The sequence below is a fragment of the Micromonospora sp. NBC_00617 genome (assembly GCF_045161355.1).
Classification (GTDB): domain Bacteria; phylum Actinomycetota; class Actinomycetes; order Mycobacteriales; family Micromonosporaceae; genus Micromonospora.
Genome location: NZ_CP107751.1, coordinates 5,667,913 through 5,724,403, shown reverse-complemented (window position 1 = coordinate 5,724,403; position 56,491 = coordinate 5,667,913). Strand labels below are relative to the sequence as shown.

Sequence of the window (56,491 nt, the reverse complement as noted above, 5' to 3'; positions counted from 1 at the left end):
GGGCGCCCAGCCCAGGTCGGGGCCGGCGGCGTTGTAGCCGTTGTCCGGCTGCGCCGGGCGGTCGCCGTACGGCGCCGGTCCGCCGGCGCCCGGTGACACCTCGTCCGGCTCCTGGCCGGGGCGGTGCGGGCCCTCGGACGTCATGGGTGCGCCTCCTCCATCACATGTCGGCCGCCGGTGCCGATCGGTCTCCTCGGCATGGCTGCCGGCGTCACCGGCGTACCGCCGTGCCGGCTCCCCGCACCGTATCTGGTGGCCGCACGGGGCGTCCAAAGAGCACCGGTCGTCACTGCCCGTCGCCGGGTGGTGTCGAGCAGCTTCTATCGGCTCGGCGTCGGCCGGGCCGGCGGGCGGCGACCGAAGCCCACCGTACCGGGCGCTGCGGCAGGGCGGAATCCCGGTGTCAGGTGCTGGCGGAACGCCGATGGCCCACCCGGTGAGCCGGGTGGGCCATCGATCTGGAGGAGGTGAGGAATGTCGTGGAGCGTCAGCTCATGTGACGCTGGGCGATGACGAGGAGTTCCTCGCGAACGGCCGGCGAGTTGGCCGAGCGCAGCGCGTGCTCGATGGCACGGGCGCGGCGGTTGGCGTCGCGGTGGTTGCGGATTCGCTCGATCATGCTCATTGGTGGGTCCCCCCTGGCTATTCGGTTGTCGGCCCCTGATGCGTCTATTCAACCGCAGAACTCGGCCAACTTCCATCGATTATTAGGTGAGCTGGGACACCTGCCTAACAATCAAAGGTCAACGGGGATTGTGGCCGGCGGTTTCGTCGCCCAACGGTCACGGCCGGTGTGCCGGGCGTTAACCCGTGGCACACCGGCCGTGGCTGGCGTTTCGGACCGGTCAGGTCCAGGCGAGCAACGCCGCCTCGGGGTCGGCGAGAAAGTCGCCGATGTCGCGCAGGAACTTGGAGCCCAGCTCACCGTCGATGATCCGGTGGTCGAAGCTCAGCCCCAGCGTGGTGACCTGCCGCGCCTTGACCTTGCCCTTGTGCACCCACGGCATCTCCCGCACCGCGCCGAAGGCCAGGATCGCCGACTCGCCCGGCGGCAGGATCGGCGTGCCGGTGTCCACCCCGAACACCCCGACGTTGGTGATGGTCAGGGTGCCGCCGGACATGTCCGCGGGCGAGGTGCGGCCGGACTTCGCCGTCTGCACCAGGCCGTTCAACGCGTCGGCCAACTCCCGCAGCGAGAGCCGGCCGGCGTCCTTCACGTTCGGCACGATCAGGCCACGCTCGGTGGCCGCCGCGATGCCGAGGTTGACGTACTCCTTGATCACGATCTCGTCGCCGGCCCAGGTCGAGTTGACCATCGGGTGACGCTTGACCGCCAGCAGCACCGCCTTCGCCACCAGCAGCAGCGGCGAGACCCGGACGTCACGCCACTCCCGCCGGCCCCGCAGGCGCTCCAGCGCCTTCATCGCCCTGGTCACGTCGACGGTCAGGAACTCCGTCACGTGGGGAGCGGTGAACGCCGAGCGGGACATGTTCTCGGCGGTGAGCTTGCGGACGCCCTTGACCGGGATGCGCTGCTCACGGTCGGCGCCGAAGCTCGCGGCGCTCGTCGCGGTCGAGGTGACCGCGACCGGCTCGGCCGCCGCCACGGAACCGCTCGCCGCCCGCTGTACGTCCTCCCGGGTGATCGAGCCCAGCGGGCCCGACCCGGTCAGCGTGCTCAGGTCGACGCCGAGGTCCTTGGCGAGCTTGCGTACCGGCGGCTTGGCCAACACGAGCCCGCCCGTCACCGGGCCGCCGTTCCCGGTACGGGCCGGCTCCGGCGTGACCGGCTGCGGTGCGACCGGTGCCGGGGTGACCGGCGCCTCGGCCTGCGCCGGGACGGCACCCTTGCGGGGCCGCCGCTTCGCGGCGGTGGTACGCGGGCCGTAGCCGACGAGCACCGCCGTCCGCCCGCCCGGGGCGGCACCGCCGATCAGGCCCGGCTCGATCATGCCCTCGGCCGGGGCCACCTCCACGGCCGCCAGCGAGGCAGCCGACGGGGTGGGCAGGTCGCCGGTCGGCGTGGCCGTGGTGGAGGGGGCGTCCAACGGGCCCGCCCCCGGGTCGGTGTCGATCGCGATGATCGGCGTACCGACCTCGACCGTGGTGCCTTCCGGGTGGTGGATCGCCTGCACCTGCCCGGCCCACTTCGCCGGGATCTCCACCGCCGCCTTGGCCGTCTCGACCTCGACGATCGGCTGGTTCAGCTCGATGGTGTCGCCGACCTTGACCAGCCAGGCCAGGATCTCGCCCTCGGTCAGCCCCTCGCCCAGGTCGGGCAGGTTGAACGTCTTGATCCGGGACATGTCGCTCACCAGCCGAAGGTGCGGTCGACGGCGTCGAGCACCCGGTCGAGGTCGGGCAGGTACTCCTCCTCCACCCGGGCGGCCGGGTAGGGGGTGTCGAAGCCCGTGACCCGCAGTACCGGCGACTCCAGGGAGTAGAAGCACTCCTCGGTGATCCGGGCGGCCAGCTCGGCGCCCAGGCCGATGTTGGACGGCGCCTCGTGTACCACTACCGCGCGGCCGGTGCGCTTCACCGACTCGTACGCGACGGCGAGGTCCAGCGGGGACAGCGAGCGCAGGTCGATGACCTCCAGCTCCCGGCCGTCCTCGGCGGCGGCCGTCGCGGCCTCCAGGCAGGTCCGGACCATCGGCCCGTACGCCAGCACTGTCACGTCGGTGCCGGGCCGCACCACCCGGGCCGAGTGCAGGGGGTACGCGTCGGAGAGCGGCGCGTCCAGGTCGACCTGGCCCTTCTCCCAGTACCGCCGCTTGGGCTCCAGGAAGACGATCGGGTCGTCCGAGGCGATGGCCTGCTGGATCATCACGTACGCGTCCTGCGGGTTGGCGCAGGTCACCACCTTCAGGCCGGCGGTGTGGGCGAAGTACGCCTCCGGCGACTCGGAGTGGTGCTCGACGGCACCGATGCCACCGCCGTACGGGATTCGGATGACCATGGGGATGCTGAGCCGGCCGCCCGAGCGGTAGTGCATCTTTGCCACCTGCGACACGATCTGGTCGTACGCGGGGTAGACGAAGCCGTCGAACTGGATCTCGCAGACCGGCCGGTAGCCACGGATGGCCAGCCCGACGGCGGTGCCGATGATGCCGGACTCGGCCAGCGGGGTGTCGATCACCCGCTGGTCGCCGAAGTCCTTCTGGAGCCCGTCGGTGATCCGGAAGACGCCGCCGAGCTTGCCGACGTCCTCGCCCATGATGATGACCTTGGGGTCGGTCTCCAGGGCGCGGCGCAGGCCGGTGTTGAGGGCCTTGCCGAGGGTGAGCGTCTCCGTGGCCATCAGTGGGCGCTCCCCTCGAACGACTCCATGTAGCGGTTGAACTGCGCACGCTGCTCATCGAGCAGCGGAGACCCGTTGGGGTAGACGTGGTCGAACATCGTCACCGGCTCGGGGTTGGGCATGTCGAGCACCCGCTCGCGCAGGTGCACCGACTCGCGCCGGGCCTGCTCGTCGACCTCGGCGAAGAAGTCGGCGTCGGCGATCTGCTGCTTTTCCAGGAATGCCTTGACCCGGAGGATCGGGTCCTTGGCCTGCCAGGACTCCACCTCGCTGGCGATCCGGTAACGGGTCGGATCGTCGGAGGTGGTGTGCGCGCCCATCCGGTAGGTGTACGCCTCGATCAGGCTCGGGCCCTGCCCGTGCCGGGCGTTGTCCAGCGCCGTGCGGGTGACCGCGTACGACGCCAGCACGTCGTTGCCGTCCACCCGTACGCCGGGGAAGCCGAAGCCGGCGGCCCGCTGGTAGAGCGGGACGCGGGTCTGCCGCTCCAGCGGCTCGGAGATCGCGTACTGGTTGTTCTGGCAGAAGAAGACCAGCGGCGCGTTGAACACGCTGGCCCAGACGAACGCCTCGTTCACGTCGCCCTGGCTGGTGGCCCCGTCGCCGAAGTAGGCGATCGCGGCCTCGCCGTCGTCGGTGCCGACCTTGCCGTCCATGGTGATGCCCATGGCGTACCCGGTCGCGTGCAGGGTCTGCGCGCCGATGACGATCGTGTACATGTTGAACTTGAACTCGTTCGGGTCCCAGCCGCCCTGGTCGACGCCGCGGAACAGACCGAGCGGCATGATCGGGTCGATGCCCCGGCAGTAGAGGACGCCGTGTTCCCGGTAGGTCGGGAAGGCCATGTCCTGCGCCCGCAGCGCGCGCCCGGAGCCGACCTGCGCGGCCTCCTGGCCGAGGAGGCTGGCCCAGAGGCCCAGCTCGCCCTGCCGCTGGAGCGCGGTCGCCTCGGCGTCCAGCTTGCGGACCAGCACCAGGTCGCGGTAGAGCCCGCGGTACTCCTCATCGGTGAAGTCGACGCGGTATTCGGTGCCGTCCGGCCCGGTGGCGCTGTCGATCCGCTCGCCTTCGGGGGTGAGCAGCTGCACCAGCTCGGGGTTGCCGGTCGCGCCCTTCTTGGAGCGGGGAGCTGCCCGCCTGCTGCGGGTGGTGCCCCCGGGGTCGCCCTTTGCCATCGGTCTCTCCCTGTCGTGTCTGCGTCGGCACCGGGGGATCACCCGGCCACGCAACTCGTGCGCCTGCCCGGCTGCTGCCGGACCGGTTCCTGGCGGCCGCGCCTAGCCCCGGTGGGGGTTGCCGCGCGGCGTGAGCCGGGTTCTGGCCGAACCCGGATCGGGAGCGCCGGCGCCGTGCCGCGCCTGCCGCGAGGGTGCGCGGAGGTCACGGCTGCGTTGCCGTCGTGCTCCATATTCGCAGAGCAGGTGAGCGCGCCCACAGTACGCCCGCCTCGCATTCCGACCGCCTACGGTTTGATGTTCTTTGTCACCATCATGCGGACCTGCGTCCACCGGGCGATCTGGTGCTGATTCGTCACCGTTCGGTCAGTGCCGCGTGTCGACACGCGGTGGATGTTGGCTGACGGAGGGTGACTGGGCGAGGCTGATTACCGCAGAAACGTGCCGATCGGGTGATTAGCCGGATTCCGCCGGTGAGCGCTCGGCGAGTCCTTCAACGGCGACGACAAGGGGTGTGCGGTGGACGAGCCAGGTGACGGTCCCGGCGCACCCATGCTCGGCCGCCACCGGTCGCCGGGCGGCTACCGCCGGGTGATCGGGTCACACCGGGCGCCCGGCGCGGGCGGTCCCTCCCGGGGTTACCTGCTCACCGTCGCACTGTTGGCCGGCACCGCGTCGATGCCCGTCCTCGCCGCGGTCAGCGCGGGCTCGGCCACCCCGGGTAGCAGCGCGTTACCGGACATCAGCATTCCGTTCATCCCGACCCCGTCGGTCGGGCCGGTGGTCATCCCGATGCCGGTGACCAGTCAGCCGCCGCCGCTCGCGCTGCCGGCACCGGGCACACCCAGCGCCGGCCCGACCGCGACCGCCGACTGGGTGCCCGCCGCTCCCTGGCGTCTCCCGGACGAGTCGTGGTCCGGCCCGACGGCTGACGACCGGGTGCCCGCCCGTCACGTGGTGCCGGCGCCGCGACCCACCCGGAGCGCCCCGCCGGCCGCACCTCCGCCCCCGCACCCGGCCAGCCCGTCGCCGGCACCGACCACGTCACCGGACCCGGACCCGACCGAAACGCCCACCCCGAGTTCCACGCCGACCGACTCGGCGACACCCAGCGCGACCGGTTCGTCGACCGCCACCGCCGTCCCCACCAGCACCCTCTCCGCACCCGCCAGCACATCCCCGCCGTCGGCCACGCCCGACCCGTCGGTCACCCCTGATCCCTCGGCCACGCCCCGCCCATCGACCATGCCCCGCCCGTCGGCCACTCCGCCGTCGCCGCACGCGCCGACCATCCGGACGGCGTCGCCGTCGTCGGTCACCGCGCGACCGCCGGTCACGCCGCCCGCGTCGGCCGACCCGGCGACGCCGACCGGGCGTCCGTCGCCGGCCGGACCCACGCATCCCACCCTCTCCTCGGCGGTACGGTGACGAGCAGGCGTCGCCGAGACGGCGGTGGTCGGCGGTAGGCGCGTACCGGAGGGGGTGGCGTGGGCGGCGGTGTGGAACCCCGCCCGGTCGCCGCCCGGCCCGGTCGAGGGCTGCGGGTCGCCCGACTGGTCACCGAGCTGACCGCCCCGGCCGTGCTGGTGTCGTTGCTGATGATCGCCGTGAGCTGGCACAGCACTCGGGGCAGTGCCCGCGGCCTGCTCTGGGGTCTGCTCGCGACGCTCTTCGTCACCGGCATCCCGTTCGCCTACATCGTCGGCGGGGTCCGCCGTGGTCGGCTCACCGACCACCACATCGGCCGTCGGGAGCAGCGCCGGGTGCCGCTGCTGGTCGGCCTCGGCTCGGTCGCCGCCGGGCTCGCCCTGCTCGTCGTCCTCCGCGCGCCCCGGCCGTTGCTGGCGCTGGCGGTGGCCGGGCTGGTCGGCCTGGTGGTCGCCGTGTCGGTGAGCCACTGGTGGAAGATGTCGATCCACTCGGCGGTCTCCGCCGGCACCCTGGTCATCCTGGCGCTGACCTTCGGGCCCGGGTTCCTCGTCGCCGCGCCGCTGTTGGCCGTGGTCGGCTGGTCCCGCGTACGCCTGCGGGATCACACCGTCTCGCAGGTGCTCGCCGGCGGTGTGCTCGGCGCGCTGATCGCCGCGGTCGTCTTCGGACTGCTGCGCTGAGCGACCGTCGCCGGGCGGGCGCGGTGCCGCCCGCCCGACGGCCGTCAGGCGCCGTCGTCGGCGAGGCGGTGCCGGTTCGCCTCGATCCAGGCGTCCAGCGCGGCCGGGTCGTCCGGGTCCACGCCGTCGGCCATCAGTTGCGCGACCGCGGCGGTGGCCGGGCTGCGCCGCTCACCGGTCGAGTAGAGCCGGGCGAACTCCGGCACCATCTCCTCGATCGCCTCGTCGGTGCGCGTCGCGGCCGCCTCGGGCAGCCCGCGCTGCCGCGACGCGTACCGGGCCCAGGCGCGCAGCACCCGGGGCAGCATCGCCGCGTCGTCCATGTCCAGCACGGCGCGGCGGTGCACCCAGTCGAGCAGGAAGAGCCCGGACACGGCCGGGCTCCAGCGCATCGGGTCGGCGTCCGGGAAGCTCGCCGAATGGTCCAGCAGCAGGCTCAGGCAGAAGTGCAGCGAGGCGAGTTCCGCGCCGTCGACGCTGTCGAGCCCGAACCGGGCGGCCTCCGGCGCCGCCAGGAACCGCCGGACCAGGTCGGTGCGCTCGGCGGCGGACAGCGGCTCGACCTCCGCCGGGCCGGTCGGGTCGGCGGCCGTGGGAAGCAGCGCCAGCCGGGCGCCGACCAGCGCGCGGTCGGTGGCGAGCGAACCCTCGCCGGGCAGCTCGGTCAGATCGTCGGTGACCGAGAGGTGCCGGGCCACCTCGCCCCGCAGCCGGGACGGGTCCTCGGTGCGGAACCAGGTCAGCTCGTCGTCGGCGCACATCTGCCGGACCTGGTCCAGGATCCGCTCCGCCGGGCCGCCGACGAAGATGTCCTTGGTGATCCCGATGTTGTGGTCGATCAGGGCCACCAGGGCGTGCTCCGGGCCACCGGCCGCGTCGTCGTACGCGAACGTGGCGAGGTAGGAGGTCTGGTCGCCGTACACGTCGCCGTACGCCCAGCTGCCGGTGAGGTGCACCCGGCCGAGCTGCCCGGACCAGGCGGGCGCCTGGCTGCCCGCACGCACCCGCTCGGTGCCCTCGGCGGTCGGGACGAGCGTGGCGAAGACCTGCCGGATGGTGGTCGCCGCCGCGATCCGGCGGCGGGCGGTGGCGGCGAGGAACCCGGTGACGAACTCCCGCACGGCGGTGTCGCGGTCGGTCTCCGCGATCGCGTAGACACTGCCCAGCAGCGCGCTGCCGAGCATCTCGGCGTCGAGGGCGGACTCCAGCTTGGTCACGTCGCGTGCGGCGTGCAGCACCGCGTCGTAGGGGGTCTGAGGCGTGGCCATGCTCCGACCCTACGCCGCCGGAGGAGCTGTGCAGAGCCGTAGCGAGGCGTCAGCGGTGGGCGGCGTCCCGCAGCGCCTCGCGTGCCTGCGCGTACGAGGCGAGCACGGTGCGCACCGGGGCGAGCACGTACTCGTTGCCCACGCTGGCCACCTGGACCGTCAGGCGCTGCTGTGCCCGGCTGCGGGCCCGCAGGGCCGCCCAGCGGATCACCGGGCGGGTCAGCGCCGCCACCAGCAGCCCGGCCAGCAGCCCGCCGAGCAGCAGCAGGGTGGGCAGCGGCACCTGGCCGACCATCGGGTTGTCCAGCGCCGGCAGGCCGAGCACCCGCAGCGCGTAGCCGAGCACCAGCCAGCCCAGCCCGACCAGGGCGGCGAGGGTGACCAGCCACTGCACCGCTCCGACGACCCGCCACCAGACGGGTCGCCGTTCCAGGCCGAGGTCGGTGCCGGCGATCGCGCGGTCCAGCGCGTCGGGCAGGTCACCCAGGCGGGACCGGGCGGCCCCGGTGACCACGGCGGGCCAGGCGGCGGGCAGGTGGGCGGCGGCGCGGTCGGCCACCGCGCGGATCGCCAGGCCGAGCGCCGACCGCTGGGCGGCGGTCGGGTCCGGTACCGAGGTCGCCGCGACCAGGCTCTCCGCCGGGTCGGCCGGATCGCCGGACGGGCCGGGCAGGTGCAGCCGGCGCAACGGGTCGGGCCGGAGTCGACGCCAGCCCCGCACCACCGGCCAGCCGGTGGCCGCGCCGGCCCGGTGCTGGTACGCCCGCTCCACCGCCTCGGCCACCGCCGGCACCCCGGCTGCCCCGGCCAGTGCCCGGTTCAGCCCGGCGACGGCCGCGTCGTCCGGCCCGGCGGCCGGCCGGGTCGAGCCGACCAGCTCGTCCAGCCCGGCGACGACCGAGTCGACGTCGCCGGCCAGCCGGCGCAGGGCGGCCTGCCGCTCGGCGACCGTCCGCTCCAGGGCGGTGCGCAGCCCGACCATCCCGGCCGGGTCGATGGCGGTGGTGGCCAGCAGCGGCACGCCGGTCAGCCCGTCGGAGTCGAGCAGCCGGCGCAGGTCGTCCAGGACCCGGGGCAGCTCGGCCTGGGGCAGCCGGTCGGCCTGGTTGAGCACGACGAGGGTGACGTCCCGGTGCCGGTGGAACTCGCGCAGGTAGCTGTCGTGGATCACCCGGTCGGCGTACTTCTGCGGGTCGACCACCCAGACCACCTGGTCGACCAGGCCGAGCAGCCGGTCCACCTCCAGCCGGTGGGACCGCTGCACCGAGTCGAAGTCGGGCAGGTCGAGCAGGATCAGCCCGTGCAGTGCCGTCTCGTCGTTTCCGTCGAGCGCGCTCTCGCGAACGAAGCGGTGCCGGGGCAGCACCCCGGTCCAGTCGAGCAGCCGGTTGGCGCCCTCCAGTGGCCCCCACACGCACGCGTGCGTCACGCCGGTGGTCGGCCGGCGGACCCCGACCGGGGAGAGTTTCAGCTGGGCCAGCGCGTTGAACAGGCTGGACTTGCCGCTGCCGGTGGCCCCGGCGAGGGCGACCACGGTGTGGTCGCGGGACAGCGCGAGCCGGGTGCCGGCCCGCTCGACGAGGGTGTGCGCGGGCACCAGGTCGGCGTCCGGCAGCAGGCCGTCGACGGCGGTCAGGAACCGGCGTACGGCGTCCAGGCGGGCGATCAGCGCGTCGGGGTCGACCCGCTGGTCACCGCGGAACGCCTCGCGTACCCGACCGGCGATGTTGGTCACCGCGAACCCTCCTCGTCGCCGACCGGCAGGGTGCCGTCGCCGGTGGCCAGGCCGCTGCGGTGCCGGGCCAGCTCGACCCGTCCGGCGGCCCGCCGCAGCGCGTCACCGGCCGCCTCGGCGGGTCGGGCTTCGGCGGTGCGGGCCAGGAAGCGCTCGGCCTCCGCGTCCAGCAGCGTCCGGACCCGCGCCACCAGGTCGACCCGGGCCTTGGCGGCGAGGGTACGCACCGCCTGGTCGCCGAAGATCGCCTGGAGGACCGCCTGCGCGGCGACCGTCGTGCCGGCCCCGGTGGCCACCTCCAGCCCGGTGGGGATGAACGCGGTCGAGGCGAACACGGCGATCATCACGGCCAGCCCGGTGGCGTTCACCGCGTACGCGGCGGTGCGGGCCACGAACCGCTTGTCGCCGCCCTCGACCCGGACCAGCTCCAGCACGCCGCGTTGCCAGTCCCGGACCATCCGTTCGGCGCGTTCGGGCAGGTCGTCGCTCGGGTGGGCGAGCCTCGGCTCCAGCAGGTCCGCTCCCGCCGGGTGTGCCTTCCACCCGGTGTACGCGGATTCGGCGGCCTCGGACGCGACGCCCCGCAGCAGGGTGACGAGCTGCGACTCGATGGCGTTGCGCAGCTCGGCGGCTGGCGCGGGCCGGCCGGTGACGGCGGCCACCACCCGGTCGCGGAGTCGCCCGATGCGGGCTTCCAGCGTGCGGAAGAACTCGCCGGTGCCGACGAACTCCTGCCAGCGGGCCAGCACCTCACCGCGGAGCAGTCGACCGTCCTGCAGGCCCTGCTCGACGGTCCGCTCGGCACCCCGGTACGCGGCCCGGACCCGTTCGTCCAGCCCGTCGGCGGCGGTGACCTGCTCGTCGGCCGCGTCGGCCAGCTCCTCGACGGCGGGGTGCAGGGCCGCCAGCGCGCCGTCCAGGGTCTGCCGGACCACCGCCGCGCGGGCGTCGGCGTCGGCGGCCAGCCGGGCGAACCAGTCGGCCAGCGGCGCCGTGACCCCCTCGGGCAGCAGCCCCTGACCGTCGACCCAGGTCTCCGGGAGGACGAACAGCGGCGCCCGGCCGAGATCCTGCGCGGCGAGCATCTCGGCCAGGTGCGCGGCGATCTCGTCGCTGGCCTCGGCGGGCACCCGGTCGAGCACCATGGCGATCACCGCGCCCCGGGCCCGCGCGCTGCGCAGCAGCTCCCACGGCACCGCGTCGGCGTACCGGGCGGCGGTGGTGACGAAGAGCCAGAGGTCGGCGGCGGCGAGCAGTTGGCTCGCGAGCGCCCGGTTGGCGTCGACGACGGAGTCGATGTCCGGTGCGTCGAGGAAGGCCAGACCCGGCGGCAGAGCGGGGGCGGTGACCAGGTGCAGGGAGCGTGGATCGTCGCTCGGCTCGGTGGTGCGGGTCAGCCCGGGCAGCAGGTCGCCCTGCCGGAACCAGGACGCGTCGGCGGGGTTGCAGACCAGCACCGGGGAGCGGGTGGTGGGCCGCAGCACACCGGCGGCGCTGACCCGGGCCTTGACCAGGCTGTTGACCAGGGTCGACTTGCCCGCGCCGGTGGAGCCGCCGACCACCACGAGCAGCGGGGCGTCCAGTCGGGCGAGTCGGGGCAGCAGGTAGTCGTCGAGCTGGTCGGTGAGGGCGCTCGCGGTGTGCCGGGCGGCCTTGGCGGAGGGCAGGGCGAGCGGATAACGGGTCGCGCCGATCGCGGCCCTCAGGCCCGACAGCGCGCCGGGGAGGCTGTCGTCCCCGGTGGTGGCGGGCGGCTCCTCCGCGGCGTCCGGCGGGCCGGTGCGGGCTGCGACGGCGGGCGCGCCGGAACGGGTGGCGGAATCGCCGTGCGTCGTCACCGCTAAAGCGTGCCCGACCGATGCAAGGGAAGACAACCGGACGGTAATAACGGCTGGGTTGCGTCGGGTCGGCTCAACTCGACTTGACGATTCGCCAGCGCGTGGCACTATTGAGTCAAGTTCACTCAACTTGTGGTGGGGTCCGCTGCGGGCGGTGCCCGCCGAGCAGTCGCGGGCGGTGCCCGCCACCTGCACAACCTTACGAAGCGAGGAAGCGAAGATGGCACGTGCGGTCGGTATCGACCTCGGCACGACGAACTCCTGCGTCAGCGTTCTCGAGGGCGGTGAGCCCACCGTCATCGCCAACGCTGAGGGCTCGCGGACGACCCCGTCGATCGTCGCGTTCGCCCGCAACGGCGAGGTGCTCGTCGGTGAGGTCGCCAAGCGCCAGGCGGTGACCAACCCGGACCGGACGATCCGCTCGGTCAAGCGCGAGGTCGGCACGAACTGGTCCGTCGACATCGACGGCAAGAAGTACACCCCGCAGGAGATCTCGGCCCGGACGCTGATGAAGCTCAAGCGGGACGCCGAGGCGTACCTGGGCGAGCAGATCACCGACGCGGTGATCACCGTTCCGGCCTACTTCAACGACAGCCAGCGTCAGGCCACCAAGGAGGCCGGTGAGATCGCCGGCTTCAACGTGCTGCGGATCGTCAACGAGCCGACCGCGGCAGCCCTGGCGTACGGGTTGGACAAGGGCTCCAAGGAGCAGACCGTCCTGGTCTTCGACCTCGGTGGCGGCACCTTCGACGTCTCCCTGCTGGAGCTGGCCGAGGGTGTCGTGGAGGTCAAGTCGACCAGCGGTGACAACCAGCTCGGTGGCGACGACTGGGACCAGCGGATCATCGACCATCTGGTCAAGACGTTCCGTGGTGAGCACGGCATCGACCTCGGCCAGGACAAGATGGCCCTCCAGCGCCTCCGTGAGGCCGCCGAGAAGGCCAAGATCGAGCTGTCCGCCGCCACCACGACCAACATCAACCTGCCGTACATCACCGCCGGCGCGGCCGGCCCGCTGCACCTCGACGTGTCGCTGAGCCGCGCCGAGTTCCAGCGGATGACGCAGGACCTGCTGGACCGCTGCAAGGGCCCGTTCGAGCAGGCCGTGAAGGACGCCGGGATCAAGATCTCGGACGTCGAGCACGTCATCCTCGTCGGTGGCTCGACCCGGATGCCCGCCGTGACCGACCTGGTCAACCAGCTCACCGGCCGCGACCCCAACAAGGGCGTCAACCCGGACGAGGTCGTCGCCGTCGGCGCCGCCCTCCAGGCCGGTGTGCTCAAGGGTGAGGTCAAGGACGTCCTGCTGCTGGACGTGACCCCGCTGAGCCTGGGCATCGAGACCAAGGGCGGCATCTTCACCAAGCTCATCGAGCGCAACACCACCATCCCGACCAAGCGCTCCGAGGTCTTCACCACGGCGGACGACAACCAGCCGTCGGTGCTGATCCAGGTGTTCCAGGGTGAGCGGGAGATCGCGGCCTACAACAAGAAGCTCGGCACCTTCGAGCTGACCGGCCTCCCGCCGGCGCCGCGCGGTGTGCCGCAGATCGAGGTCGCGTTCGACATCGACGCCAACGGCATCGTCAACGTGCACGCCAAGGACCTGGGCACCGGCAAGGAACAGAAGATGACGATCACCGGCGGCTCGTCGCTGCCGAAGGACGACATCGAGCGGATGCGCCGGGACGCCGAGGAGCACGCGGAGGAGGACAAGCGCCGCCGCGACGACGCCGAGACCCGCAACGTGGCCGAGGCGCTCCAGTGGCAGACCGAGAAGTTCCTCGCCGAGAGCGGCGACAAGCTGCCCAGCGAGAACCGGGAGCAGCTCAACGAGGCGCTCGGTGAGCTGCGGGGCGCTCTCGGTGGCCAGGACATCGAGAAGGTCAAGTCCGCCCACGAGAAGCTGGCGCAGGTCTCCCAGCAGGCTGGTTCGCTGCTCTACGCCCAGCAGGCCGAGCAGGGCCAGCAGCCGGGCGGCGAGGCCGGCCCGGGTGCGACCGGTGCGACCGGTCCGCAGGCCGGCGCCGCCGGCGCCGCCGGTGGCGCGGACGACGTGGTCGACGCGGAGATCGTGGACGAGGACGGCAAGAAGTGACCAACGACCTCCGACACGTATCCACGGCGAAGGGATGAGGTAGCCGCATGACGCAGAAGCCACGAGCCGCCGACCCGGGCGACACCGGGTCGACGCCGGGTGGCTCCGCGCCCACGGAGCCGGACACCGGTGCCGAGGAGCGGGTCGTCATCCGCAACAACCGCAAGCTCACCGACACGTCGGAGCCGGAGGGCACCGCCGCGGACGCGGGCAGCGACGTACCGGCCGAGGGCCTGGTCGAGGACGCCGAGATCGTGGTCGACGAGATCGAGGTCGAGGTCAACGCCACCGACGGGCCGGAGCCGTCCGGCCCGCCGGTGGTGGACGCCCCGGCGCAGCCGGCCGACGGCGGTGGTGTCGGCACGTCGCTCGGCGCCGAGCTGGAGGCGCTCCGGGCCGAGCTGGACGAGCGGACCAGGGACCTCCAGCGGGTGTCGGCGGAGTACGCCAACTACCGCAAGCGGGTCGACCGGGACCGCGGCCTGGTGCAGGAGCAGGCGACCGGCTCGGTGCTGGCCGCGCTGCTGCCGATCCTCGACGACCTGGACCGGGCCCGGGAACACGGCGACCTGGTCGGGCCGTTCGGAACGATGGCGGAACAGCTCACCACCGCGCTGGGCAAGTTCGGCCTGAACGCCTTCGGCGAGCAGGGCGACCCGTTCGACCCGACCCGGCACGAGGCGGTCGCGCACCAGACCTCGGCCGAGGTCAGCGAGCCGACCTGCGTGCAGGTCATGCGACGCGGCTACCAGCTCGGTGAGCGGCTGCTGCGCCCCGCGCTGGTCGCGGTCGCGGATCCGGAATAGTGCGAGACAGTGACCGGGCCGTCCCGTCCCCCGCACAGCGGTGGACGGGACGGCCGGGCCACGACGCTCGGAAGGGGGTGGTGGACCGGTGAGTTCGAAGGACTGGCTCGAGAAGGACTTCTACGCCGTGCTCGGCGTGGACAAGGCCGCCTCCGCGGATGACATCAAGAAGGCGTACCGCAAGCTGGCCCGGGAATCGCATCCGGACCACAATCCGGGCGACCCGAAGGCCGAGGAGCGGTTCAAGGCCGTGTCCGAGGCGTACAACGTGCTGTCGGACGCCGGCCGTCGCCGGGAGTACGACGAGATGCGGTCGCTGTTCAGTTCGGGCGCGTTCCGGCGCAATGCCCGGGCGGGCGGCCAGCCGGGCGGGATGCCGTTCGACGTCTCCGACCTGTTCGGTGGTGCCGCCGGTGGTGGTGGTGACCGCCGCTTCGGCGGGGCCGGCTTCCAGGACCTGTTCAGCTCGATCTTCTCGGGCGGGCAGGCCGGTGGGCAGGCCGGTCCGCGTGGGCCCGCGCGCGGCCGGGACGTGGAGACCGAGGTGGCTCTGGACTTCGGCGACGCGGTGCGCGGGGTGACCCTGCCGCTGACGTTGCGCGCCCCCGGCGTCTGCGACACCTGCCACGGCAACGGCGCCAAGCCCGGCACCCAGCCGCGTACCTGTCCGGTCTGTCACGGCGCCGGGGTCACGACCCGCAACCAGGGGTCGTTCAGCTTCTCCGAGCCGTGCGGCAACTGCCAGGGCGTCGGCACGGTGGTGGAGGAGAAGTGCCCGGAGTGCCAGGGCAGCGGCGGGGTCACCAAGACTCGCACGATGAACGTGCGCTTTCCGGCCGGTGTGGCCGACGGCCAGCGCATCAGGCTGGCCGGGCGCGGTGAGCCCGGTGAGCGTGGTGGCCCGGCCGGCGACCTGTTCGTGCACGTCAAGGTCCGGCCGGACGAGCTGTTCGGGCGTACCGGAGACGACCTGACGTTGACCGTGCCGGTGACCTTCGCGGAGGCCGTGCTCGGCACGGACCTGCGGGTGCCCACGCTCGACGGCGCGGTGACGCTGCGGGTTCCGCCTGGCACGCCCAGCGGGCGGGTGCTGCGGGCCCGGGGCAAGGGTGTGGTCCGTCGCGACGGGCAGGCGGGTGACCTGCTGGTCACCCTGGACGTGGTGGTGCCGGCCCGGCTGTCGGACGAGGCGCGGGCGGCGCTGGAGGCGTTCGCCGAGCAGAGCCCGCCGGCGGCGCGGGAACATCTCGACGCCCGGGTGCGTCGGGTCGGTTAGTCCGGTGGGATGGACGCGGAGGTGAGCGGGATGTCGGGCGAGTTCCTCGGTTCGGGTGACCCTGCCTACGAGGCCAAGGTGCTCATGATCTCGGTGGCGGCACGGATGGCGGGGATGCATCCGCAGACCCTGCGCCAGTACGACCGGCTGGGGCTGGTGCAGCCCGGCCGGGCTGCCGGCGGTGGCCGTCGGTACAGCGTCCGGGACGTGGTGCTGCTGCGCGAGGTGCAGCGGCTCAGCCAGGACGACGGGATCAACCTGGCCGGCGTCAAGCGGATCATCGGGCTGGAGCGGTTGCTGGAGCAGGCGCAGCAGCGGGTCGCACGGCTGGAGGCGGAGCTGGACGCCGCGTACCGCCGGGTGGCTGAGCTGGAGTCGCTGGCCCGCTTCCCGGGCCAGGATCTGGTGCCGACCAACCGCACGTCCACCGCGCTGGTGGTCTGGCGTCCCCGCCGTACACCCGACCGCTGAACCTGCTTCTCGGCCTGGCCCGCGCCGGATTTTCCGGCGCGGGCCGGGCCGTTTCCGTTAGCCTGTCGATACGGGTCCTATCGCCTTAATTCGGGCCTAATCGGCGGCGGTTGGGGGAGCCATGACGGAGCCGGCGAAGAGCGTCGCTCAGCAGACGGAGGAGCGGTTGGAAAGTCTGGCCGACACCGTCCGGGAGAAGTTCGACAAGGTGACCGAGGGAAGTTTCCGGGACCGGATCAGCCAGGGGCGGTTCGCCGAGCAGGGCGACCAAGCCCAACCACAGCCGGACCGCAAGCGCGACTGAACCGGTAACCGACGCGCGGGCCGGGACCCACGGGGGGTCCCGGCCCGTTCGGCACGCCCATTCCGCGCCGATCTTGCACTTTCGGGCAGCGAAACGCCCTACTTTGCGTAATAAGTCGGCGCAGAAAGTGCAAGATCGGCGCAACGGGGGGCTGGCTCAGCCGAGGCGGCGGTTTTCGCGGACCAGGCCGCCCTCGCACCAGTCCCGGTAGACGAAGAGATCCGGCCGGGCCAGCAGGACGCGGCCGTTGTGCGCCCAGATCTTCATCAGCTCATCGCCATCGCGCTCGGCCTGCTCGACCAGCTTGCGGAAGCGGCGCTTGGGGTGGGCACGGAAGTTCGTCCGAATGCCGTCCGCGGCGTAGATGTAGAGGCAGTGCAGCGCGAAGCGCCGCGCGGGGCAGGTCGGATCCATCGCCAGCTCGAAGAGCGTCAGCACCAGGCGGTCGCCGGAGACCAAAAGGTCCCAGTCGGGTGGCATGGAGGACAACGGCACCGAATCGGGCTGGTACGCCCAGGCTCGCAACTCCGCCGGCGTTGGATCGACGGGGTTGGCAAAGCCGTGGAACGTCGACTCCTGCACGCTCACCGGCCAACCTTCCGCTCTCGCCCGCGTCTGGCAACGCTGCCTGCGGACCGTGGCTGCTGGGGCGAAACGGTAACCCGCCGCCGGGTGCTGCGGTAGTACCCGCAGGGAGCAATTCGGCATCCGTCGGCCGGCCCGGCCCGAAGGCCGTTCGGGTGTCCTGGCCGGCGCCGCTGCCACGCCCACAAGGGCGCGACAGCGGCGGTGGGCGTCAGTCGTGGACCGGCACCGGCTTTCGCCGCTGGGCTGCCGCGCGGTTGCGCAACCACCGCTTGAACCACGGGAAGTCGGGCAGTCGAGCCAGGATCGGCCCGGTCACCACGGTGATCAGGACGTACGTCGCGGCGAGCGCGGCCAATCGCGGCTCGACGCTGCCGGCCGCCACCGCGAGCCCGGCGATGACGATCGAGAACTCTCCGCGGGGTACGAGGGCCAGGCCGGCTCGCCAGCGACCGGGTTCGGCGATGCCGACGCGGCGGGCCGCGAGGTAGCCGGTCAGCGTCTTCGTCGCCATGGTGACCACGGCCAGCGCGAGCGCCGGCAGCAGCACCGGCGGGATCTCCCGTGGGTCGGTGACCAGACCGAAGAAGACGAAGAACACCGCGGCGAACAGATCCCGCAGTGGCGTTAGCAGTTCGGTGGCGTGGTGGGCCACCGGACCGGAGAGCGCGATGCCGACCAGGAACGCGCCGACCGCCGCCGACACCTGCAGCTTCGCCGCGATGCCCGCGATCAGCAGGGTCAGGCCGAGTACGCCGAGCAGCAGCGCCTCCGGGTCCTTCGCGGACAGGGCGGACGAGATGAGGTGGCCGTACCGGATGGCGACCACCAGCACGAGCAGCACCGTGGCCACCGCGACGGTGAGCGCGATCCCGCCGCCGAGCAGGCCCGTGCCGGCCAGCACAGCGGTGACCAGCGGCAGGTAGAGGGCCATCGCCAGGTCCTCGATCACCAGCACCGAGAGGATCACCGGGGTTTCCCGGTTACCGAGTCGCCCCAGGTCCGCGAGGACCTTGGCGATCACTCCGGACGAGGAGACCCAGGTGATACCGCCGAGCACCAGGGCGGCCACCCAGTCCCAGCCGAGCAGCAGGGCGAAGATGGCGCCGGGTAGCGCGTTGAGGACCCCGTCGATCAGACCGGCCGGTGCCGCCGAGCGGAGGTTGCCGACGAGCTCGTTGGCCGAGTACTCCAGACCGAGCATCACCAGCAGCAGGATGACGCCGATCTCGGCGCCGACCGCGAAGAACTCCTCGCTGGCGGCGAGCGGAAGCAGCCCACCGCGCCCGAAGGCGAGCCCGGCCAGCAGGTAGAGGGGGATGGGCGAGAGGCCGACCCGGCGGCTGAGTCGGCCGAGGAGCCCGAGTAGCAGCAGCAGTGCGCCGACTTCGACGAGCAGTGTGGTGGATTCGTGCATCCGCCTCAGCCGTCCGGGTCACTGTCGGCGAGGATGGCGGACACGCCGTCGAGACCCTGACGGGTCCCCACGACGACCACCACGTCACCGGCCGCGAAGCGGAAGGAGGGCTCGGGCGACACGTTCACAGTGCCATCGCGCAGCACCGCCACGATCGAGGCGCTGGTGCGGGTGCGAGCCTTGGTGTCGCCGAGCATCCGGTTGACGTACCGCGAACCGGCCGGGATGGCGATCTGCTCGGTGAGCAGACCGGCAGCCTGCTCGCGCAGCCCGGAGAGCTGGCCGAGCATCAGCGACGCGCCGAGGATGTCGGCCAGCGCCTCCGCCTCGTCGTCGGTCAGCGGGATGTCCGCCTGGCAGGAGTCGGGATCGTCGGGATCGTAGAAGACAAGATCACGGCGGCCATTGCGGTGGGAGACCACGCCCAGGCGGCGTCCGGACTCCGTCACCAGATCGTGGCGTACCCCGATCCCCGGTAGGGCGGTCTGCTCGACACGTACTCGCACCCGCCCAGGCTACCGCCTGGTTAACCGAAGGCAGATCTTGGAAGCCACTCCCGCGCCCGACCATGATCAACACGAGATCGCCGATATCGCGGTATCCGGGGCGGCGGGACACCCCCAGTTCAGCGATCCCGTGTCGATCTAGAGCGCGCGGCCGCGATTCGGGAGGTCTACGGCTTCCCTGCCACGAGCACGCCACGACAGTAGTAGACCGGAACGGTCCGTTCCGTCGCTATCCTCTGGTCATGTCGACGACGTCCCCCAAGGCCCTGGCCGGCCGCCGCGCTCAGGCCGCCCGCAACGACGAGGTGATCCTCGAAGCCGCCCGCGCGGTCTTCCTCGACGACCCGAAGGCGCCGATCGCCGCCGTCGCGGACCGCGCGGGCGTCGGCATCAGCGCGCTCTATCGGCGGTACGCGGGCAAGGAGGCCCTGCTGCGCCAGCTCTGTCACGACGGGTTGCGCCGCTACATCGCCGTGGCCGAGGAGGCGCTCGCCGAGCCGGACGACTGGACCGCGTTCGCCGGGTTCCTCGCCGCGGTGGTCGACGCCGACGTGCACTTGCTCACCGTCCATTTGGCCGGCGCCTTCGCGCCGACCGAGGAGATGGGCCGGGACGCGCTGCGCGCCAGCGAGCTGGCCACCGCACTCGTCGAGCGGGCGCACGCCAGTGGGCGACTGCGCCCCGACGTGGTCGTACAGGACCTGGGGCTGGTGCTGGAGGCGTGCGCGGCGGTGCGCGTACCCGATGCGGAGCGGACCGGTCAGCTGCGCCGCCGGCAGCTCGCGGTGCTGATCGGCGGCCTGTCGACGACGCCGGACTCCGACCCGCTGCCCGGCCCGCCCCCGGCGGCCGGGGAGTTCGACTGGCGGTGGCGGCTCCGGGAGTGATGGCCGTCACAGCGGTAAGGTTGAGCGGAATACGCTCAACTCTGGTTGTGTCCAACCCAGTGGACAACGCCGATCCGGGGGAGCCCATGAACACCGAAAAACTCACCACCAAGAGCCGCGAAGCCATCACCGGCGCCGTCGCGCTGGCCAACCAGCGTGGCCACGCCACCGTCGAGCCCTGGCACCTCCTGCTGTCCCTGCTGGACACCGACGGCTCGACGGCCGCCGGCCTGCTGCGCGCCGTCGGGGCCGACCCCGCCGAGCTGCGCCGGGCCGCCCAGCGGGCGGTCGACGCCCTGCCGGCCGCGCGGGGCTCCAGCATCGCCGAGCCCACGCTGGCCCGGGAGTTCGTCAACGCCATCGGCGCCGCCGAGCAGATCGCCCGGCCGCTGGGCGACGAGTACACCTCCACCGAGCACCTGCTCGCCGGCCTGGCCCGGGTGGGCGGCGTGGTGTCCGACTCGCTGAAGTCGGCCGGCGCCACCGAGGAAGCCCTGGTCGCCGCCTTCCCGACCGTCCGGGGCGGAGACCGGCGGGTCACCACCGCCGACCCGGAGCAGACCTACCAGGCCCTGCGCAAGTACGGCGTCGACCTGACCGCCAGCGCTCGCGACGGCAAGATCGACCCGGTGATCGGCCGGGACTCCGAGATCCGCCGGGTCATCCAGGTGCTCTCCCGGCGTACGAAGAACAACCCGGTGCTGATCGGCGAGCCCGGCGTCGGCAAGACCGCCATCGTCGAGGGCCTGGCCCAGCGGATCGTGGCCGGCGACGTCCCCGAATCGCTCCGTGACAAGAAGCTGGTCTCGCTGGACCTCGGCGCGATGGTCGCCGGCGCCCAGTACCGTGGCCAGTTCGAGGAGCGGCTGAAGTCCGTCCTGGAGGAGATCAAAAACTCCGACGGGCAGGTCATCACGTTCCTCGACGAGCTGCACACCGTCGTCGGCGCCGGCAAGGGCGAGGGCTCGATGGACGCCGGCAACATGCTCAAGCCGATGCTGGCCCGCGGTGAGCTGCGGATGGTCGGCGCCACCACGCTGGACGAGTACCGCGAGCACATCGAGAAGGACCCCGCGCTGGAGCGGCGCTTCCAGCCGGTGCTGGTCGGCGAGCCGACGATCGAGGACACCATCGGCATCCTGCGTGGGCTCAAGGAGCGCTACGAGGTGCACCACGGCGTCCGGATCACCGACGCCGCGCTGGTCGCCGCCGCGACGCTCTCCGACCGGTACATCACCGACCGGTTCCTGCCGGACAAGGCGATCGACCTGGTCGACGAGTCCGCGTCCCGACTGCGGATGGAGATCGACTCCCGCCCGGTCGAGGTGGACGAGATCGAGCGGGCGGTCCGCCGGCTGGAGATCGAGGAGATGGCGCTGGCCAAGGAGCCGGACGCTGCGTCCGCCGAGCGCCTGGAGCGGCTGCGTCAGGAGTTGGCCGACAAGCGCGAACAGCTCACCGTGCTCTCCGAGCGGTGGCAGACCGAGAAGAGCCACATCACCAAGCTCTCCACCGCCAAGGAGGAGTTGGAGCGCCTGGGCGGCGAGGCCGAGCGGGCCGAACGCGACGGTGAGTTGGAGCGCGCCGCCGAGCTGCGCTACGGCCGCATCCCCGCCCTCAAGGTGGAGCTGACGCAGGCCGCTGAGGAACTGGCCCGACTCCAGGCCGACGGGGCGATGCTCAAGGAGGAGGTCGGCGCGGACGACATCGCCTCGGTGGTCGCCTCCTGGACGGGCATCCCGGCGGGCCGGCTGCTGGAGGGCGAGACGGCCAAGCTGCTGCGGATGGAGGAGTCGCTGGGCAGTCGGGTCGTCGGCCAGGCCGAGGCGGTCGGTGCGGTCTCCGACGCGGTCCGCCGCGCACGGGCCGGCGTCGCCGACCCCGACCGGCCGACGGGCAGTTTCCTCTTCCTCGGGCCGACCGGTGTCGGCAAGACCGAACTGGCGAAGGCGCTCGCCGAGTTCCTCTTCGACGACGAGCGGGCCATGGTCCGCATCGACATGAGCGAGTACGGCGAGAAGCACTCCGTCGCCCGCCTGGTCGGTGCCCCGCCCGGATACGTCGGCTACGAGGAGGGTGGGCAGCTCACCGAGGCGGTGCGCCGCCGCCCGTACTCGGTGATCCTGCTGGACGAGGTGGAGAAGGCCCACCCGGATGTCTTCGACGTGCTGCTCCAGGTGCTCGACGACGGTCGACTCACCGATGGTCAGGGCCGCACGGTGGACTTCCGCAACGCGATCCTGATCCTCACCTCCAACCTCGGGTCGTCGGTGATCGGCGACCTGACGTTGGCCGAGGAGCAGCGCCGGGAGGGCGTCCTCGCCGTGGTCCGGTCGCACTTCAAGCCCGAGTTCCTCAACCGGCTGGACGACATCGTGGTCTTCGCCGCGCTGCGCGGGGACGATCTGCGCTCGATCGTGGACATCCAGCTGGACCGGATGCGAAACCGTCTTGCGGACCGCCGATTGGCACTGGACGTCACCGAGTCCGCCCGTGGGTGGCTGGCCGAGCATGGCTACGACCCGATCTACGGCGCCCGCCCGCTGCGCCGCCTGGTCCAGACCGCCATCGGCGACCAACTGGCCAAGGCCCTGTTGAGCGGATCAATCCGAGACGGCAACACGGTAAAGGTGGACCAAACCCCCGGAACAAACTCCCTGACGGTAACCCCAGCCTGACCCCCGCCCGACCCCAGCCTGCGGTGATCAAGAGGTTTGCGTCATCGGGACGTCTTCTCATGACGCAAACCTCTTGATCAACAGGGTGAGAGGTGGGCGGGGAGGGAAAGGGTTGGGGCATGTTCGGGATGCGTAAGGCTTGGGAGCGGGAACTCGGTGCGGCGGTGGACGAGTTGGTCGCCGCCGACACGCTTGCTTTCGGTGGGGTGGGGATCGCCGGTGCGACCCTGCCGGTGACCGAGGCGTACCAGCGCGTCGAGGCCGCGCTCGACGACCACCCCGAGGAGGTACGCCGGCAGCTCGACCGGCTGCTCGCCGAGGGTTCACCCGCCGGCCGGGCGTACGCGGCGACGCTGCTGGAGCGCGTCGACCCGGCGGCGGCCCGAGCGGCGTGGACGTCGCTGCGGGACGACCCCACCGAGTTCACCACCTTCGTCGGGTGCGTCATGGGGCGCTCCACCCTCGGCGACTACGCCACCCAGCGGCTCGCGGCGGCGTGACCCGGCCGCCGCGCCGGCCGCTCGCGCACCCCCCGACACCGACCGCTGGCCGGCCCGGCACGGGAGAGCGACGCCCATCCGGGCATCCACGATGACCACGGCCGGCGACACCCCGGCCGCTCTCGGTAGCTGAGCTTTCGGTCACGACGCGACTCAATTCGGTGCGCGAGGTTGTTACCGTTCGCGCCGACGTACCTGGGGAGGTGGTCGGGTGGACGGGTCGCTGGCGTACCTGGTGGCGGCGGTGGTCGTACTCATCGTGGTCGTGCTCGTGATCGTCGTGCGGGCCCGCCGGCGGGCCGCGGCCCGGCCCACCGGCGTGCCGCCGGCCGCCCGGCCCACCCTCGACGGCGCCCACCGTCTGGCGCCGGGTGATCGCGTGCGGATCGGCCAGCGGGAGTACGTCGTGAGCGGCACCATCCGCCTGGTCGAGGGGGACTGGAGCTGGGTGCAGCACCTCCTCGACGACGCCTCCGGCACGCCACACCGGCTCTCCGTGGAGGGCGACGGCGACCCCGAACTGGAACTGGTGCTCTGGACCGCCCAACCCGGCGCTACCGTCACCCCCGGCGCCCCGACCATCGACCTCGGCGGGCTGCGCTACACCTGGGCCGAGACCGGGCAGGCCCGCTACACCGCCACCGGCGAGACCGGCCTGCCGTCGGCCGGGACGATGCGCTACCACGACTACCAGTCGGGCCCGAACGCCCGGCTCTCCTTCGAGGCGTACGGTGAAGAGGGCTGGCGGGTCGCCCGCGGCGACCTGCTCGACCCCGCCGACCTGGCGATCCGACCCACCGGCGACGGGCGCTGAGCGACCCGACGCGCCCACCGCATCCGGCACGGTTCGCCGGAGTGGCCGGTTGCCGATACGGTGTGGGCCCGATCTAGGGAAGGAGAATCGTGGTCGATTCCCAGAGCACACCGGCCCGCCAGCGGCCATCCACCGTGACGATTTCCAGCTATCTGCTCTTCCTGTTCCTGGCGTGCCAGGTGATCAGTCTCATTGTCACCCTCTCCACCATCGGCAAGACCCGCGACGTGCTCCGCGACGCCTACTCGGGCAGTACCGCCGAGGGCGCGGACCAGGTGGCGAACTTCGTCTTCGCGTTCGCCCTCGGCGCCGGCATCCTCGTGCTCCTGCTCGCGGTCGTGCTGGCGGTGCTGGCCATCTTCAACAACCGTGGTAGCAACGGTTCGCGCATCACCACCTGGATCGTCGGCGGCATCATGGTCTGCTGCACGGGTGGCACCGTGCTCAACGGTGTGGGCGGCGGCAGCTTCACCACCGGTGGGAACGGCAGCGGCGACATGCCGAGCAGCCAGGAGGTCCAGCGCCGTCTCGAGGAGGCGCTGCCGTCCTGGATCACCCCGGTCAGCATCACGCTCGGCGTGATCAGCCTGCTCGCGCTGCTGGCGGCGCTCATCCTGCTGGCACTGCCCAAGTCGAACGAGTTCTTCCGCAAGCCCGCCGCGGCCTGGGAGCCCCCGACCCCCGGCACCAGCTACCCGGGCTACCCGCAGGCGTCCGGCCAGCCCGGTTACCCGCCGGCTCCCGGCCAGCCGGGCTATCCGTCGAGTGGTGAGCCGGGCTATCCGGCGACGCCGGGCCAGGCACCCGGTTCGGAGCAGCCGCCGTCCGCGCCGCCGTCCGGCGCCGACCGGCCGGACGACACGCCGCCGGCGGACCGCCCCGGTCCGACCCCGCCGTCGACCAGTTGACCGCTGGATAAGCACGACGCCGACGATCCCTCCGAGTAGGTTGCAACCCGACGCCTACCGGAGGGATCCGTCGTGTCGTACCCCGAATCGGCACCGCCCCGCCGGCCCGCCGTGGTCCTGTTGGCCTCGGCCGTGCTGCTGGTGATGGCGGTGGGCGCGCTCGCGTACACCGTCGTCGACCTGGCGGTGCTGGGCCGGACCGTGGACGCGTTCCGGGCTGCCGCTCGGGACACCTCGGCGAACCGGCAGCAGATCGACGACGTGGTGACCCTGCTGCGCGCGTCGGCGGCGCTGACCGCGGTGGTGGCGGCCCTCTCCGCGCCCGTGCTCGCCGGCCTGGCCCTCGGGCTGCTGACGGGTCGGCGTGGCGTACGGGTGGCCACCTGGGTGGTCTGCGGGCTCGGGCTGCTCGCGGGCTGCTGCAGCGTGGCGGTGCTCGTCGGCGAGCGGGCCGCGCCGCTGCGGCTGGGCGCCGACGAGCGGGCCACCGCCGAGCTGCTCGGCCTCATCTCGGACGCGTACCCGTCCTGGTGGATCCCGCTCAACGCCGGGCTTTCGGTCGGGCAGGCCCTCGGTTACCTTGTGGTAGCAACGCTGCTGACCCTGCCGGCGGCGAACGCCTGTTTCGGTCGACACCGCCCCACGTCACCCACCACACCGTCCGCCCCACAGGCGTTTCCGCCCGCATCGCACCAGCCCCCGCCGGCGTCCGCCGCGCCCCCGTACCCGCCCAGGTGAGGACCCGCCCGTGACGCTCGATCGCGCGACCGCTGAGCGACGGGCCCTGATCACCGGCGCCACCGCCGGCATCGGCGCGGCCTTCGCCCGACGCCTGGCGGCCGACGGTTGGCATCTGGTGCTGGTCGCCCGGGACGCTGGCCGACTGGGCGAGATGGCCGCGGAGTTGGGTTCCCGGCACGGTCGTGCCGTGGAGACGTTGTCGGCGGACCTGTCCACCGACGACGGCTGCGCGACCGTCGAGCAGCGGCTGACTTCCGACAGCCCCGTCCACCTGCTCGTCAACAACGCCGGCATCAGCCTGAACAAGCCGTTCCTGCGCTCCACAGCCGAGGACGAGGCACGGCTGCTCCGGCTCAACGTGCACGCCGTCATGCGACTGACCCTGGCGGCGCTTCGACCGATGACCGCACGAGGCGATGGGGCAGTGATAAATGTCTCTTCGGTTGCGGGGTTTGGCGCGGTGATGCCCGGATCGACCTACTCGGCCAGCAAGGCGTGGGTCACCAATTTCAGCGAGTCCGTCGGCCAGTCGGCACGCCCATTCGGTGTCCGGGTGATGGCTCTGTGCCCCGGCTACACCCGCACCGAATTCCACGAACGGGCCGGCATCAACATGTCGAAAACCCCGGAGTGGCTGTGGCTGCGAGCCGAGGATGTCGTCGACGACGCCCTACGTGACCTGCGAAAAGGCAAGTTGGTCAGCATCCCGGCATGGAAGTACAAGCTGGCGGTCGCCGGTCTGCGACACGCGCCGATCCGGCTGCTCCAGGCGGTCGCCCGCGACACCCGCAGCCGGATCGGCCGCGACGAGCACTGAACCGTCGGAGCCCGCCAACGCCGTCGTCGGCGTTGGCGCACCGCCTCCAGATCGGTCGCTGAGCGTAGTCGAACATCGCCAACCGTCGGTTCCTCGCGGGGCTGACCAGGGAGGGCCGTGCACACGTCGTTCAGACTTGCGCAGTAACCTCTATCGCCATGGGGGACCACGACGACCTGCGTAAATTCATTATCGACCTGGCTGTGGTCCACGGACGGGTCGTGCTCTCCTCGGGGCGCGAGGCAGACTGGTACGTCGATCTGCGGCGTGTCACGCTCCATCACCAGGCCGCTCCGTTGGTCGGTCGGGCGCTGCTCGATCTCACCGCCGACTGGGAGTACGAGGCCGTTGGCGGGCTCACCCTGGGCGCGGACCCTGTCGCGCTCTCGATGCTGCACGCCGCCGCTCCGACCGGCCGCGCCCTCGACGCCTTTGTGGTGCGAAAGGCGGGCAAGGCGCACGGTCTGCAGCGACGGATCGAGGGGCCGGAGGTGGCCGGCCGCCGAGTGTTGGCGGTGGAAGACACGTCCACAACGGGCGGAAGTGTGTTGACCGCTGTCGAGGCGCTTCGTGAGGCCGGAGCCGAAGTCGTGGGCGTGGCGGTTATTGTTGATCGAGGCGCCGGCGACGCGGTGCGAGCCGCCGGATTGCCGTACAGGGCGGCCTATACGTTGGCTGACCTCGGCCTTGTGGCGTAAAAGTTTGCCGATTCGGATCTGCTGATATGCAGGCGGATCGATGCTGCTGGTGGAAGGATGGAATACGTGGGAACTGCGTTGGCCGAAATGACAATGCCTCAGATCTCGCCGCTTGCCGGTGAGCCGATCGAACGTGCCGATGCCGAGCGTCTCGCGGGGGTCCTCAAGGCCCTCGCGGATCCCGCCCGGTTGCGGCTGCTCAGCCTGATCCAGTCGGCCCCCGAGGGCGAGGCGTGCGTCTGTGACCTGACCGCGCCGCTCGGCCTCTCTCAGCCGACGGTCAGTCACCACCTGCGTATCCTCACCGAGGCCGGCTTGCTGGAGCGGGAGAAGCGCGGTGTCTGGGCGTACTACCGGCTGGTCCCGAGTGCGATCGCGACGATCGCCGACCTGCTGACCCCGCCGCGTAAGCGGGCCACCAAGAAGGCCCGCTGACATAGGCGCTGCGCACCGTCCCACGCCGGGGCGGTGTCCGGTGGCGAACCAGGGGTGGCGCCACCGGTAGGTGATACCTGCTCGTCCTCGGCCGCACCGCCGGAGGGCGGGCCTGACATGCCGACGGCCGACCCCCTCACCAGGGGGCCGGCCGTCGTCGTATCTCGGATCAGCGCTCCTGGCCGTGCCCCGGGTGCCGACGGTCGTGCGGGTGCTCGTCGTGGTCGAACTTCTCGCGTACCGCGTCGGCCGCGCCTGCGGCGCTGGCCGCCGCGACCACCGCGACCGCCTCGCCGCGCTTGCGCGCCCGCCGGTCACGCAGGAACTCGAAGAAGATCGGCAGCACCGAGATCAGGATGATCAGGGCGACCACCGGCAGGATGTAGCGGTCGATCTTGTCGCCGATGGCCTTGTAGATCCGGTCGGCCAGCAGGTAGCCGATCAGCAGGATGCCGTCCACCCAGAGCACCGCGCCGACGATGTTCCACAGCAGGAACTGTCGAGCCGGCATGCCCAGCGCCCCGGCGACCGGGTTGAGGAACGTCCGCACGATCGGGATGAAGCGCGCCAGCACCACGGCCTTCGCCGGGCCGAACTTCTGGAAGTAGTACTCGGCCTTCTCGACGTACTCCTTCTTGAAGAGCCGCGAGTTGGGTCGCTCGAACATCCGTCGGCCGTACCGCGCGCCGAGCCAGTGCCCCAACTGGGCGCCGAGGATCGCGCAGATCGGCCCGCCGATGAGCAGACCGGCCAGCGAGAGCCGGGTGCCGTCACCGAAGATGGCGTCCGCCACCGGCGAGGCGGCCACGCCGGCGAGGAACAGCAGCGAGTCGCCGGGGAAGAAGAAGCCCACCAGCAGGCCGGTCTCGGCGAAGAGGATCACCCAGACGCCCACCAGCCCGAAGGTCTGCAACAGGTCCTTGGGATCGAGCGGGTTCAGGGCGACGCTCTCCGTGAGAGCGCGGGTCTTCTCAGCTGTGTCCACGGCCACAAAGGGTACCGAAGCCCGGTGCCCGCACCGCGCCGGACCGGCCCCTACCACTCGCTGGCCGTAAACGACGGTGCCCCGCCGACCAGCGTGGTCGACGGGGCACCGGTGCTACGGGATGGATCAGAGTGCTCGGCTGGATCAGGCGACGAAGCGGGTCCGACGGCGCTTCGCCACCAGGTAGCCGCCGACGCCCGCGGCGAGCAGCAGCGCGCCGAGGCCGGCGATCAGGCCGGTCGACTGACCGGTGATCGGCAGCGCGCCACCGTCACCCTCGCCGCCGCCCTGACCGTCGGCCGCGTTCACCAGGATCTTGGCGGTGTCATTGGCCGGCTTCAGGTCCTCGTAGAAGCCACCATCGCACTCGCACGGCACGTTGACCTTGACCGCGCCGGTGGCGTTGGCGATGACCTTGTCGATCCGGAACTTGAACTCGCCGGTCAGCTCCTCGCCGGCCGGGGCGAACGGACCCGGGTAGCAGCGGTAGGCGGCGGCACCCGGGGTGCCGGCCTCCTCCCACTCGGCGTCGTTGCCGGTCCGCGGTGCGCACTCGAACGGCACCTCCACGGCGGTGGTGCCCTTCGGGACCGTCACGTCGACGAAGGTCACGTCGGCCTGGCTGCGGAGGTAGTCCAGCGTCGCCGGACCGTTGTTGCGGAAGCCGAGCGGGGCGGTCACCACCGCGCCCTTCTTGCCGGTGAGCGTGGCGCCGATCGCCTCCAGGTCGGCCCCGTTCTTGCCGGTGACGTCGACCGTCAGTCCGCTGAAGTTGTTGTTGGGGTCGGTGTCGGTCTGCACGGCGCGCCTCTGCTTGGAGGGCACCGCCTCCAGGGACAGCGTCTTGCCGGTGCCGCGCCGAGCCTTCTCTGCGCCGGCCTCCTCGCGGACGCCGAGAAGGTCCTCGAAGTCGGCCGGAGTCATGAACCAGGCGCTGCTGTGCTCGCGCCCCGGCGCGTACGTGTCGGTCGCCAACTCGTAGTTGAGGGCAGCCGTGACGCTCTGGCCAGCTGGGATCTTCTCGTCAAACTCGCAGGCAAGCAGGAAGTCCTCGACGTAGAGGCAGTTGTCGAACCGCTCCTTGGTCCGGATGCTGTAGTCGCTGTCGAACATGACCACGACGCCGTCGACCTCGGTCGTGCCGGCGTTGAGCACCGTCAACGGGGCCTGGAACTTGCCGCCGGGTGCCGCCGTCACCGTGGTGTCCGGCCCGCCTGCGAGGTCCACGCCCTCACCGATCCGGATGCGGGAGGTGTAGTCCGCGATCTGCTTGTTGGCGGCCTTGATGCTGATCTTCAGCGCACCGGTGTCGCCGTTGGCCGCCTTGTCGGTCGGCGCGATGACGACCGAGCCCAGGAAGCCGCCGTACAGCTCGTCGACGGCGACCGGGAACGACTCACGGCAGAGCAGCACTCCCGCGCCGTCGGCCTCGCACTCATCGGCGCGCTCGCCGGCCAGGGTGACCTTGCCGGCCAGGCTGCCGTAGTCGTAGCGGACCGAAACCTCGTTGAGGACGGCGGACTCGCTGCTGTAGAGCGACGGCGACCGAACGACGCCGGGCGAATCCGCAGCGACGGTGACGTCCTCGAAGAACATGTCGAACTCGGCTGCTGGAGCGGCGAGGGCCGGGCTGGCGGAGGCGGCGACGAACGCGCCTGCGACGCCCAGACCGGCGAGCCAACGCCGGGTGGAGTGGGTGAGCATGAGGGGATTCCTCCAAGTGGGGGATTCAGGTGCAGCCTGCGGATCTTAAGGAACCGCTAAGGTTCACCGCCGCCCCTGATCACCGCCCGGTCGGCAAGACGGGCCGAAAGGTTGATCGCGGTCACCGCAACGTTCCGCCCGTCCGCTCCCGTCATCTGAGGCAGGACCTCAGGAGGTGCAGTGACGTACGAGGAGTTCGCGGACATGCGACTTGCCCCGCTGCTGCGGTACGCGGTGATGCTCACCGGCGATCCGCACCAGGCACAGGATCTGGTCCAGGAGACGATGGTTCGAGTCCAGCTCAACTGGCGACGGGTCGTCCGCGCGGACTCGCCCGAGCGGTACGTGCGCCGGATGCTCACCAACCAGTACGTCGACTGGAAGCGCGGCTCGTGGATGCGCCGGGTGCTGCTGCGCGGCGAGCCCGACGATTCCCTGCCGGCGTCGGTCGACCACGCCCAGTCCGCCGTGGACCGGGACCAGATCTGGACGTGGCTGTCCCGGCTGCCGCGCCGGCAGCGCGCCACCCTCGTGCTGCGCTACTACGAGGACCTACCCGACGCCGAGATCGCCGACATTCTCGGCTGCGCCGTCGGGACCGTACGTTCGTCCATCTCCCGGGCACTGGCCACGCTCCGGACCGAGTATGTGGAGGTTCGCTCATGATCGAGGATGACCTGCGGGCTGCCTTCGCCCAGCACGAGCCGCTGACGCCGCCGACCGGCCCGCTGCGGGCCGCCATCGACCGGCTGGCGATCGGACGGCGTCGACGCCGTCGCCGCTGGCAGGCCGGTGGCACCGCGCTGGCCCTGCTCGGGGTGCTGGGGCTCGGGGTGCCCCTGCTGACTCCGGAGCGCGCGGGGCCGCCGCCGACCGCCGAACTGCTCGGTGAGTCGGGTCGACCAGCGCCGACCGGCGCGCTGAACATTCTGCTGCTCGGGATCGACGGCGACGGCCAGACGGCGGCACGCGCGGACGCGGTGCTGTTGGTGCACATCCCGGCCGACCGCAGTCGCCCCTACCTGGTGTCACTGCCGCGAGACCTGAAGGTGTCGATTCCGGGCCAGGGAACCGACAAGCTGAACACCGCGTTTTCGTTCGGCGCCGGGTTCACCCGCCCCGAGATGACCAAGGGGTACGAGCTGACTCGTCGTACGGTGGCCGAGCTGACCGGGGTCCGGGTGGACGCTGGCGTGGTGCTGACGTACCGCGCGGTGCGCTCGCTGACCGACGCCCTCGGCGGGGTACCGGCCTGCCTGCCCGAGCGGGTGCGCTCCGTCCACACGAAGCGGGTCTTCCCGGCCGGCTGCCAACGTCTCGACGGCGCCGCGTCGGTCGACCTGCTCCGCCAGCGCTACGGTCTGCCCGAGGGAAGTCAGGACCGGGAGCGCAACGCCCGGCTCTTCGCCGCCGGGCTGGTCCGCCAGACCACCGACCAGGGCGTGCTCACCGATCCGGTACGCCTCGCCAAGCTGCTGACCACCGTCGGCCCGGACCTCGTCGTGTCACCCGACCGGGGGGCCTTGCTGGACCTGCTGCGGCTCGCCCCCACGCTGCGATCGGTGGAGCCGGTCGGGATCGGCCTGCCGATCGCCCGGCCGACCGGGGAGGACCGCTACCTGCGAACCGACCCGAAGCTCGCGCCGGAGTTCCTGACCGCGCTGCGGGAGGACCGGCTCGGCGACTGGACGGCCCGCCACCCGAAGCTGGTCGACGAAGCTCGCTGAGCGGTCAGCGGTAGTCGTCCTCGTCCCCGGTGACCACCCGGGCCTGCTCCATGGCGTCCCAGTCGTCGACCTCCATGCCGCGCTGCGGCTCGACGTCGACGTGGGCCGGGTCGACCATGGTGGCTTGCTCGACCGCGTCGGCCGGCTCCGCCTCGGGGTCGCGTTCGTCCGCGGCGAGGTGGTCGCCGGGGATGAAGTCCTCATCGGGCTGACCCATGGTCCCTCCCGGGTTCTCGGGGCACGATTCTCACCACCGTACGGGCTGCGTCGACGCCGCGCGCGGAAGCCGAGTCGGCGGAATCAACCCATGATGGCGCGAGCCGATGCCAGGATGGTGCCGTGGGCTTCCTCATCCGACTGGCGATCACCGCGGTCGCGTTGTGGGTGACCACGCTGATCGTGCCCGGCGTCGACGTGCACGGACGTTCGGGTGGCGACACCGTGCTCACGCTGATCGTGGTGGCGCTCATCTTCGGCGTGATCAACGCGGTGCTCAAGCCGATCATCCGGGTGGTCGGCTGCGTGTTCTACCTGCTGACCCTGGGCCTGTTCGCGCTCGTCGTCAACGCGCTGCTCTTCCTGCTCACCGACCGGATCGCCCGCGGGCTCGACCTGCCGTTCCGAGTGGACGGCTTCTGGGCGGCGTTCTGGGGAGCGATCGTGATGACCGTGGTCACCTGGCTGATCAGCGTCATCGTGCCGGACCGCCTGGACACCCGGTGAGCGGCTGACACCCCCCTCGGTTGGTCCTGCCCACCACACCTGCGGGATACTGCCGGGTGGAGGACAGCGCGGTCCGGCGCACAAGTGAACAACAGCGGCCAGCACGGCCGAGAGTGGTAAATAAGGAGCGCATCACATGCCCATCGCTTCCCCCGAGGCCTACGCGGAGATGCTGGACCGCGCCAAGGCTGGCCGGTACGCGTACCCCGCGATCAACGTGACCTCCTCCCAGACGCTGAACGCGGCGCTCAAGGGCTTCGCCGACGCGGAGAGCGACGGCATCATCCAGGTCTCCACCGGTGGTGCCGAATACCTGTCCGGTCCCTCGATCAAGGACATGGTCACCGGCGCGGTGGCGTTCGCCGCGTACGCGCACGAGGTGGCCAAGAAGTACCCGGTCAACATCGCGCTGCACACCGACCACTGCCCGAAGGACAAGCTGGACGGGTTCGTCCGGCCGCTGATGGGCATCTCGCAGGAGCGGGTGAAGAACGGCCAGGAGCCGCTCTTCCAGTCGCACATGTGGGACGGGTCGGCCGTGCCGGTCGCCGAGAACCTGCAGATCGCCTCCCAGCTCCTCGACGAGGCCGCCAAGGGCAAGATCGTCCTCGAGATCGAGGTCGGCGTCGTCGGTGGCGAGGAGGACGGCGTCGAGAACGCCATCAACGACAAGCTTTACACCACCGTCGAGGACGGCCTGGCCATGGTCGAGGCGCTCGGCCTGGGCGAGAAGGGCCGCTACATGGCGGCGCTGACCTTCGGCAACGTGCACGGCGTCTACAAGCCGGGCAACGTCAAGCTCCGCCCCGAGATCCTCAACCAGATCCAGGAGGCGGTCGGCGCCAAGTACGGCAAGGACAAGCCGCTCAGCCTGGTCTTCCACGGCGGCTCGGGCTCCCTGCTGAGCGAGATCCGCGAGGCTCTCGACTACGGCGTGGTGAAGATGAACATCGACACCGACACGCAGTACGCCTTCACCCGCCCCGTCGCGGACCACATGCTCCGCAACTACGACGGCGTGCTGAAGATCGACGGCGAGGTCGGCAACAAGAAGCAGTACGACCCGCGTACCTGGGGCAAGGCCGCCGAGGCCGGCCTGGCCGCCCGGGTCGTCGAGGCGTGCGAGCACCTGCGCTCCACCGGCACCACGACGGCCAAGTAAACGACGCTCCACCGACGGCCGGCTTCCCCTCGGGGAGCCGGCCGTCGTCGTTCCCGCGCGCGACCGCCCCGCCGATGTTAGGAAGGTGCCCTTCCTATGCACCAGGCGTTAAGAAGGTGCCCTTCCTTAAGTTGTCAGCAGCTGGACGGCCTCGTGGACGTCGTCGGTGAGGTGGATCGTCGACGACAGGTCGCCGAACGGGGAGGCGGCCAGCAGCGGGCGCAGCAGCGCCTCCACCGGCAACTCCCGCGTCCAATAGTCACGGTCCAGGAAGATGTACGCGCCGCTGGCCCCGTCGGTGCCGTAGTAGGTCTTGGTGGCCGCCTGGAACACCTCCTGCACCGTGCCCGCCCGACCCGGCGCGAAGACGATGCCGCCCCGGGCGAGCCGCAGGATGGTGTCCTCCCGGATCGCGTTCGAGAAGTACTTGGCGATCCGCCCGGCGAACAGGTTCGCCGGCTCGTGCCCGTACAACCAGGTCGGGATGGCCAGCCCTCCGGCCCGCGCCCATCCGGCGTCCCCGGCGCGCTGGCGGGGCACGCCCGCGTACCGCTGCCGGACCGTCAACGCCACCGCCGTGTACCGGTGGTGGTCGGTGAAGTCGGGCGCGGCGGCCAGCAGGTCGATCGCGGCGGTCAGGTCCGCCGCCGGCCGGTCCGCCAGGTACGCGCCGAGGTTCGCCGCCTCCATCACCCCGGGACCGCCGCCGGTCACCACCAGCCGGTCGGCCCGCGCCAGCTCCCACCCCAGCACGGCCGCCATCCGGTACGCCGCACTGCCGCGCCGCACCGCGTGACCGCCCATGATGCCCACCACCGACTGCGGCCCGTACCCGCCCAGCCAGGCGCGGGTGGCGTCGGCGAGCGCGTTGTCCACGCCATGGTCGTGCAGCCGCTGACCGAGCGCCTCCTTCACGTCCGGCAGTGCTCCACCGTGCGCCCGGTAGTGCTCGTACACCCGGGTGTCGTACATCCCGGTGAACCCGCCCTCGGCGAACCCGGCGGCCAGGTCGTCCGGCGTGTAGAGGTGCGACGGCTGGGTCGGGTACGGCAGCCCGGAGAACGGTGGCACCACGTTCGCGCCGCGCCGGACCAGGTCGGCGCCGACCTCCCGGGAGGCGAACCGGCAGCCGACGAAGAGCGTGCCGGTGACCTCGACGCCGGTCAGGTCGGGCACCGGGGCGAGGTCGAGGCGCAGGCCCTGCACGGTCAGCCCGGTCAGGCGGCCGGTGACCAGTCGCCGGTCGAACTCGTCCCGGGTCTGGATCTCGTCGGCGTGCAGGTGGGGCTCGATGACGTCGCTGGGAGGTGGGGTCGGCACCCGGCCATCCTGCCCCTTGGGTGAGGCCCGCCAAACCCCGGGCGGGGTGGAAGCGACAGGAGCCCGGTGGTCGTGGCCACCGGGCTCCTGCGTAACCGGTTCCTGGGGAGGCTCCGGACCATTAGTTGTAATGGAAAACACCTGGCGGCGGCATAGGCCGCAGGCGTGATGAACTCCTCAGCCGTTCAGCGGAACGCGTCGGCCGACCCGCTCGCGTGTCGCCCTGTCCAGCGGGTTGAATGGGGCGATGCAGAACCTTTTGCCGGAGCCACCGGCCACCCTCCTGCCCGCGAACGACGAGGCCGACGCCGCCCTGGCCGCCGCCCAGGAGGCTGGCACCGACGAGGCGTTCGCCGAGGTGGCGGCCCGCTTCCCGACCTTCAGTGCGGCCTGGGGCGCGCTCGCGGCCCGGGCGTTCGCGGCCGGTGCGGTGGTGACGGGGTACGCGTACGCCCGCACCGGCTACCACCGTGGCCTGGACCAGCTCCGCCGCAGCGGCTGGAAGGGCCACGGGCCCGTGCCGTGGTCGCACGAGCCCAACCGGGGTTTCCTCCGCTGCCTGTACGTGCTCTCCCGGGCCGCCGACGAGATCGGCGAGGCCGACGAGGCGGCCCGCTGCGCCCAGTTCCTGCGCGACTGCGACCCGGCTGCGGCGGACGCGCTGGCCAGCAACTGACACCGCGTCGAAGGCCGGCCCGACTCCGGGCCGGCCTTCGACGGGCTACAACCCTTCGGCGACCGCGGCGGCGATCTTCAACCAGGCGTCGCGGGTGGCCGAGGAGAGCCCGCCGTACCGGATCGGCTCGCCGCTGTCGATGAGCCGCTCGTACGGTGCCAGCAGCACCGCCCTGGTCCGGGCCGCGAAGTGCTCCTGGATGGCCGGAAGGTCGATCTCCTTGCGCGACGGCGGCATCGACACCACCGTCACCGCCTGCCGGACCAGCCGTTGCCGGCCGCTCTGCTCCAGGTGGTCGAGCATCCGGGCGGCGGTCTCGGCCGAGTCGTTACGGGCCGACATGGTGACCACGAGCTGGTCGGTGGCGTCCATCGACGCCTGCCAGTTCTGCGCCCGCACGTTGTTCCCGGTGTCCACGAAGATCAGCTTGTAGAACCGGCTGACCACCTCGCGGATCTCGGCGAACGCGGCTGCGGTCAGCATCTCGCCACCGGTCGCCGACTCGTCCGAGGCCAGGACGTCGAACATCCCCTCGCCCTGCGAGCGGACGTACTGCGACAGGTCGCCGACCCGCCCGTGCGCACCCTGGAACTGCCCGAGGTCGCGCAGCATGTCCCGCACCGTTCGGGAGTGGAAGTCCTGCTGGGCCCGCATGCCGAGCGTGCCCTGGGTCTCGTTGTTGTCCCAGGCCAGCACGTAGCCGCCACGCTTCTGCCCGAACGTCATCGCCAGCAGCAGGATGGCCACGGTCTTGCCGGCGCCGCCCTTCGGGTTCACCACGGTCACCTGCCGCAGCCCACCGAAGTTGCGGCGCACCATCTCGATGTCCCGCTTGAGCTCCTGCTCGTGCCGCCCCGGCGAGAGCCGGAGCAGACCCATCTTGTTGACCACCGCGCGTACGCCCATGGTCGCCACCGGGTCGGCGGGCCGTACCTGCCGGCGGCGCGCGAAGTCCTCGGCCGTCGGCGCGGCAGTGGTCTCCGGAGTCCAGGTGGCGTCCGGGTAACCGGTGGCCGGCACCCGCGCCACCGGGTCGGTCTCCTGGTACTGCTGAGGCGGCGCCGGTGGAACCGCGGCCGCCCCCTGCTGCCAGGGCGGCGGATACCAGCCCGGCGACGGCGGGAACGGCCCCGGCGGCGGGGTCGGCACCGCGCCCTGCTGCGGCGGCTCGACCGGCGCCGGGCCGGCCTGGCCGGGAATCGTCGGCGAGTACGTCTGACCGGCGTAGGTCTGGCCGGCGTACGTCTGCCCCGCTCCGGTGCCCTGGTCGACGGCGGGCGGCGGCGGTGGAGGTGGAACGGGCGGCGCGGGAATCGGCGGCGGCGCGACGCTGGCCTGGTCCTCGGCCGACGGGGGCGGGCTGGCCGGCCGCTGCGGCGGATACGCCCAGGGTGACTCGGCTGCCGGCCGCGCCGCCCCGACGGCAGGGCTGTCCTCCCCGGCGCCGGTTGTTCCGCCAGCCTGCGGCACCGGCCCTGCCGCTGCCGGGCCTACGGTGGCCGGGCCGGCAGCGGGGGACGGACCCGAGGTGGCTGGTCCGGTCGTGGTTGGGTCCGCGGTGGCTGGTCCGGTCGTGGTTGGGTCCGCGGTGGTCGGGCCTGCCGTGCTGGGATTCGTCACCGGGCCTGCGGTGGTCGGGCCTGCCGGGGTCGGTCGGTCGGCGGGCGTGGCTGCTGCCACCGGCCGGTCCAGGGAAAACGGCAGGTCCAGGTCGACGCCGCCCGACGCGGCCGGCGGGTCGGTGACCGGACTTGGACCGTGTTCGTCGCCGGATGCCGCTCCGGCTGGGGTGCCTGCCGCACCGGCTGCTGTGGCCCCCGACCGCGTGCCGGTGGCCGGAGTGCCGGAGATCGGCGGCGACGTGTCACCACCTGGCCCGACGAGGGCACCCACCCCGGGCGGAACCGGTGCTGTCGACGGAATGGGAGGCGCGGGCGGAGTGGCCGACGCCGGTGAAGCGGTCGGCGCGGGCAAAGTGGCTGGCGCGTCGGCCGGCGGCCAGCTCGGCTGGGCCGGTGCCCAGCCCGTACGCGCACCGTTCGGGCCGGTGGCTCCCCATCCGCTCGGCGGCGGCACCGCCCCGGTCAGGGACGGGTAGTCCGACGGAGACGGCGGCGGCAGGGCTGCGGCCCCCGGCTGCCCGGGAACCGGCGGACGGCCGGTCGGCGGCGCGGTCACCGGCGGCGAGACGGCCGACGACGGCGCGGACGACGGTGACCCGCCCCGCTGCTCGGCGACCGCCGCCCACGGCGGCACCACGTCACCCGCGCCCCGCTCGGCCGGGTCCGGCGGCCAGAGTGGTTCGATGTCCCGCTCCGGCACCGGCTGCTGGCCGGGCACCTGCGCCCGGTCGGCGTTCTTGTCCATTACGGTTCCTCCCCAGTCCTCCTGCGAGGATAGGCCCACCGGCCGACCGGGGCCGGTCGGCGCAGTCGGGGTCAGACCACCCAGACCGCCCAGGCACCCGGTTCGATCCACCAGGAACGCTTGCGGGTCAGCTCACCCTCGACGCCGTCGTCGAGGTAGGGCACCTTTCCCTCCCGGGGCAGCACCGACACGGCCCGTCCCCGGGCCCGCCGCACCTCCAGGCGTACCCGCTTGCGTCCCAACGCCGAGCGGACGACCACCGGGACGGCCACCGCGACCTCGACCTGGCCGTCGGTCGGGTCCGGCGCGGCCAGCAGCGTCACGTCGTCGAGTGACGCGTACCCGCCGGCGTTGCCGATCGCGCAGGCCAGCAGCGGTTCGTCGCCGTCGGTGAGGATGGCGTCGTCCACCTCCACCCGGGCCCGCCAGTGCAGCGGGCGACCCGCGTCATCGGCGGCGCCGAGCAGAGCGCCGTCCAGGGTCACCGAGCCGCCGTCGTTGCGCAGTAGGTCCAGCCGGCGTGGCGTGCCGTCCAACACGGCGGCGGCCACGGCCACCGGGTCGCGGGGCAGCCCGAGCTGCGCGGCCAGGTCCCGGTGGGTGCCGCCGCGCGCCGGGTCGAGCGGGAGTACGGCGACCGGCGGCAGGTCGGGCAGGGTCCGGTCACCGCGCAGGTCAGCCGGACGGCGACTCGGCGGTGGGGCGTACCGCCGGACGAGCCGGCGCAGCACGGCGCGCAACTGCCCGTCGCTCGCCGTGGCGACGACCAGCCGGGTCTTGCCGTCCGAATCCGGCCAGGTGAGACCGTCCGGGCGGGCCGGACCGTCGAACTGGGCCAACACCGCGTCGATCTCCGCGTCCGAGCGGGCGGTGACTGTCTGCACCCGGGCGCCCCGGGCGGTCAGGGCGTCGGCACAGGCCAGCACCGGCACCCGGGGCCGATCGGTGGCGCACCGGTCGGCGGCACCCGGCGTCCCGCCGGGGTCGGTGCCGGCGGCAGCCCCGTCAGCCCCCTTGACGCCGGTGTCGGTTCCGGTCGCGCCGCCGCAGCAGGCCCCGCCGCTGCCGCAGCCCCCGGGAGCGTCGCGCTCCGATGCGAGGGTGAGCAGCACCACGTCGTACACGGAAGGAGCCTCCTGCCTCTCGACGCGACCCCTGCCGGTCGCGCCGTCACTACTTGTTAATCTGACACCCCGGGCTCGCCAACCGGTCGCCACCTGGCACCCGAGCCTTCTGGAGGCGGAAAAGATGCCAGCGATCGTGCTCATCGGCGCTCAGTGGGGCGACGAGGGCAAGGGCAAGGTTACCGACCTGCTGGGTGAGCGGGTCGACTACGTCGTGCGCTACTCCGGCGGCAACAACGCCGGGCACACGGTCATCACCCCGGACGGCCAGAAGTACGCGCTGCACCTGATGCCCTCCGGTGCGCTCTCGCCGAGCGCGATGATCGTCATCGGCAACGGCGTGGTGGTCGACCCGAAGGTGCTGCTCGCCGAGATCGACGGTCTCGCCGAGCGGGGCGTGGACGTGTCCCGGCTGCGGATCTCCGGTGACGCGCACCTGATCATGCCGCACCACCGGGCCCTGGATCGGGTGATCGAGCGTTATCTCGGCTCGTCGCGCATCGGCACGACCGGTCGGGGCATCGGCCCGGCGTACGGCGACAAGGTCGCCCGGATCGGCATCCGGCTGCAGGACCTGCTCGACCCGGGCATCCTGCGCAAGAAGCTGGAACTCGCCCTGCGCGAGAAGAACCAGATCCTGTTCAAGGTCTACAACCGCAAGGCGATCGACCTCGAGGCCACCGTCGAGGAGTACCTGGAGTACGCGGAGCGGCTCAAGCCGTACATCGCCGAGACCCGGGCCATGCTCTGGGACGCCCTGGACCGGGGCGACACGGTGCTGCTGGAGGGCGCCCAGGCCACCATGCTCGACATGGACCACGGCACGTACCCCTTCGTGACGTCGTCCAACCCGACCGCCGGTGGCGCCTGCGTGGGCGCCGGTATCCCGCCGACCGCGATCACCCAGGTGATCGCGGTGAGCAAGGCGTACACCACCCGGGTCGGCGCGGGGCCGTTCCCGACGGAGCTGTTCGACGCCAACGGCGCGCACCTGCGCAAGATCGGCGCGGAGTACGGCACCACCACCGGGCGGGAGCGCCGGTGCGGGTGGTTCGACGCGGTCGTGGCCCGGTACGCCTGCCGCCTCAACGGCGTCACCGACCTGGTCATCACCAAGCTGGACGTGCTCACCGGGCTGCCCAAGGTGCCGATCTGCGTCGGCTACGAGATCAACGGCAAGCGCGTCGACGACATGCCGATGAGTCAGACGGACTTCCACCACGCCACGCCCATCTACGAGGAGCTCGACGGGTGGTGGGAGGACATCACCAAGGCCCGCACCATCGACGAGCTGCCGGAGAACGCCCGCCGCTACATCGCCCGCGTAGAGGAAGTCTGCAAGACGAGGGTCAGCGTCATCGGCGTAGGCCCAGGCCGAGAAGAAAACGTAGTCCAACACCCCCTCCTCCCCTAACCCCCACCCACCCACCCACCCACCCACCCACCCGGCCCCCGGCCCCCGGCCCCCCCCCGGCCGCCCGCGTCGCCCGTCGCCCCTTCGCCCTGTTGATCAAGAGATTTGGGTCAAAATCTCGCACGAATCTGACGCAAAGCCCTTGATCACCGAGGTGAGTCGGGGCGAGGCGCGGCGGGCGAGAGGCAGGTCGGGTGGGCGGGTTATCCACAGGGGGCGGGGGGTTGTCCACAGGGGCTTCGGTGGGGTTGAGTTGGTGGGCAGGGTGTTGGTGTGGGACCACACCAGCTTCTATGCGAGGTCGCGGCCGGGCAGGACGGGATGGTCACCCTGGCGCAGGCGCTGCGCGCGGGTCTGACCAGGGGCCAGGTCCGACAGTTGTGTCGGTCGGGCAGGTGGCGGCGGCTGCTGCGCGGCTGCTTCGTGCCGGACGCGGAGGTGAGCGATTCGACGCTGCGGCGGGCACGCGTCCGGGCGGCGGTCGTCGGGCTGGGCCCGGGCGCGTTCGCCGTCCTCGACACAGCGTTGGAGTTGCACGGCATCGCCGGTCTCCGCCGAAGCCCTCTGGTCCACGTCTCGGTGCCGGTTGATCGACCTCGGCCTCAGCGCGCTCTCGCGCCGTGGCTCGTCGTGCACCAGGTGACCGTGGCCTCCGGTGACATCACCGAGGTCGCGGGCGTTCGCGCGACCTCGTCGCTCCGTACGGTCTCGGACGTCATTCTCCGGGTTGACCGTTACCCGGCTGTCTCGGTCCTTGACTCGGCCCTGAACCAGGGGCGCATCACCCCCGCGCAGCTGGCGGTGATCCCGAGCCTGATCGGGGGCCGACGGGGAGCGGTCGCGGCACGTGGTCATCTCGTCGAGGCGGACGGGCGGGCCCAGTCGCCGTTGGAGACGCGTGCCAGGCTGCGGTGCGTGGACGGCCGGGTGCCGCCCGACACGCTGCAATTGGAGGTACGGGACGACGACGGATACCTTCTCGGCGTCGGTGACCTGGGGTGGCGTGCCGCGAGGGTGATCGCCGAGGCGGATGGTCGTGACGCCCACGGCACCGCCGAGGCGGCCTTCGCTGACCGCCGCCGACAGAACCGCCTGGTCAACGCCGGCTGGACGATCCTTCGCTTCACCTGGCAGGACACCCTGCACCCCGCGTGCATCCCTCACACGGTCCGCGAGGCGATCGCGGCCGCCCACCGAAGGTGATCAAGAAGTTTAGGTCAGAAACGCGTCGATGTTTGACGCAAATCTCTTGATCACCGGCGCGATGCGCGGCGGTGGGTGGGGTGGACAGTAGGATGCCCGTCGTGCGGGTTCTCTTGGTGGGTGGTGGTGGGCGGGAGCATGCTCTCGCGCTCGGGTTGGAACGCGATCCGGCTGTTACGGCGCTGATTGCCGCGCCTGGTAATCCGGGGATCGCCTCGGTTGCCGAGTTGCGGGCCGTCACCGCGACCGACCCGGCCGCTGTCGCCGCGCTGGCCGTGGAGACCGCGGCTGACCTGGTGGTGATCGGGCCGGAGGCGCCGCTGGTCGCCGGTGTCGCCGACGCGGTACGCGCCAAGGGAATCGCCGTGTTCGGCCCGTCGGCCGAGGCCGCCCAGTTGGAGGGCTCCAAGGCGTTCGCCAAGGACGTGATGACCGCCGCCGGCGTGCCGACCGCCCGGGCGTACGTCTGCACGGACGAGGAGACCACCGCGCGGGCGCTGGACGAGTTCGGCGCCCCGTACGTGGTGAAGGACGACGGCTTGGCCGCCGGCAAGGGCGTGGTGGTGACCGACGACCGGTCCGCCGCGTTGGCGCACGCCGCGGAGTGCGGCCGAGTCGTGGTCGAGGAGTTCCTCGACGGTCCCGAGGTCAGCCTGTTCGTGGTCACCGACGGCGAGGCGGCGCTGCCGCTGCTGCCCGCACAGGACTTCAAGCGGATCGGCGACGGCGACACGGGCCCGAACACGGGCGGCATGGGCGCGTACGCGCCGCTGCCCTGGGCCCCGCCCGGCCTGGTCGACGACGTCATGCGCGACGTGGTCCACCCCACCCTGGCGGAGCTGCGCCGTCGGGGCATGCCGTTCGCGGGCCTGCTCTACGTGGGCCTCGCGATGACCGCCGCCGGTCCTCGGGTGATCGAGTTCAACGCGCGCTTCGGCGACCCGGAAACCCAGGTCGTGCTCGCCCTGCTGGAGACCCCGCTGGGTGGGCTGTTGCACGCGGCGGCCACCGGCACACTCGCCGAGCATCCGCCGCTGAGCTGGCGCGACGGCGCGGCGGTGACCGTGGTGCTCGCCGCGCACGGCTACCCGGCCGCGCCGCGCACCGGCGACGGGATCACCGGCGCGGATCGGCCGGGCATCATCCACGCGGGCACCGCCCGCCGGGCGAGCGACGGCGCGTTGCTGTCCGCTGGCGGCCGGGTCCTCTGCGGTACGGCCACCGGCCCCGACCTGGCTGCCGCCCGGGATGCGGCGTACGCGCTGGTGGACGGGGTGGAGTTGGCCGGCTCGCAGCACCGCACCGACATCGCCACCGCCGCGGTCGAGGGCCGGATCACGATCCCGAGCTGAGGTTCCCGCGTCAGCCGAAGTAGCGGCGTAGCTCTCGGGCGAGCACCTTGCCGGTGGCGTTGCGGGGCAGGTACTTCACGAAGACCACGTCCCGGGGTACGGAGAACCGGGCGAGGTAGTGCCGGACGTACTCGCGGACCGCTTCGGGGTCGAGGGTCTCGCCGGGGTGCAGGGCGAGGAACGCGGCCAGTCGCTGGCCGTACTCGGGATCGGGTACGCCGATCACGGCGGCCTCGCGTACCTGCGGTAGTTGGGCGAGCAGGTCCTCCACCTCGGACGGGAACACGTTCTCGCCGCCGGAGACGATCATGTCGTCGGCCCGGCCGTCGACGAAGAGCAGTCCGTCGGCGTTGAGTCTGCCGAGGTCGCCGGTGTCGAGCAGGCCATCGCGGGTCTCCCGGCTGACACCGGAGGTGTAGCCCTCGAAGAGCATCTCGTTGCCGACGAAGATGCGGCCGACCCGACCTTCCGGTATCGGCTGGCCGTCGGCGTCGAGGATTTCCAGGCGGGTGCCGTGCGGCGGTCGGCCGGCCGCGGTGGGTGCCTGGCGCAGGTCCGCGGGGCCGGCGATGGACGCCCAGGAGACCTCGGTGGAGCCGTAGAGGTTGTAGAGGACGTCTCCGTACACGTCCATGAACTTCGGGGCGAGCCCGCCCGGCAGTGCCGATCCGCTGACCGCGACGACCTTGAGCGGGGGGAGCGGGTCCGGTGCGGGCACTTCCAGCAGCCGTTGGAGCATCACGGGTACGGCGAAGAGGGCGTCGCAGCGGTGTGCCACCAGGGCGGCGAGCGTGGCGGCCGGGTCGAAGCGGCGGTGCAGCACGATGGTGGCCCGCAACGCGAAGCACACCTGCAGGGCGGCGAACCCCCAGGTGTGGAAGATCGGGGCGGCGATCAGCACCCGGTCCCTGGCGTGCAGCGGGATGCGGTCGATGATGGACACGAGCGGCCCGAAACCGCTGGGTGTGGGCCGGCGGGCGCCCTTGGGCGCGCCGGTGGTGCCCGACGTGAGCACGATGATCCGGCCGTCGCGCTCCGGCGGGTGCAGCTCGCCGGGCAGCGCTCCGGCCACCAGCTCCTCGCGGGCGCGTTCGTCGAGGCGGGGCAGCTCGGCGGGGAGGCCGAGGACCCGTTCGGCGAACTCGTCGTCGTGCACCAGCAGCCGTAGCCGCTGCTCCTCGGCGACGGTGGTCAGTTGGGCGGCGGAGAGCCCGGTGTTGACCAGGACCGCGTCGACGCCGAGCAGGGTCGCCGCGACGATGGTCTCGATCAGCCCGTGGTGGTTGCGGCACAGCACGCCGATCCGGTCGCCGGCTTGTACGCCGAGCCCGGACCGCATCGACCGGGCCATGCGTTCGGCCCGGTCGAGGAGCGTCTGGTAGGTCACCTCGACGCCGTCCTCGTCGATGATCGCCGGTCGGCCAGGGTCTCGGGCGGCTGCCTGGCGTAGTTCGCCGGCGAGACTCCACCCCCAGGTGCGCAACGCGTTGAGCTGCGAGGCGATCCGGATCGGGCGGCCCGGGGTGAGCAGGCCGCGCCGGGTCAGCGTGGCGACGACGAACGGCAGGTCCATGCCGCAGACCTCCTTCGGGTGGTGCGCGGACAGGCAGGTAGCTCCCGTCCGGCAGGGCGTCTTCCTTGATCATGCACCCGACGCGGAACCAGGCCCAGCCAGCATCGGCATGGGGTGATGAAGACGGCACGGATAGGTAGGACGCCGCCCCTGGCCCGACCGGCGGTCGGGCCAGGGGCGGCTGACCGAAGGCTCAGCGGATCTGCGTGCCGGAGATCGCCCGGGAGATCACCAGTCGCTGGATCTCGGACGTACCCTCGAAGATGGTGTAGATCTTGGCGTCGCGGTACCAGCGTTCGACGGGGTGGTCGCGCAGGAAGCCGGCCCCGCCGAGCAACTGCACCGCCTTCTCGGTGACCGACACCGCCACCTCGCCGGCCTTGAGCTTGGACATCGAGCCCTCGCCCGCCGTGAACGGGCGGTTGTTGCGGCCCATCCAGGAGGCCCGCCAGACCAGCAGTCGAGCAGCGTCGATCTCCATCCGCATGTCGGCAAGCGCGAACGCGACCGCCTGGTTCTCGATGATCGGCCGTCCGAACTGGACCCGGTCCTTCGCGTAGTCCAGGGCGTACTCGTAGGCGGCCCGGGCCACGCCGAGCGCCTGCGCGCCGACCGTGGGTCGGGACAGCTCGAACGTGCGCATCGCGGCCTGCCCGCTGGCCCGTTGCCCGGAGCGGGCGCGGTCCAGGCGTTCCAGCAGGGCGTCGCGTCCGCCGAGCAGGCAGCGGCCGGGCACGCGTACCCCGTCGAGGAAGACGTCGGCGGTGTGTGACGCGCGCAGGCCGAGCTTGCGCAGCTTGCGGGTCGCGGCCAGGCCGGGGGTGCCGGGCGGTACGACGAACGCGGCCTGGCCGCGGGAGCCGAGCGTGGGGTCGACCGAGGCGGTGACCACGTGCACTCCGGCGATGCCGCCGTTGGTGGCGTACGCCTTCTGGCCGGTCAGCACCCACTCGTCGGCGGCCTCGTCGTAGACGGCCCGGGTGCGCATCGCGCCGACGTCGGAGCCGGCCTCCGGCTCGCTGGTGCAGAACGCGGCGACGGCCGGGGAGTCCACGTCGCCGAAGCACTGCGGCACCCACTCGACCATCTGGTCGGGGGTGCCGGCGCCGTAGATGGCGGCGACGGCGAGCGAGGTGCCGAAGATGCTCAGGCCGATGCCGGCGTCACCCCAGAAGAGCTCCTCGCTGGCGATGGGCAGGGAGAGGCCGGTCGGGTCTGCCCAGCAGGTGGCGAGGAACTCGAAGCCGTAGAGGCCGACCTTGGCGGCCTCCTGGATCACCGGCCACGGGGTGTCCTCGCGCTCGTCCCACTCGGCGGCGGCCGGGCGCACGACCTCGGCGGCGAAGCCGTGCACCCAGTCGCGTAGATCCCGCTGTTCCTCGTTCAGGTCGAGCGAGAACTCAGCCATGTCAGGCCTTGGGGATGTCGAACAGGTTGGCGATGTTGGCGGCGAGGCCGAGGTCGCCCTTCGCCTTCAGCTTGCCGGTCATGAACATCATCACCGGGTTGGCGCCGCCGGAGACGATCTTCAGGAACTCCACCGGGCCCATGGTCAGGCTCAGCTTCGGGTCGTGCTGCGGAGTCTCGTTCACCTCGCACTTGCCGTCGGCGATGGCCACCTCGTAGGTGTCGCTGCCGCCGTCCGGACGACCGGTGATGATCCAGTGGATGACCGCGTTGGTGGAGCCGGCCCGGTCCGCGCGGAACAGCGACGGCATCCGGCCGAACACCTCACCGAGCACCTTGCCGCGCAGGTCACCGGACATCACCTGGGCGATCTTGTCGTCCGGGGTGGACTTGACCAGCTGGGCGAACTCCTTGGGGCCGACGTTGGCGAAGGTGGCCGGGTCGAAGTCAGTCATGAGATGCGCCTTCCGGGGAGATTTGGCTACTCGCGCGTAACCCTACGCACGAGTAGGTATGCTCGCAAGGTGTCCGGTGTCCCCGCCTTCAAGCGCCTGCCCCGCGCCGTGCGCGAGCAGCAGATGCTCGACGCGGCCGTGAAAGTCTTCTCCCGGCGCGGCTTCCACGCCGCCAGCATGGACGAGATCGCGGAGGACGCCGGCATCTCCAAGCCCATGGTGTACGCGTACCTCGGGACGAAGGAGGAGCTCTTCGTCGCCTGCCTGCACCGGGAGGGCACCCGGATGATGCAGGCCATCGCCGGGGCGGCCGCCCCCGACCTGCCGGCCGACGAGCGGCTCTGGCGTGGCCTGCGGGCCTTCTTCGGCTTCGTCGGCGCGCACCGCGACGGCTGGGCGGTGCTCTACCGGCAGGCCCGGGGCGAGCAGCCGTTCGCCGGCGAGCTGGCCACCATGCGGGCCCGGCTGGTCGAGGTGGTCGCCGGGATGCTCGACCACGCGCTGCGCGCCGAGGGCCGCGAGATCGCCGCCCTCGACCTGGAGGTCGTCGCGTACGCCCTGGTCGGCGCGACCGAGTCACTGGCCGACTGGCTCGCGGACCACCCGGACGCCGACCCGGAGAAGACTGCCACCCGGATGATGAACGTGGCCTGGCTCGGCGCCGGCCAGCTCCTGCACGGGGTCACCTGGCGTCCGCCGGCCGACTGACGGCCCCGACGGAGGCAGCGTCGGTGCCCGGCTCGCCGGCCCGCGCCGCGGGCGGAGCCAGCGAACCGCCGAGCGTGGTCCAGCCCGCCGGGACGGGTGCGAGCCGCCCGGTGACCGGGTCGGCGGATCACCTCCTTCGGGTCCCGGGCGTCAGGCCGAGCGCACCAGGGCGGGTGCGGTGAGCAGCGGGCCGTGCGGGATCTTGTCGTCGGCGGTGGGGCCGTGCGAGGTCAACACCACAGGTGCGCCCAGCTCCGCGCCCACCGCCTCCTTCCAGTCCGTCGGCGGGTCGTCGTACCGGGGGCGGGAGCGCAGCAGGCGGTCGGTGAGCGCGGCCTGGCGGTCCAGGTCGCCGGGTGGGCCGGGGTCGAGCCGGTCGGTGGTGTCGTAGCGGCGGCAGATCCGCAGCTCGGGGCCGGCGAGGTCGAGGTGGGTCAGCGCCAGGCCGTCCACGCCGCCGGCCGCCGCGAGGGCGTACCGGTGGGCGACCGCGTCGAAGTGGCCGAACCGGAACCGGCCCTGCCACGGGTTCGTCGGGTTGTGCGGATCGGTCAGCGGCAGGCTCGGGTCCTCGGTCACCAGCGGGCCGGCCCCGTGCCGGGTGGTGACGATCCGTAGCACCCCGAGCCGGGTCAGGTCGCCGGTCCGGCCCGCCTCGGCGAGCAGGCTGTCGGCGTTGGCGAACGTGGTGGTGCTCCACGTGGTGTACGGGTGGAAGCCGTGCCACTCGTCGAGCAGGACGCCCTGCGCGCCCTCGAAGACGCAGGTTCCCGCGCGCAGCGCGCCGGCGAGCCAGGTCCCGTCGACGATCGCGACCCGCCCGGCGAACCCGGTGAACGCGGGCAGGCAGTCCTCGACCGGCGGCGCGTCCAGCGGGCCCAGCTCGGCGGTCAGCCGGTCCCGCAGGGCGGTCAACCTGCGGCGCAGCAGCGCGGGGCGGTGGCAGTCGGCGACGCGGGGCGCGTCGTCGGGGTGGGTGAGGCCGTACGCGACGGCCTCACCCACCCCCAGCCCGCAGGAGCCGTGCCGGTCGGCTCCCCGGGCGATCTCCCGAGCCCGGTTGGCGGCCCGGTGGTACGGGGTGGCGAGCAGCGCGTCGGAGTCGACGGTCAGCCGGTCGAGCGCGTCGGGCACCCCGACCGTGGCGAGGTGGTCGGCCTCGGCGGCCAGCGCCAGCGGGTCCACCACCACGTGCCGGGACAGGTGCGTACCGACACCGGGATGGAACGTGCCCGCGCCGAACTGCGCGAACGTGTGGTGCCGCCCGTCGCGCAGCACGACGTTGTGCGCCGCCTGCGCGCCCCCGTTGAAGCGGACCACCGTGTGCACCGGGCGGGTGGCGCAGAGCCAGTCCACGACTGTGCCCTTGCCGGCGTCGCCGAAGCCGAGGTCGACCACCGCCACGTGCCTCACAGCCGGGTCACCCCGCCGGTGGTGTCGCGGAACGCCGGCAGCGTCGACACCTCGGCCCGCCGCCCCCGGCCGAGGCGGGCCAGGGCCTTCGAGACGGTGCCGGTGGCGCTGGAACCGGCGTGGTCCAGGTGGCGAAGGCCCTCGTCCAGGTCGATGGCCTGCTCGCCGAGGCCGATGGTGAGCGCGATGGTCTCGCAGACGGCGTCGAGGTCGTCGAGCACGACGGCGTTCTGCCCGAGCAGGTCCCGCCAGAAGTCGAGCACCGTCGCGTTGCCGGCGTAGTGGCTGCCGGCGGGGAGCAGGTAGTAGGTGTCCCAGCGGCGGGTCACCTCGTCGACGACCTGCCGCAGCGGCACGTCCTCGGAGAGGTTGTCGCCGATCAGACCGGCCACCTCACGAGCCTTCACCTGCGGGTACGCCAACTCGTCGCCGATGATGAACAGGTAGCCGCGCCGGCCGCGCTTCTCCCAGTTGTCGGTGACGGTGTGCCGGGCCATGAAGTACAGGGCCAGTTCGTACGACTCGCTCATCTGCCCGCCGCCACCGCCTTCGAGGACGATCCGGCCGAGGTCGTCGTCCATCCTGTTGTCCGACTCGAACTGGCCGACCTGCAACGGCACCCGGTCGCAGGTGGCGTCGCCGATCGCGCCGAACATGATCTGCGGATCGCTGGCGTACCCCTGCCGTTGCAGCAGCCCGAGCAGCTGCGGCAGCTTGGTCTGCAGGGCGCGCGGCACCCTGCGCATGGAGCCGGTCACGTCGAAGAGCACCGCGATGGGCGTCGACTGCGGGTGCTCGTCGGAGTCCCGGCTCTCCCGGCTCGCGTCGCGGGGGTCGAGCGCGGGGTGCACGGTGCGCGCCCCGCTGTCGCTGTAGGAGAAGGCGCTCCGGCCGGTGGACCGGCGGTAGCGGTCGGCGGCGTCGTACACGTCGGTGGACCAGATTCCACTGCCCATGACAGCTCCTTAGGGGGTGAGGGTGAAGGGTCGGAAGGTGCGTGGCCCGTAGAGCCGGTCCAGCACCTGGTCGAGCTCGCGCAGCAGACGCCAGGCGTCGTCCGGCCGGGCGTCCAGGGCCCGCTGCCGGCAACCCTGCGCGAAGGCGTGCAGCTCGCGGGGTGCGCGCGGCCCCATCAGCCAGCTCATGCAGCGGCTGGCCATCGCGATGTCGGTGCCCGAGCCGCAGGGCCGCTTGCCGGGGACCTCCTCCGGATACCAGTCCTGGTGGCCGGGCACCAGCGCCGGGATCGTGCTGCCGACGGCTGCGGAGAAGCACCAGTCGATCAGCACCACGCCGTGTGCGGCCGGCTCGATCAGCACGTGTCGCGGCAGGACCGCGCCGTGCACCACGCCCGCCCGGTGGGCCAGGCCGAGCACCACCAGCAGCCGTCGCCACATCCAGGCCACGTCCCGGGTGTCCAACCCGTCGGGGTACGCGCGCCGCACCTCGTCGAGGTCGTGCAGGCCGGGCGCGGTGGCGAGCACTGTGATCCGCCGTTCCGCGCCGGTCGCGGCGTCCCGGTGCGGGAACTCGTCGACGAGCCGGGGCACGTACGGCAGGTAGCGCGGGTCGCCGCGCTCGGCGATGGTGCGCAGGGCGTGCGCCTCGCGGGCCATCAGGTCGTTGTCGGTGGGCCGTCGGGGGAGTTTGAGCAGCCGGTCGTCGCCCACGTCGTAGAGGTCGGCCAGGTCACCCGAATGGGCCGGCTTGCCGAGGCGGTAGTCGCCGAGGACCGTGACCTGCCGGGCCTGCCACCGGGTGGTGACGTGGATGAACGCGTCGAGGGCTTCGGCGCGTACCGCCGGGTCGGTCGGCAGGCGGTCGGGGTGCAGGGCCGCGACCAGCTCGCGGTAGCGGCGGGCCGGCTGGTCGGCGCCGAACAGGTCGGCGTCGGTGCGGGCGGCCGCGACCAGGCCGATGGCCTCCGCGGCCCTCACCGCACGGTCTCCTCGCGGGCGGGGCGCAGCAGCGCCGGGTGCAGCAGGCGGGCGTCGCCGGCCCGGTAGAGCCGGGCGCGCGGGCCGCCTCGGGCGCCGCCGCGCTCGGTGCTGGCGCCGGTGCTCCCCACGAAGCCCGGCACGGAGAGCACCTTGCGGTGGAAGTTGCCGGCGTGCAGCGGGTGCCCCCAGACCGTCTCGTAGACGGCGCGCAGCTCGCTGATCGTGAACTCGGCGGCGAGGAAGCGGGTGGCGAGCGGCGTGTACTCCAGCTTGGACCGCGCCCGCTCCAGCGCGTCGTCGATGATGCGGCCGTGGTCGAAGGCGAGCTGCCGGCTGGTCAGCGCGGTCACCGGCAGCCAGCTCGCCTCGTCGGCGTCGGTGCCGGCGGCCGGGTCCGGCAGGTCGGGGGCGAACGCGAGGTGGGCGATCGAGACGACCCGCATCCGCGGGTCGCGGTCGGGGGCGCCATAGCTGCCCAACTGCTCCAGGTGTACGCGCCGGAGCCCCTCCCCGCCGAGCCCGGTCTCCTCGGCCAGCTCCCGTCGAGCGCCGGCGGTCAGGTCCTCGTCGGGGCGGACGAAGCCGCCGGGCAGTGCCCAGTGCCCCGCGAAGGGCGCCTCGCCGCGCCGGATCAGCAGCAGGTGCAGCGCGTCGTCGCGGATGGTCAGCGCCACCACGTCGACTGTCACGGCGACCGACGGGTAGGCCCGCGGGTCGTACGCGGCCAGAAAGTCCTGCTCGTTCATCACGTCTCTCTCGTTCTGAGAATATCTCGTTGTGAGAACAACGTAGCGCAGACGTGTGCCCCTGCCAAGCCCGAATCAGGATCGGCAGGGACGCGTCAGCGCACCAGACCCGCCAGGTGCGGCCGGCCGTGCGAGTCGTGCAGGGCGAATGCCCCGTCCGGCAGGAGGGTGAAGTCCACCGTGCTCGGCAGCGGTACGGGCAGCTTGAACGCCACCTCGACGGTGTAGGCGTCCGGCAGCCGGGTCTCCAGCGCCGCGAGGCAGCGCGCCTTGCTCCACATGCCGTGCGCGATCGGCCGGCGGAAGCCGAACAGTCGCGCCCCGAGCCGGGAGGTGTGGATCGGGTTGTGGTCCCCGGAGACCCGCGCGTACTCGGTGCCGACGCGGGGTTCCACCCGCCAGCGGGCCGTGGCCGCGGGCGCGGGCGGACGCTCGTCCCGATCGCGCCCGCCGGGTGTGCGGTCCCGGCCCAGGTACGTCGAGACGCCGCGCCAGACCTCCTCGCCGTCGACCGAGCCGACCAGCACCACGTCCACCTGCCGCCCCCGGTCGTGCGGACGCAGCTCCTGGGCGAACGTCGTGAAGTCGAGGGCCTCGTCGGCGGTGATCGGGCGGTGCACGGTGATCCGGTTGCCGACGTGCACCACGCCGGTCAGCGGGATGGGAAAGCCCGGCGCGGTCATCAGTCGCAGGGTCAGCGGAAAGCCCAGGACGTGCGGGAACGTCGCGGGCAGCCGATCGGTGAGCCGGAACCCGCAGACCCGGTCGTAGTCGGCCAGGCGTGCCCGGTCGGTCCGCACCCCGGCCACGGTGAACTCGACCGCCGGCAGGTCGTTCCCACGACGTCCTCGGCCGAGGCCCGGCAGCGCGCCGAGCGCGGCCCGCCGGTACAGCGCACCGGCCGCCGGCATCCGGGCCAGCTCGACGCGTTCGCGGCCGGCCGGCCGGTCACCGCTGAGGTCGCTGGTCACCTCGGCTGCCGACGCGGTCAGGTCGTGGGTCTGCTCGACGCTCAGGTCGGCACCGGCGGCCTCCGGCCGGCGGATCGCGTCCAGCGTCTCGGACGACAGGATCTCGGTCGGGCCCTCGATCAGCTCGTGGACCGACAGGTCCTCCGGCTCTCTCCGTTTGCCCATCACGCCCCCAGCAGACTCTGGCCGCAGACCCGGACGACGTTGCCGCTGACCGCGCCGCTGGCCGGCCAGGCCAACCAGCCGATCGTCTCGGCCACGTCCACCGGCAGCCCGCCCTGGGCCAGGCTGTTCATCCGCCGGCCCGCCTCGCGGACCACCAGCGGGATGCGCGCGGTCATCTGCGTCTCGATGAAGCCGGGGGCCACCGCGTTGACGCTGATCCCCCGGTCGCGCAGGGCCGGGGCGAGCGAGTCGACCAGGCCGATCACGCCGGCCTTGCTGGTGGCGTAGTTGGTCTGCCCCCGGTTGCCGGCGATCCCGGCGATCGAGGAGACGCCGATGATCCGTCCGCCGGCCGGGATCAGCTCCCGCTCCAGCAGCACGTCGTTGATGCGCTCCTGACTGGACAGGTTGACGTCGATGACCTGGTCCCACCGGTCGGCGTCCATCCGGCCGAGCGTCTTGTCCCGGGTGATGCCGGCGTTGTGCACCACCGCGTCGACCCGGCCGTGTCGGCTGGTCAGGTGGTCGGCGAGACGGGTCGGCGCGTCCGGCGCGGTCAGGTCGAGTTGGACGGCCGTACCGCCGATCTCGTTCGCCACCGCGGCGAGGGCGTCCCCGGCCGCCGGGATGTCCAGGGCGACCACCCGTGCGCCGTCGCGGGCGAGGACCTTCGCCAGCGCCGCGCCGATGCCCCGAGCAGCCCCGGTGACCAGCACGACCTGCCCGTCCAGTGGGCGGTCCCAGTCGGCCGGCGCGCTCGCCACGCCGGCGCCGACCCGGATGACCTGCCCCGAGACGTACGCCGACCGGCCGGAGAGCAGGAACCGCAGGGTCGATTCGAGGCCGGTGCCGGTGGCGTCGCGGGTCACTTGGACGAGCTGGGCGGTGGTGCCCCGACCGAACTCCTTGCCGATGCTGCGTACCAGCCCTTCCAGGGCGCGCTGGGCCGTCGCCGCGCGGGTCGTCGAACACTCGCCGGGCGGGGTGCCGAGCACGATCACCCGGCCACTGGGCAGCAGGGCCCGGGCCTGCGGGTGGAAGAAGTCGTAGAGCTGGCGCAGTTGCGTCGAGTCGGTGATGCCGGTGGCGTCGTACACCAGGGCCCCGAGACGGTCCTGCGCTTCGGCCGTGCCGGTGTCGCGCAGCTCGACCCCGGCGGCGGCCAGGATCGTGGTGACCGGCTCGGCGAGCCGGCCGCCGCTGGCCGCGCCGAACAGCGCCGGCCCGGGCAGCAGCGGGTCGCCGGGCTGGTGTCGGCGCAGTCGCGGCGGGTCGGGCAGCCCGAGGCGCTTGACCAGCGCGCGGCCGGCGGCCGATTGGACGAAGCTCGCGTACCTGTCGGTCATGGGCGTAGCCTACTGGCGAGTAGGGTTCGAGCAACACTTTCGAGGAGGCGGATCGTGCAGAGCATCCGGCGGGTCGCGGTCATCGGGGGCAACCGCATCCCCTTCGCCCGTTCCAACTCCCGCTACGCGGACGCGTCCAACGCGGATCTGCTCGGCGCGGCACTGGACGGTCTGATCGCCCGCTACGGGCTGGCCGGGCAGCGGGTCGGCGAGGTGGTGGCCGGCGCGGTGCTCAAGCACTCCCGCGACTTCAACCTCACCCGCGAGGTGGTGCTCGGGTCCCGGCTCGACCCGCACACCCCGGCGTACGACATCCAGCAGGCCTGCGGCACCGGTCTGGAGGCGGCGATCCTGGTCGCCAACAAGATCGCCCTCGGTCAGCTCGACGTGGGCATCGCCGGCGGTGTCGACACCACCTCCGACGCGCCGCTCGCGGTCAACGAGGAGATGCGTCGCACGTTGCTCAAACTCAACTCCGCCCGGACGCCCGGCCAGCGGCTGAAGGTCGCCGCGAAGCTGCGCCCGCTCCAGCCGTTCAAGCCGGAGATCCCGCGCAACGCCGAACCGCGTACCGGCCTGTCGATGGGGGACCACGCCGCCCGCACCGCGCTGCGCTGGCAGATCGACCGGCGCTCACAGGACGAGCTGGCGCTGCGCTCGCACCAGCGGCTCGCCGCCGCGTACGACAGGGGCTTCTTCGACGACCTGATGACGCCCTACCTGGGGCTCACCCGCGATGCGAACCTCCGCCCGGACAGCAGTCTGGAGAAGCTCGGCGCGCTGCGACCCGTCTTCGGCACCCGCGGCCCGGACGCCGAGCACGCCACCATGACCGCCGGGAACTCGTCGCCGCTCACCGACGGCGCGTCCACCGTGCTGCTGGCCAGCGAGGAGTGGGCCGCCGCGCACCGCCTGCCGGTGCTGGCCTGGTTCAGTTGGTCGGAGACGGCGGCCGTGGACTTCGTGCACGGCGACGAGGGGCTGCTGATGGCTCCCGCGTACGCGGTGCCGCGGATGCTGGCCCGTGCCGGGCTGACGTTGCAGGACTTCGACTACTACGAGATCCACGAGGCGTTCGCCTCGCAGGTGCTGGCCACCCTCGCCGCCTGGGAATCGCCGGAGTTCTGCAAGGACCGGCTCGGCCTGGACGCGCCGTTGGGCGCGATCGACACCGACCGGCTCAACGTCAACGGCTCGTCGCTGGCCGCCGGCCACCCGTTCGCCGCCACCGGCGGGCGGATCGTGGCCACGCTGGCCAAGCTGCTGGCCTCCAAGGGCAGCGGACGAGGGTTGATCTCCATCTGCGCGGCCGGCGGCCAGGGCGTGACGGCGATCCTGGAGCGCTGAGGCCTGCGGGGCCGATCGATGTCCCGGACTATCAGCAGGTGCGTGAGCACCGCCACGCCCTCCGGCTCGAAGTAGTCAGGTGCCTCGTCTGCCATCACCGCTCCCCTGGGTAGAAGCATCGGTTCCGCGGGTGGCGGGGCGGCGAACCGCGGGCGTCGCAACGAACGGCGGACGATACTGGCACGGTGGAGGAGGACCTCGTCGAACTACTGGCCTCGACCGGAGTCACCTGCCGGTTGTTGGTCGAGCAGACGCGGGGCCCATACCACCGAGCTGTGCATCCCGAGCGTCGGGAGATCACCGAGGACCGCGATGGTCTCCCGCTGCGCCTTGGGCTACGCCTACTGGCGGCGGACGCCACCACCCCCCTCGCGGACGTCCTCGTCGAGGTCTGGCAGGCCGACCACGTGGGCCGATACTCCGGCTTCCCGCCATTCGAAGCGAGGCCGGGACAGGTGGTCACCTCGGAGTCGGTGCCGCACGATGTGATCGCCGCCGGTGAGACGTACCTGCGGGGCAGCCAGCGCACCGACGAGCGTGGGATGTGCGCGTTCAACACGATCTACCCGGGCTGGTACGCCAGCCGCACGGTGCACATCCACCTCATCGCGCACCTCGGCGACCGCTCGGTGACCACACAGCTCTACTTTCCCGACACGGTCACCGACGAGGTGTTCAGTCGCCCGCCCTATCGGGGCCGGCCGCAGCGCGACACCACCAACGCCACCGACAGCATCTTCGCCGACGGCGGTGAGCAGATGATCCTGGACCTGCAAGGAGATCCGACGACCGGCTACACCGGAGTCCTCTGCGTCGTCCTCGACCAGCAAGCGCGACCTGCCTCGGCTGCGGGTCCTTCGGCGGAAAGCGACGGTTGATCGTGGCCAGCAAGGAGCAGATCAGGACCACCATCGAGACCCACCTCGCCGCCGTCGGCGCCGCCGACGCTTCCGCATTGGCGGATCTCTATACACCGGATGCCCGTCTGCATGACCCCGCTGGCGGATCCCCAGTCACCGGCCGAACGGCCATCGAGCAGCACTTTGCCGGCGTGCTCACCGAGCAACGGACAATGGAACTCGTCATGGTGGCGATCACCGACCACCACGCCGCGTTCCACTTCCGCGCCACACCAGCCGACGGCCCCACCAGAGAGGTCATCGACACCATGACCTTCGACGACCAAGCCATGATCACTTCAATGCAGGCGTACGCGAGCTAACACCAAACCCGGTCGGAGTAACCTGCGTGGCCTGCCGTCCGGCTAGTGGGAGGAATCGCTCCACCGAGGCCG

Annotated in this window: 55 protein-coding genes (1 of these 55 cut by a window edge); 27 read left to right on the top strand and 28 right to left on the bottom strand. The window is 72.2% G+C overall.

Going from position 1 to position 56,491, the window contains the following annotated elements; genetic code table 11:
- The 7 genes from OG505_RS26385 to OG505_RS26355 form a co-directional block, all read right to left on the bottom strand.
- Positions 1-144 carry the 5' end (the start) of a hypothetical protein gene (locus OG505_RS26385; RefSeq protein WP_405428561.1) on the bottom strand. Its footprint begins 2,445 nt before the window's first position, so the window shows 144 of its 2,589 coding nt (coding positions 1-144); the start codon lies at positions 142-144; its stop codon lies beyond the left edge, outside the window.
- 343 nt (positions 145-487) lie between these two features.
- The gene (locus OG505_RS26380; protein WP_007454215.1) at positions 488-625 is read right to left on the bottom strand and encodes a hypothetical protein; all 138 of its coding nucleotides are present in this window, start codon (positions 623-625) and stop codon (positions 488-490) included.
- 220 nt (positions 626-845) lie between these two features.
- Complete coding sequence (locus OG505_RS26375; protein ID WP_405428558.1) at positions 846-2,315, bottom strand: dihydrolipoamide acetyltransferase family protein; 1,470 nt, start codon at positions 2,313-2,315, stop codon at positions 846-848.
- Positions 2,312-3,301: an alpha-ketoacid dehydrogenase subunit beta gene (locus OG505_RS26370; protein ID WP_405428556.1), complete on the bottom strand. Its 990-nt coding sequence runs from the start codon at positions 3,299-3,301 to the stop codon at positions 2,312-2,314. Before OG505_RS26370 ends, OG505_RS26375 begins: the two co-directional genes overlap by 4 nt.
- Entirely contained in the window at positions 3,301-4,476 is a 1,176-nt protein-coding gene (gene pdhA / locus OG505_RS26365) for a pyruvate dehydrogenase (acetyl-transferring) E1 component subunit alpha (protein WP_405428554.1), read from the bottom strand. Before pdhA ends, OG505_RS26370 begins: the two co-directional genes overlap by 1 nt.
- Positions 4,477-5,114: 638 nt before the next feature.
- Positions 5,115-5,264, bottom strand: coding sequence for a hypothetical protein (locus OG505_RS26360; RefSeq protein ID WP_405428553.1), 150 nt, complete (start codon positions 5,262-5,264; stop codon positions 5,115-5,117).
- 162 nt (positions 5,265-5,426) lie between these two features.
- Positions 5,427-5,873, bottom strand: a complete 447-nt coding sequence (locus OG505_RS26355; RefSeq protein ID WP_405428551.1) for a hypothetical protein — start codon at positions 5,871-5,873, stop codon at positions 5,427-5,429.
- Between the two features lie 90 nt (positions 5,874-5,963).
- Here OG505_RS26355 and OG505_RS26350 point away from each other — a divergent pair, with 90 nt between their 5' ends.
- A complete protein-coding gene (locus OG505_RS26350) occupies positions 5,964-6,587 on the top strand; it encodes a phosphoesterase PA-phosphatase (protein WP_405428550.1) in 624 nt (207 codons plus the stop codon).
- A 44-nt stretch (positions 6,588-6,631) separates the two neighbouring features.
- On the opposite strand, the gene OG505_RS26345 is transcribed toward OG505_RS26350, so the two are convergent.
- The 3 genes from OG505_RS26345 to OG505_RS26335 are packed head-to-tail and all read right to left on the bottom strand — an operon-like array spanning position 6,632 to position 11,428.
- On the bottom strand, positions 6,632-7,855 hold the full coding sequence (locus OG505_RS26345; protein WP_405428548.1) for a hypothetical protein: 1,224 nt from the start codon (positions 7,853-7,855) through the stop codon (positions 6,632-6,634).
- A 49-nt stretch (positions 7,856-7,904) separates the two neighbouring features.
- Positions 7,905-9,590, bottom strand: coding sequence for a GTPase (locus OG505_RS26340; RefSeq protein WP_405428546.1), 1,686 nt, complete (start codon positions 9,588-9,590; stop codon positions 7,905-7,907).
- Entirely contained in the window at positions 9,587-11,428 is a 1,842-nt protein-coding gene (locus tag OG505_RS26335) for an ABC transporter (RefSeq protein WP_405428544.1), read from the bottom strand. The genes OG505_RS26340 and OG505_RS26335 overlap by 4 nt, the downstream gene beginning before the upstream one ends.
- A gap of 220 nt (positions 11,429-11,648) precedes the next feature.
- Between OG505_RS26335 and dnaK the strand changes: the two genes are divergently transcribed.
- The 5 genes from dnaK (at position 11,649) to OG505_RS26310 (ending at position 16,383) form a co-directional block, all read left to right on the top strand.
- A complete protein-coding gene (gene dnaK / locus OG505_RS26330; protein WP_405428542.1) occupies positions 11,649-13,526 on the top strand; it encodes a molecular chaperone DnaK in 1,878 nt (625 codons plus the stop codon).
- 47 nt (positions 13,527-13,573) lie between these two features.
- The gene (grpE, locus tag OG505_RS26325; protein WP_405428540.1) at positions 13,574-14,332 is read left to right on the top strand and encodes a nucleotide exchange factor GrpE; all 759 of its coding nucleotides are present in this window, start codon (positions 13,574-13,576) and stop codon (positions 14,330-14,332) included.
- 88 nt (positions 14,333-14,420) lie between these two features.
- Positions 14,421-15,608 carry a molecular chaperone DnaJ gene (dnaJ, locus tag OG505_RS26320; protein ID WP_405428538.1) on the top strand — a complete coding sequence of 396 codons (1,188 nt, stop codon included), beginning with the start codon at positions 14,421-14,423 and terminating at the stop codon, positions 15,606-15,608.
- Positions 15,609-15,638: 30 nt separating this feature from the next.
- Positions 15,639-16,079: a heat shock protein transcriptional repressor HspR gene (locus OG505_RS26315; protein WP_234583207.1), complete on the top strand. Its 441-nt coding sequence runs from the start codon at positions 15,639-15,641 to the stop codon at positions 16,077-16,079.
- A gap of 121 nt (positions 16,080-16,200) precedes the next feature.
- On the top strand, positions 16,201-16,383 hold the full coding sequence (locus OG505_RS26310; protein WP_405428535.1) for a hypothetical protein: 183 nt from the start codon (positions 16,201-16,203) through the stop codon (positions 16,381-16,383).
- Between the two features lie 156 nt (positions 16,384-16,539).
- Here the strand turns inward: OG505_RS26310 and OG505_RS26305 are convergent, their stop codons facing one another.
- From OG505_RS26305 to OG505_RS26295, 3 genes are all read right to left on the bottom strand, one after another.
- Positions 16,540-16,971 (bottom strand): hypothetical protein, encoded by a 432-nt coding sequence (locus OG505_RS26305; protein ID WP_405428533.1) that lies wholly within the window; start codon positions 16,969-16,971, stop codon positions 16,540-16,542.
- Positions 16,972-17,179: 208 nt separating this feature from the next.
- On the bottom strand, positions 17,180-18,385 hold the full coding sequence (locus tag OG505_RS26300) for a cation:proton antiporter (RefSeq protein WP_405428531.1): 1,206 nt from the start codon (positions 18,383-18,385) through the stop codon (positions 17,180-17,182).
- A 5-nt stretch (positions 18,386-18,390) separates the two neighbouring features.
- Positions 18,391-18,891, bottom strand: a complete 501-nt coding sequence (locus OG505_RS26295; RefSeq protein ID WP_405428529.1) for a cation:proton antiporter regulatory subunit — start codon at positions 18,889-18,891, stop codon at positions 18,391-18,393.
- A 242-nt stretch (positions 18,892-19,133) separates the two neighbouring features.
- On the opposite strand from OG505_RS26295, the gene OG505_RS26290 reads away from it, so the two are divergent.
- From OG505_RS26290 to OG505_RS26250, 9 genes are all read left to right on the top strand, one after another.
- Positions 19,134-19,778 carry a TetR/AcrR family transcriptional regulator gene (locus OG505_RS26290; RefSeq protein ID WP_405428527.1) on the top strand — a complete coding sequence of 215 codons (645 nt, stop codon included), beginning with the start codon at positions 19,134-19,136 and terminating at the stop codon, positions 19,776-19,778.
- A gap of 86 nt (positions 19,779-19,864) precedes the next feature.
- Complete coding sequence (gene clpB, locus OG505_RS26285) at positions 19,865-22,456, top strand: ATP-dependent chaperone ClpB (protein ID WP_405428525.1); 2,592 nt, start codon at positions 19,865-19,867, stop codon at positions 22,454-22,456.
- Between the two features lie 119 nt (positions 22,457-22,575).
- Entirely contained in the window at positions 22,576-22,956 is a 381-nt protein-coding gene (locus OG505_RS26280; RefSeq protein WP_405428523.1) for a hypothetical protein, read from the top strand.
- A gap of 211 nt (positions 22,957-23,167) precedes the next feature.
- Positions 23,168-23,770, top strand: a complete 603-nt coding sequence (locus tag OG505_RS26275; protein ID WP_405428521.1) for a DUF4178 domain-containing protein — start codon at positions 23,168-23,170, stop codon at positions 23,768-23,770.
- Positions 23,771-23,859: 89 nt separating this feature from the next.
- A complete protein-coding gene (locus OG505_RS26270) occupies positions 23,860-24,678 on the top strand; it encodes a hypothetical protein (RefSeq protein WP_405428519.1) in 819 nt (272 codons plus the stop codon).
- A gap of 72 nt (positions 24,679-24,750) precedes the next feature.
- On the top strand, positions 24,751-25,416 hold the full coding sequence (locus OG505_RS26265) for a hypothetical protein (RefSeq protein WP_405428517.1): 666 nt from the start codon (positions 24,751-24,753) through the stop codon (positions 25,414-25,416).
- 10 nt (positions 25,417-25,426) lie between these two features.
- Positions 25,427-26,236 carry an SDR family NAD(P)-dependent oxidoreductase gene (locus OG505_RS26260; protein ID WP_405428515.1) on the top strand — a complete coding sequence of 270 codons (810 nt, stop codon included), beginning with the start codon at positions 25,427-25,429 and terminating at the stop codon, positions 26,234-26,236.
- A 158-nt stretch (positions 26,237-26,394) separates the two neighbouring features.
- Positions 26,395-26,934, top strand: coding sequence for an orotate phosphoribosyltransferase (pyrE, locus tag OG505_RS26255; protein WP_405428513.1), 540 nt, complete (start codon positions 26,395-26,397; stop codon positions 26,932-26,934).
- 57 nt (positions 26,935-26,991) lie between these two features.
- Positions 26,992-27,369 carry a helix-turn-helix transcriptional regulator gene (locus OG505_RS26250; protein ID WP_007454255.1) on the top strand — a complete coding sequence of 126 codons (378 nt, stop codon included), beginning with the start codon at positions 26,992-26,994 and terminating at the stop codon, positions 27,367-27,369.
- Positions 27,370-27,538: 169 nt separating this feature from the next.
- Here OG505_RS26250 and OG505_RS26245 read toward each other — a convergent pair whose 3' ends face one another.
- The gene (locus tag OG505_RS26245) at positions 27,539-28,360 is read right to left on the bottom strand and encodes a DedA family protein (protein WP_405428510.1); all 822 of its coding nucleotides are present in this window, start codon (positions 28,358-28,360) and stop codon (positions 27,539-27,541) included.
- Positions 28,361-28,498: 138 nt separating this feature from the next.
- Complete coding sequence (locus OG505_RS26240; protein ID WP_405428508.1) at positions 28,499-30,058, bottom strand: LPXTG cell wall anchor domain-containing protein; 1,560 nt, start codon at positions 30,056-30,058, stop codon at positions 28,499-28,501.
- A gap of 180 nt (positions 30,059-30,238) precedes the next feature.
- Between OG505_RS26240 and OG505_RS26235 the strand changes: the two genes are divergently transcribed.
- Positions 30,239-30,724 carry a SigE family RNA polymerase sigma factor gene (locus OG505_RS26235; protein ID WP_405428506.1) on the top strand — a complete coding sequence of 162 codons (486 nt, stop codon included), beginning with the start codon at positions 30,239-30,241 and terminating at the stop codon, positions 30,722-30,724.
- On the top strand, positions 30,721-31,785 hold the full coding sequence (locus OG505_RS26230; RefSeq protein WP_405428504.1) for an LCP family protein: 1,065 nt from the start codon (positions 30,721-30,723) through the stop codon (positions 31,783-31,785). The genes OG505_RS26235 and OG505_RS26230 overlap by 4 nt, the downstream gene beginning before the upstream one ends.
- Before the next feature lie 4 nt (positions 31,786-31,789).
- On the opposite strand, the gene OG505_RS26225 is transcribed toward OG505_RS26230, so the two are convergent.
- Positions 31,790-32,002, bottom strand: a complete 213-nt coding sequence (locus tag OG505_RS26225) for a hypothetical protein (protein WP_405428502.1) — start codon at positions 32,000-32,002, stop codon at positions 31,790-31,792.
- Positions 32,003-32,124: 122 nt separating this feature from the next.
- On the opposite strand from OG505_RS26225, the gene OG505_RS26220 reads away from it, so the two are divergent.
- Together OG505_RS26220 and fbaA are read left to right on the top strand one after the other, a co-directional pair.
- A complete protein-coding gene (locus tag OG505_RS26220; RefSeq protein ID WP_405428500.1) occupies positions 32,125-32,508 on the top strand; it encodes a phage holin family protein in 384 nt (127 codons plus the stop codon).
- Positions 32,509-32,644: 136 nt separating this feature from the next.
- Positions 32,645-33,670 carry a class II fructose-bisphosphate aldolase gene (fbaA, locus tag OG505_RS26215; protein ID WP_405428498.1) on the top strand — a complete coding sequence of 342 codons (1,026 nt, stop codon included), beginning with the start codon at positions 32,645-32,647 and terminating at the stop codon, positions 33,668-33,670.
- Positions 33,671-33,796: 126 nt separating this feature from the next.
- Here fbaA and OG505_RS26210 read toward each other — a convergent pair whose 3' ends face one another.
- The gene (locus tag OG505_RS26210) at positions 33,797-34,990 is read right to left on the bottom strand and encodes an LOG family protein (RefSeq protein ID WP_405428496.1); all 1,194 of its coding nucleotides are present in this window, start codon (positions 34,988-34,990) and stop codon (positions 33,797-33,799) included.
- A 247-nt stretch (positions 34,991-35,237) separates the two neighbouring features.
- Between OG505_RS26210 and OG505_RS26205 the strand changes: the two genes are divergently transcribed.
- Positions 35,238-35,666 (top strand): DUF3151 domain-containing protein, encoded by a 429-nt coding sequence (locus tag OG505_RS26205; protein WP_266247783.1) that lies wholly within the window; start codon positions 35,238-35,240, stop codon positions 35,664-35,666.
- Between the two features lie 45 nt (positions 35,667-35,711).
- Here OG505_RS26205 and OG505_RS26200 read toward each other — a convergent pair whose 3' ends face one another.
- Together OG505_RS26200 and OG505_RS26195 are read right to left on the bottom strand one after the other, a co-directional pair.
- On the bottom strand, positions 35,712-38,033 hold the full coding sequence (locus OG505_RS26200; protein ID WP_405428494.1) for a chromosome partitioning protein: 2,322 nt from the start codon (positions 38,031-38,033) through the stop codon (positions 35,712-35,714).
- 71 nt (positions 38,034-38,104) lie between these two features.
- Positions 38,105-39,157, bottom strand: coding sequence for a hypothetical protein (locus OG505_RS26195; RefSeq protein ID WP_405428492.1), 1,053 nt, complete (start codon positions 39,155-39,157; stop codon positions 38,105-38,107).
- A gap of 124 nt (positions 39,158-39,281) precedes the next feature.
- Here OG505_RS26195 and OG505_RS26190 point away from each other — a divergent pair, with 124 nt between their 5' ends.
- The 3 genes from OG505_RS26190 to purD all read left to right on the top strand — a co-directional run bounded on the left by OG505_RS26190 (position 39,282) and on the right by purD (position 43,126).
- Positions 39,282-40,571 (top strand): adenylosuccinate synthase, encoded by a 1,290-nt coding sequence (locus OG505_RS26190; RefSeq protein ID WP_405428490.1) that lies wholly within the window; start codon positions 39,282-39,284, stop codon positions 40,569-40,571.
- 273 nt (positions 40,572-40,844) lie between these two features.
- Positions 40,845-41,774, top strand: a complete 930-nt coding sequence (locus OG505_RS26185; RefSeq protein WP_405428488.1) for a type IV toxin-antitoxin system AbiEi family antitoxin domain-containing protein — start codon at positions 40,845-40,847, stop codon at positions 41,772-41,774.
- 101 nt (positions 41,775-41,875) lie between these two features.
- Positions 41,876-43,126 carry a phosphoribosylamine--glycine ligase gene (gene purD / locus OG505_RS26180; RefSeq protein WP_405428486.1) on the top strand — a complete coding sequence of 417 codons (1,251 nt, stop codon included), beginning with the start codon at positions 41,876-41,878 and terminating at the stop codon, positions 43,124-43,126.
- A 10-nt stretch (positions 43,127-43,136) separates the two neighbouring features.
- Here the strand turns inward: purD and OG505_RS26175 are convergent, their stop codons facing one another.
- The 3 genes from OG505_RS26175 to OG505_RS26165 all read right to left on the bottom strand — a co-directional run bounded on the left by OG505_RS26175 (position 43,137) and on the right by OG505_RS26165 (position 46,561).
- On the bottom strand, positions 43,137-44,699 hold the full coding sequence (locus tag OG505_RS26175) for an AMP-binding protein (RefSeq protein ID WP_405428484.1): 1,563 nt from the start codon (positions 44,697-44,699) through the stop codon (positions 43,137-43,139).
- A 193-nt stretch (positions 44,700-44,892) separates the two neighbouring features.
- Positions 44,893-46,107, bottom strand: a complete 1,215-nt coding sequence (locus OG505_RS26170; protein WP_405428482.1) for an acyl-CoA dehydrogenase family protein — start codon at positions 46,105-46,107, stop codon at positions 44,893-44,895.
- A gap of 1 nt (position 46,108) precedes the next feature.
- Complete coding sequence (locus tag OG505_RS26165; RefSeq protein ID WP_405428480.1) at positions 46,109-46,561, bottom strand: SCP2 sterol-binding domain-containing protein; 453 nt, start codon at positions 46,559-46,561, stop codon at positions 46,109-46,111.
- Between the two features lie 69 nt (positions 46,562-46,630).
- On the opposite strand from OG505_RS26165, the gene OG505_RS26160 reads away from it, so the two are divergent.
- A complete protein-coding gene (locus tag OG505_RS26160) occupies positions 46,631-47,269 on the top strand; it encodes a TetR/AcrR family transcriptional regulator (protein WP_405428478.1) in 639 nt (212 codons plus the stop codon).
- 150 nt (positions 47,270-47,419) lie between these two features.
- On the opposite strand, the gene OG505_RS26155 is transcribed toward OG505_RS26160, so the two are convergent.
- The 6 genes from OG505_RS26155 to OG505_RS26130 form a co-directional block, all read right to left on the bottom strand.
- On the bottom strand, positions 47,420-48,682 hold the full coding sequence (locus OG505_RS26155; protein ID WP_405428476.1) for an adenylosuccinate synthetase: 1,263 nt from the start codon (positions 48,680-48,682) through the stop codon (positions 47,420-47,422).
- The gene (locus OG505_RS26150; RefSeq protein WP_405428474.1) at positions 48,679-49,638 is read right to left on the bottom strand and encodes a hypothetical protein; all 960 of its coding nucleotides are present in this window, start codon (positions 49,636-49,638) and stop codon (positions 48,679-48,681) included. Before OG505_RS26150 ends, OG505_RS26155 begins: the two co-directional genes overlap by 4 nt.
- A 9-nt stretch (positions 49,639-49,647) precedes the next feature.
- A complete protein-coding gene (locus OG505_RS26145) occupies positions 49,648-50,619 on the bottom strand; it encodes a serine/threonine protein kinase (RefSeq protein WP_405428472.1) in 972 nt (323 codons plus the stop codon).
- Entirely contained in the window at positions 50,616-51,368 is a 753-nt protein-coding gene (locus tag OG505_RS26140) for an NUDIX hydrolase (protein WP_405428470.1), read from the bottom strand. The genes OG505_RS26145 and OG505_RS26140 overlap by 4 nt, the downstream gene beginning before the upstream one ends.
- 95 nt (positions 51,369-51,463) lie before the next feature.
- Complete coding sequence (locus tag OG505_RS26135; RefSeq protein ID WP_405428468.1) at positions 51,464-52,504, bottom strand: MaoC/PaaZ C-terminal domain-containing protein; 1,041 nt, start codon at positions 52,502-52,504, stop codon at positions 51,464-51,466.
- Complete coding sequence (locus OG505_RS26130) at positions 52,504-53,850, bottom strand: 3-oxoacyl-ACP reductase (protein ID WP_405428466.1); 1,347 nt, start codon at positions 53,848-53,850, stop codon at positions 52,504-52,506. The genes OG505_RS26135 and OG505_RS26130 overlap by 1 nt, the downstream gene beginning before the upstream one ends.
- A gap of 54 nt (positions 53,851-53,904) precedes the next feature.
- On the opposite strand from OG505_RS26130, the gene OG505_RS26125 reads away from it, so the two are divergent.
- From OG505_RS26125 to OG505_RS26115, 3 genes are all read left to right on the top strand, one after another.
- The gene (locus tag OG505_RS26125; protein WP_405428465.1) at positions 53,905-55,197 is read left to right on the top strand and encodes an acetyl-CoA C-acetyltransferase; all 1,293 of its coding nucleotides are present in this window, start codon (positions 53,905-53,907) and stop codon (positions 55,195-55,197) included.
- A gap of 185 nt (positions 55,198-55,382) precedes the next feature.
- Positions 55,383-56,075, top strand: a complete 693-nt coding sequence (locus OG505_RS26120) for a hypothetical protein (RefSeq protein ID WP_405428463.1) — start codon at positions 55,383-55,385, stop codon at positions 56,073-56,075.
- A 2-nt stretch (positions 56,076-56,077) separates the two neighbouring features.
- The gene (locus tag OG505_RS26115) at positions 56,078-56,419 is read left to right on the top strand and encodes a nuclear transport factor 2 family protein (protein WP_405428461.1); all 342 of its coding nucleotides are present in this window, start codon (positions 56,078-56,080) and stop codon (positions 56,417-56,419) included.
- Positions 56,420-56,491: the final 72 nt, after the last annotated feature.

Excerpts from the sequence above, each read along its gene's own strand:
- OG505_RS26380 (WP_007454215.1), bottom strand. The coding sequence starts at position 625 with ATGAGCATGATCGAGCGAATCCGCAACCACCGCGACGCCAACCGCCGC.
- OG505_RS26370 (WP_405428556.1), bottom strand. The coding sequence starts at position 3,301 with ATGGCCACGGAGACGCTCACCCTCGGCAAGGCCCTCAACACCGGCCTG.
- pdhA (WP_405428554.1), bottom strand. The coding sequence starts at position 4,476 with ATGGCAAAGGGCGACCCCGGGGGCACCACCCGCAGCAGGCGGGCAGCT.
- OG505_RS26360 (WP_405428553.1), bottom strand. The coding sequence starts at position 5,264 with ATGACCACCGGCCCGACCGACGGGGTCGGGATGAACGGAATGCTGATG.
- OG505_RS26345 (WP_405428548.1), bottom strand. The coding sequence starts at position 7,855 with ATGGCCACGCCTCAGACCCCCTACGACGCGGTGCTGCACGCCGCACGC.
- dnaK (WP_405428542.1), top strand. The coding sequence starts at position 11,649 with ATGGCACGTGCGGTCGGTATCGACCTCGGCACGACGAACTCCTGCGTC.
- grpE (WP_405428540.1), top strand. The coding sequence starts at position 13,574 with ATGACGCAGAAGCCACGAGCCGCCGACCCGGGCGACACCGGGTCGACG.
- OG505_RS26315 (WP_234583207.1), top strand. The coding sequence starts at position 15,639 with ATGTCGGGCGAGTTCCTCGGTTCGGGTGACCCTGCCTACGAGGCCAAG.
- OG505_RS26310 (WP_405428535.1), top strand. The coding sequence starts at position 16,201 with ATGACGGAGCCGGCGAAGAGCGTCGCTCAGCAGACGGAGGAGCGGTTG.
- OG505_RS26300 (WP_405428531.1), bottom strand. The coding sequence starts at position 18,385 with ATGCACGAATCCACCACACTGCTCGTCGAAGTCGGCGCACTGCTGCTG.
- OG505_RS26290 (WP_405428527.1), top strand. The coding sequence starts at position 19,134 with ATGTCGACGACGTCCCCCAAGGCCCTGGCCGGCCGCCGCGCTCAGGCC.
- clpB (WP_405428525.1), top strand. The coding sequence starts at position 19,865 with ATGAACACCGAAAAACTCACCACCAAGAGCCGCGAAGCCATCACCGGC.
- OG505_RS26280 (WP_405428523.1), top strand. The coding sequence starts at position 22,576 with ATGTTCGGGATGCGTAAGGCTTGGGAGCGGGAACTCGGTGCGGCGGTG.
- pyrE (WP_405428513.1), top strand. The coding sequence starts at position 26,395 with ATGGGGGACCACGACGACCTGCGTAAATTCATTATCGACCTGGCTGTG.
- OG505_RS26250 (WP_007454255.1), top strand. The coding sequence starts at position 26,992 with ATGGAATACGTGGGAACTGCGTTGGCCGAAATGACAATGCCTCAGATC.
- OG505_RS26240 (WP_405428508.1), bottom strand. The coding sequence starts at position 30,058 with ATGCTCACCCACTCCACCCGGCGTTGGCTCGCCGGTCTGGGCGTCGCA.
- OG505_RS26230 (WP_405428504.1), top strand. The coding sequence starts at position 30,721 with ATGATCGAGGATGACCTGCGGGCTGCCTTCGCCCAGCACGAGCCGCTG.
- OG505_RS26225 (WP_405428502.1), bottom strand. The coding sequence starts at position 32,002 with ATGGGTCAGCCCGATGAGGACTTCATCCCCGGCGACCACCTCGCCGCG.
- fbaA (WP_405428498.1), top strand. The coding sequence starts at position 32,645 with ATGCCCATCGCTTCCCCCGAGGCCTACGCGGAGATGCTGGACCGCGCC.
- OG505_RS26205 (WP_266247783.1), top strand. The coding sequence starts at position 35,238 with ATGCAGAACCTTTTGCCGGAGCCACCGGCCACCCTCCTGCCCGCGAAC.
- OG505_RS26200 (WP_405428494.1), bottom strand. The coding sequence starts at position 38,033 with ATGGACAAGAACGCCGACCGGGCGCAGGTGCCCGGCCAGCAGCCGGTG.
- OG505_RS26190 (WP_405428490.1), top strand. The coding sequence starts at position 39,282 with ATGCCAGCGATCGTGCTCATCGGCGCTCAGTGGGGCGACGAGGGCAAG.
- OG505_RS26175 (WP_405428484.1), bottom strand. The coding sequence starts at position 44,699 with ATGGACCTGCCGTTCGTCGTCGCCACGCTGACCCGGCGCGGCCTGCTC.
- OG505_RS26170 (WP_405428482.1), bottom strand. The coding sequence starts at position 46,107 with ATGGCTGAGTTCTCGCTCGACCTGAACGAGGAACAGCGGGATCTACGC.
- OG505_RS26165 (WP_405428480.1), bottom strand. The coding sequence starts at position 46,561 with ATGACTGACTTCGACCCGGCCACCTTCGCCAACGTCGGCCCCAAGGAG.
- OG505_RS26150 (WP_405428474.1), bottom strand. The coding sequence starts at position 49,638 with ATGGGCAGTGGAATCTGGTCCACCGACGTGTACGACGCCGCCGACCGC.
- OG505_RS26140 (WP_405428470.1), bottom strand. The coding sequence starts at position 51,368 with ATGAACGAGCAGGACTTTCTGGCCGCGTACGACCCGCGGGCCTACCCG.
- OG505_RS26135 (WP_405428468.1), bottom strand. The coding sequence starts at position 52,504 with ATGGGCAAACGGAGAGAGCCGGAGGACCTGTCGGTCCACGAGCTGATC.
- OG505_RS26130 (WP_405428466.1), bottom strand. The coding sequence starts at position 53,850 with ATGACCGACAGGTACGCGAGCTTCGTCCAATCGGCCGCCGGCCGCGCG.